This window comes from Anaerospora hongkongensis, assembly GCF_004339805.1.
GTDB lineage: Bacteria > Bacillota > Negativicutes > Sporomusales > DSM-15969 > Anaerospora > Anaerospora hongkongensis.
Genome location: NZ_SLUI01000011.1, coordinates 1 through 57671, shown reverse-complemented (window position 1 = coordinate 57671; position 57671 = coordinate 1). Strand labels below are relative to the sequence as shown.

Sequence of the window (57671 nt, the reverse complement as noted above, 5' to 3'; positions counted from 1 at the left end):
GCTGCTTCAGTCATAACCGGTTTATTATGTGTCGCGCTGATTGGTTTTCTGCTGATCCCGGTAGTAGCACTGCTCTGGCTGCTTTTGCTCATCACTTCGATTATCGCTGCTATAAAATCGGTTGATGGTCAGCTCTACGAATACCCCTTCATTCAAGGGCTTGTTCACAAATTAGACTAATTAGAAGATCAGCCTGACCTATCACTGGCAGTAAATAATAAAACGCTATTTTCATTAATGAAAATAGCGTTTTATTTTATCTTTGGAATGAACGCTGCCACGCAACAGCAAAAGTTTCTTACTTGTTTAAGCCAAGTGCTTGTGCGGTTGAGGCGTGGATCTCGCTAATCAGCTCCGGATTCTTCGACAGTGCTACTCCATAAGAAGGAATCATTTCCCGCAGCTTCGGTTCCCATTCCTTCATCTGCTGCGGGAAGCATTTTTTCATCAGTTCCAGCATAACGGAAACAGCAGTAGAAGCACCGGGGGAAGCGCCAAGCAAAGCGGCTATTGAACCATCAGCAGCGCTGATAACCTCTGTGCCAAATTGCAGAGTGCCTTTACCGGCAGCCGTATTCTTGATAATTTGCACGCGCTGTCCAGCCTCCAGCAGCTCCCAGTCCTCGCTCTTGGCATTGGGAACAAAGTCCCGTAAATCTGCCATCCGTTCTTCCTTTGACAGCATAACCTGCCTGATCAGATAGGCCGTGAGTGAAACATTGTTGACACCGGCTGCCAGCATCGTGATGAGATTATCGGCATTTACAGAGGTAATTAAGTCGAACATGGAACCAAATTTCAGGAACTTAGGGGAGAAACCGGCAAACGGACCAAAAAATAAGGATTCCTTGCCATCAATTAATCTTGTGTCCAAATGAGGAACAGACATTGGCGGAGCACCAACAGGAGCCTTCCCATACACTTTGGCATGATGCTGTGCGACAATTTCCGGCTTCTGGCATACCAGGAATATGCCGCTTACCGGAAAGCCACCAATCCCCTTGCCTTCGGGAATACCCGATTTCTGCAGCAAATGAAGGCTGCCGCCGCCGCCGCCAATAAAGACAAACTTCGCCGTATGCCTTTCGACCGCCCCGCTGGCCACATTGCGTACTTTCAGTTCCCATGCACCATCAGCAGTGCGCTTAAGATCATCCACATTATGCTTACATTTTACAACAACATTTTTACGCTGCAAGTGAGCAAACAACATGCGTGTCAGTGCACCAAAATTAACATCCGTTCCGGTCTCGTATCTTGTTGCCGCCATCGGCTTGTTCATGACCCGGTCTTGCATAATAAGTGGAATCCATTCTCTTAATTTTGCCGGATCATCAGAATACTCCATGCCTTGAAATAACGGATTTTGCGCTAACACTTCAAAGCGCTTCTTCAAAAAAGCCACATTCTGTTCGCCCTGGAGCAAACTCATATGGGGAAGTGGTACAATAAAGTCCCGCGGATTGCGGATTAGTCCGCTATTAATCAAATACGACCAAAACTGCTTGGAAACCTGGAACTCTTCATTGACTTTAATTGCTTTGCTGATGTCAACCGTACCGTCAGGCTGTTCGACCGTGTAGTTAATCTCACATAACGAAGAATGACCTGTTCCTGCATTATTCCATTCATTGGAGCTCTCCTCACCCGGGCCGGCCTGTCTTTCAAATACTGTGATTTCCCAGTCCGGCACCAGTTCCTTCAGCAATGCTCCCAGTGTAGCGCTCATAATTCCGCCGCCGATTAGGATAACATCTTGTTTCTTTTGTATGCTGCTCATGCATGATCATCCTTACATTCAAGATTTGCAGGAAAGTCGTCGGCGTCCCTGCTTAGTCGCCACACCATCTGCCGGTTTAGCGGCAAAATATTCCCGATTTCTACAATATCTACAAGACTTCTACCATAAGGGTAGCATTATTGTTTAAATATTTAAAATATCTATTCGCTATTATACAATAGGCGTACGCTATGACCTTCCGGCCTTTTTCGGCAGCCGGATACAACTTAACTGCTATTGTTTTGCGGTTTTTTAGTTTTTGGGCTGAATTCCTGTAAAAGCATAATTGATTAATACTTCAATAAAAGCTTCATCGATTTTCTCCCCCGTTACCAATAAGCGATAAAAAAGCGGGCCATAGAGTAAGTCAATACAAAGTTCCAGATCTAAATCCTGTTTTAATTCGCCTCTTTGCACGCCCCGTTCTAAAATGCGCCGCGAGTCGAGCCGCCGCGGTGTAAAATACCTGGACCGGTATTCCTCTGCCAGCTTCCGGTCAAACTGTCCCTCGGCAATTAATTCATTCAACACCTGTCCTTCCCGGCTGGTTAAAAAGTTCGCCAAGTTAGATACCTGAAGCACAATATCCTGGAAAACCGAACCGGTATCCGGTACGGGAAGCCTTGCCATCGCCGCAGACAGAAAGCCATCCATAACCACTGCCGCTTTATTAGGCCACCATTTGTAAATGGTGGCTTTACTGACCTTAGCCCGTTCAGCAATTTTTTCAACAGTCACAAATTCAAAACCATTCTCCAGCAATAAATCATATGAGGCAGCAAGTATGGCTTTTTCCGTGGCGGCGTTCCGAGGGCGCCCTTTTTTCTTTTCCAATACAATACCTCCCGGCTATATTTTTCAGCTAAAACTATACGTTCATTATACTAAATATTTTTTGCAAAGGGAAACAAAACCCTCTTTACAATACTAAACGTTCAGTATATAATATGCATATCAACAAAACTAAACGTTCAGTATTTGTATTGTCAGGAATCTTATGCTGAATGAAAAAAATGTAAGGCAGGGATTTCATATGAATAACGGATTAACCAAACCCCAGCAAATTCCCCATTGGGTCACCTTACTATTAGCTGTCGCATGTGGGGTAATTGTTGCTAATCTCTATTATGCACAGCCATTAGTTGGCCCGATCAGTATGGCAACTCATCTTCCTTTGGCATCGTCTGGTCTCATCGTAACATTGACACAAATCGGTTATGTAGCAGGCCTGTTATTCATCGTTCCGCTCAGCGATCTTTACGAGAATCGCCGTTTAGTGGTAATCACTCTCGGGATCGTCGTTTGTGCATTACTGGCAGCCGCCCTTGCCGATAATGGATCAGTCTTCCTAATTGCAGCAGCGTTTATCGGACTGGGTTCCGTAGCTGCGCAAATCCTGGTTCCCTATGCAGCTCATCTGGCAGCAGAAGAACGGCGCGGCCAGGTAGTAGGCAATGTAATGAGCGGCTTACTACTGGGAATTATGCTTGCCCGGCCAATAGCAAGTTTTATTGCCGATTTCTGGAGCTGGCAGGCAGTCTTTCTGCTCTCAGCAGCTGTTACAGCCCTCTTAGCCGGCATGCTGGCCTTTATTCTGCCAGAACGCGCCCCGGCACCAACACTAACATATCGTGCTTTACTGGGTTCCTTGTGGTATCTCTTCTCAACAAAAGCGCTGTTACGCCGCCGTTCCTTTTATCAGGCTTGCTTATTCGGTGCTTTCAGCCTGTTTTGGACGATTATTCCACTATGGCTGACCGACCACTTCCGCTTATCCCAGCAGGGAATCGCCTTATTTGCACTTGCCGGTGTGTCTGGAGCCATAGCTGCCCCGATAGCAGGCAGATTGGCTGATAAGGGCTGGACAAAACGCCTTACAGGCTTGGCTATTATCATTGCAATTCTTTCCTTTCTGCTAACCCTTGCAGCTACAGGCAAATTTGAGCTCTCTCTGGCACTGATGGTTATTGCCGCAATTACGTTAGATATGGCCGTATCAGGCAATCTCGTTCTCAGCCAGCGTGTAATCTATTCACTCGGCGCTGAAGTTCGCGGACGGGTAAACGGAATATTTATGGCTGTTTTCTTTGTCGGCGGAGCAGTCGGTTCGGCGTTAGGCGGCTGGGCCTATGCTTATGGCAGCTGGCCCCTGGCAGCACTCTTTGGATTAAGCATGCCGCTTGGGGCACTGTTGTATTACTTTAGTGATAAAGAAAGGTAACCACAATATCCGGCCAAGCAGCATGAAAAGCCTTACCCCTCTATTGATTCGGTAAGGCTTTTCATGCTGTCGTGCGCCGCTGCCTCCATGTCCGTACTGGCGCAAAATGCGCCTGCTGTCCAATATAAAATACTGTTAGACCAACAAAAAACTCCCGCCTCTGCGGGAGTTTTTCCCTTACTGTTGCAATAACGGCAAGGCAATATAAAATACGCTGCCCCGGCCTATTTCACTTTCTACCCAGATACGCCCGCCGTGCATGTCTACAATTTCTTTAGCAATAGCCAGTCCCAGGCCGGTATTGCTGCCAACACTATGGATGATCGAACCTCTACCGGCATAAAACCGGTCAAATATTTTTTCTAATTCCTCAACAGCAATTCCCACTCCCGTATCCTGAACGGCAAAAACAACTTCTTCTCCATTCGGATCAGTCCGGGCATCTACTGTAATTCTTCCTCCGGCGGGAGTGAATTTCACTGCATTATAAATTAAGTTAGCAAATACCTGTTCCAGCCGGAACCGGTCAATCTTAATCGCCTTATCCCGTATCTCATCAGGTACTTCCAGCAGCAGCTTTACATTCATCTTCGCCGCATCTGCCTGGTAAGAATCCAAGATTGCTGTTAGAAACTGTCCGACTAACACCGTTTTCCATTCCACGGTCAGCATCCGTGATTCTAGTTTGCATAGTGTAAAAAAATCCTCAATCAGATTATTGAGCAGCAAGGTTTTATTGTGAATGACCTGCAGCGCCTTTTCCTGATGTTTTGGCTCATTGGCTACGCCATCCAAGATGGCTTCCACATAACCGCGGATCATCATCACCGGTGTGCGTAAATCATGAGCAATATTACTGACCAGATGCTGACGTGCCTTTTCCATACAAGCCAGTTTCTCATTCTGCTGCTGCAAAAGAAAAGTGGTTGCCCGAAGCTCGCCAGTCCGCTCCATGATCTGCCGCTCCAGGCTTTCATTGATGGTATTAATTTGTTTATTGAGAAGGTTCAGCTCTTCATTCTTCCGTGAAATCAGCAGGGCAGCTTCTTCTTTTTGCTGATACAGCAGCCGGATACGCTGCAACAGGATAAAGGCCTGGCAGCTAAGATCCACCAGTTGTCCTGATACGCCGATGGAAATCGGCATGGCCAGTATGCCCAGCGACCGGAGGGCATCAGCAGTTAATGCTAAAGCCCAGGCGCCAATGCCTGCTGCATAGATACGCGCTTCCGCATTCGTCCGCAACTGCCCCCAAAATACATAAAACAGCAGAATAATATTGAGAAATAATGTGATCAACGCAACTTTCACTAAAAATACGCTCTTGCCTGGATCAATGATCACTTGCAGCATTCCACATACAGCACTTATAAAAAGCAAATAACGAATTCTACGAACCAGCTTTATGTGACGCTCTTGTACGATTGATTCTAAAAACCAGATTAAAAACCCCTGTCCAAATAAAGCACCGGCCATTGTCACAAGCATTAAAACCTGTGATGATTTGATCAACGCTTGAATGTTAAAAATCCCGCTCAGGCCTACCATACTGTTACAAACCGCGCCTCCGGCAAAAGCGTAATAACTTTTTAGACCCTTATTACGCAAGGCCATAATAAAGGCCACGCCGCCGCCGAATAACCCGAGAAAAACGGCCCCCGTTCGGAAAAAGTCCAGCTTGGTGCGGCTTTCTGTAATCTCTAGTAAACCGCCAAAGCGCGGCATGGCCCCCAAACCGATAATCGGTCCGTTGGAATGAATTCTGAGATAAACATCTTTCCCAGCTGCTTTTTCCGGCAATTCAATTAAATGCATGGGGAACCAGGGGTTATAAGCCGTTCCTTCCGGTACAGGGATTTCCCCGCTCTGATAAATTCGCTTTCCATCCATCCAGCACTCAATATGATGGTTCACTGTCACCAAAAACAGGATTGGCTTGGCATAGTCTATTGACGGCAGTATGCCATGCAGCCATAATACACTCTTACCATCCCAGCCGGGAGGCTGCCCGGGGAATTTTGTATCCAGCCATACTTCGGGCTCCCTTGGTGCCACAGCCCATTCCAGCCGTCCGTCGGCCATAACCGGCGAATCACCCCAGCGGTAATGCCAGCCATCATGGATGTACAGTTCAGACTGCTTCCCACTGATCCAAACAACAGCGAGAACCGTAACCGTAATAATAAGAATAATAATAGCAATAAAAAAGCTGTAAGCTCCTTTGAAATTACGTAACTGCAAACTGCTCTCGCTTTCCCGCCGGAGTCCTTCCCAGTCCCCGCTGCGCCCAAACACTGTTAAACTGATAGCCCGTTCCCCAGGCCGTCAGAATATAAGTTGGCTGGGTTGAGTTATTTTCAATTTTTTTGCGTAAATTGCTGACATGAACCACAACGGTACGCACATCTTCATTGACGTCTACCGACCATACCTTCCGGAAAATATCTTCAGCACTGAAAATAATCCCCGGATTTCGCGCCAGCAGGACAAGAATATCAAACTCTGTTCCCGATAGTTTCACAAGATGCCGGTTGTGCCACACACAGCGGCTGGTAATATCAATACACAAGCTGCCATACTGCAGGATCTCATGAGCCTTTTCCACTTTATTTCTCCGGCGCAGATGAGCCTTCACCCGTGCCACCATTTCACGGAGACCAAAGGGCTTGACAAGATAGTCATCACCGCCAATCCCCAGCGCAATCACTTTATCACTTTCTTCTCCTTTACAACTCATGAAGAGAATGGGAGCGTCAACGAGCTGACGCAGCTGTGCGCAAACTTCTACACCATTTAAATCAGGCAGCAAATTATCCAGCAAGATTAAATCCGGCTGATACTGTACGGCTGCCTGAACTGCGCTAACCCCATCATGCACGCTCAGTGTACGGTACCCTTCTTTTGATAGGTACATACTGACAAGTTCACATATCTCAAGCTCATCATCGACAATTAAGATAACCGTCTCCGCCATCTTGCCACCCCTAAAAATCAAAATATTTTAAAAGAATCCTTTCCAGATAATTCGACATTTACTTCGCTAAACTCCTGCTGGAAGCTTGGTTTCCCGAAGATGATACAAGGATGTGCCTACGCCGTAATAAACCCAAAGGTACTGCCATCCAGAGGCTTTTATGGCGAAATTATCTTGATCAACGAACAAAATAGGTAAATTACTCCATTTACAAAGATTTATAAAGATTTATAAACTTCACCTTAATATTTCCTTATCAATCTTTAGTTGTAACGGATAATTAGTCGTATTACGATAAGAGTGGAGAAATAGGTACCGCCATGAAAGGACGACAAATTATGAATCAGCTGCAAGCTTCAAACCAGCTCCCAGTATCAGCTCCAGCCCTTCCTGAAAAGCCGCCATATATGAATTTTAACGCTGGCGAACTAACCTGCAAAACGGATATTGAAGGACTCGCATTTGATTTTAATTACGGCGCGCGCATCAAGGTCCCTGCCGGCAGCTGGCGCGTTAAAATAATTGATAAAGATGCCTGTCTTACGCTTTATGATGCTCCGGCCTCCGATGTGCTTGTCACCAGCACGAAAAAGTTTTTCATTAATTTTCGTCTGGAGGTTTACCGCGACAACAAGCTCATGCTTAGCCATGACTATAATGCCGCCCGGAAAAAGGTTCTCATAAAATTCCCTGTCGGCACGCTTGGTGATATCATCGCCTGGTTTCCTTATGCTCAGGAGTTTAAATATAAACATGGCTGCGAAGTTTATTGCGCCATGGCGCCTGAAATTGCTGAGTTGTTTAAGCCCGCTTATCCCGATCTCCATTTCATCGGTCCTGAAGAACGACCTGGCGAAATATATGCTTCCTATTACATGGGAATTTTTTTCCCCTGTGATGACCGAATCCATCAACCCGTCGACTGGCGGGTTGTCGGGCTGCAGCGAACCATTCCCTATCTGCTGGGCCTTAAACCAGAAGAAGTTCGTCCACAGATTGTTCCACCTGATACAACGCGGCTCATTCCAGAGCCGTATGTCTGCATTGCCGCTCAAGCAACAACACAGGCAAAATACTGGAACAATCCGACAGGCTGGCTCAACACCATTAAACATCTTAAGGAGAAAGGCTACCGAGTCCTGTGTATTGATAAAGAAATCTGCCATGGCAGTGGCAGCCGCTGGAATACCATTCCTTACGGAGCAGAAGACTTTACCGGCCCATTGCCGCTCACGCAACGGGCAAGTCTCTTGCACCATGCCGATTTCTTTGTGGGCTTGTCAAGCGGCCTCTCCTGGCTGGCCTGGGGCATCGGCAAGCCGGTTGTGCTAATCAGCGGCTTTAGTTTGCCTAACATGGAGTTTTATACACCCTACCGTGTCATTAATTATCATACCTGTAACGGCTGTTTCAGTGACAGCAGCCTCGAATTTGTTCATCACGACTTCGCCTGGTGCCCGCGCCATCAAAACACTGATAGACAATTTGAATGCACGCGTCTCATCACCTCAGGACAAGTCAATGCCATGATTGATCGCCTGATGGTTGATTACCAATTAACCCCACAATTAAGGAGGAGTTCTAATTATGGTAAACAGCAAGAAAAAAAACAAGCTCACCGCCCAGCAGACCCTTTCCATTCTGATGGCGGCCGTAAACGGGTTTAACAGTATTGCCCCCTTAACGCTGCCTTTGGCTGCCATCACGGCGGAGGACACTCCGTTCCAGCGTCAATTCATCCAAGAGGACTTATATTCCCAACTGCCTAATGGCGGCCAGATTCTGGATAAGCTATTCTTCAGCACAGCTTATGCCTACACTCGTGAAGTTACCTCAGGTATGAGCGTGAACGAGGAAACACTAACCAACACAGATTATCAGGAAATCTATAGCGGTGGCACAGCAATATCCACTACAATTACAAATTCTGGACGGCAAGCAATATATAGCGGCGGTACAGCCACATCTACAACGATTAACAGCGCCGGTCAGTTTCTCTCTGGCGGCACGGCAATATCTACATCACTTGAATCTGGTAGCTATCAATTCGTTGGCTCCTCGTCAACTGCAAGTTCAACAGTCATTCATAGCGGCGCAATACAAGCAGTAAGCAATGGTTTAGCAACCTCTACAAGCATTCTAAACGGCGGAGTGCAGGAGATATACAGCTTTGGCTCTGCTACCTCGACAACCATTGGCAACGGCGGTACACAGATTGTAGACTCCGAAGGCAGCACGACTTTGACAATCATTAACAACGGTGGTACGCAAGAAATTAATACCGGAGGCAATGGAAATATAACAACTATAAACAGTGGTGGCATTCAGAATGTACAAAGCAGCGGTACGGCGACTTCGACAACTATCAACAGCGGTGGCCTGCAGAAGGTAAGCGGAGGTCTAGCCGTCTCTACAGATATTCTAAATGGTGGTACGCAGAGCATAATAGGCTTTGGCTCTGCAACTTCCACCACTATTCAAAGTGGTGGCGTACAAGCCGTAAACGCTGATGGGAGTGCAAGTTCAACCGCCATTAACAATAGTGGGAAACAATATGTGAACTACTATGGCAGGGCGACATCGACGACGATTAACAGTGGCGGTGCACAAGATGTAAACTGGGCGGGTAATGCTGCCTCGACAACCATTAACAGTGGCGGTACTCAAATCATAAACTCAGGCGGCACTGCCAGCCAGTCGATTATCAACCAAGGCGGAGTACAAATCGTAACTCAGTTTGGTAATGTAACATCAACAACTATTAACAACGGCGGGATTCAATATTTAGAGAATAATGCCGAAGCGGACTCTAATATAGTGGGTTCTGGCGGCACCGTGGCTCTCCGCAGTGAGGGTAATGCATGGTTATACGATATGCAAATTAATGGCGGTACTATCCGGTTAGCCACAACAGGAACTATCGGCAACAACATTACTCTGTCTAATCCACAGGGATCAGCCAACTTTGTCATCAATACCGATCTTGCCAATAACCAATCTGATCATATTACCATTGAGGGCGGTTCTACTACAAATACAGTAAAGGTTAACTATGATCCCAACTTCGGACAGGGATCTACCATCTCCGGTTCGGCCCGCTTTGCTACTGTAACGGATGAGGCTACCACCTTTACTGGTGTTGCCACCGATTCTGGTGCCTACCGTTACACTCCCATCCTATCTTCTGTTTTAGTCAGCAGCGGCGATAATGGTGCCGAAGATTTCTCAATCCAGTCCGTACGTGAAGATCATGTCGAATGGTATATTACCGGCTTATCCAGCGGCGGCGCCAGTGAAACGATGTACACCGCCCATGATGCGGTTGCCAATACCCTCACTCTCTGGCGCGATGAGAATAACCATCTCATCCGGCGCATGGGTGATCTGCGCACAGGGTCCGGCCAAACCGGCGACTGGGCCCGCATATACAGTGGCGAGCAGGAATCGAACAGTAGTAATGGCAGGCACACTACCCAAAAATACACCGCCCTCCAAGGCGGTCATGATACCAAGCATACCTCTGACAGCGGCACACGCTTTACCGGTTACACACTGGGTTACCTAAACGCTGATGCCACCATGGAGCGCGGCACTGGCGATGCCAGCAGCATCTCGCTTGGCGCCTACAGCAGTTGGTTTGGCAATAAAGGCCACTTTCTTGACCTTATTCTAAAACAAGGCCGCCTCAGAAACAGCTTCACCAGCTACCTGGAAAACGCTGACAATACCCGGGTAGATGCGAGTTACAACAACTGGGGCACCAGCCTGTCTGCCGAATATGGCCTTCGTAAACCACTCAATAATCAATGGTATCTGGAGCCTCAGGCAGAAATCACCTTTAACCGGATTACCAGCGCAGACTTTACCGCCTCTGACGGTACCTCGGTAAGTCAAGGCGGCTTAAACAGCGTGATTGGCCGTCTCGGTGTCATGGTTGGTAAGACGGTTAAGCAAAACAGCTTTTATCTGCAAGCCTCCCTGCTCCGCGAGTTTAACGCTCACTCCGATGTCACCATGTCCAGCGGCGGTAATCCCCCGGTTACCATGCGAGAAGATCTCAAGGAAACTTATATGGAATTCGCCCTAGGTATAACAACGGCATTTAACGATAATACCAGCGGCTATTTTGAAGCCAGCAAGACTACCGGTGATAAGGTCAGGACCCCCTGGCTCCTGAACGCCGGGTTCCGCAGAAGCTTCTAACCCAACGAAACTATTAATTCTCAAATCCCTTGTTGTATTTTCTACAACAGGGGATTTTTTTACATTTCTATTTGCAGTTCAAAAAAAAGACGCAAAGGAATTAGTATCCTCTGCGTCTTCAAAATCAATTACGGATTAGGTAGTCAAATGCACCCAATGCTGCATTCGCACCGGAACCCATGGCAATAATAATCTGCTTATACGGACTATTTGTGCAGTCCCCGGCAGCAAATACTCCCGGCACATTTGTTGCACCATGGCTGTCGACAATAATTTCACCAAACCGGTTGCGCTCTACTGTACCATTCAACCACTCGGTATTGGGAACAAGGCCGATCAGGATAAATACACCCTCCAGTTCGAGATGGTGAATCTCCTCAGTACCACACTCCATATAAGACAGGCCATTTACCTTTTCATCACCAGTAATCTCGGTAGTTTTAACATTTGTTAAAACGGTTGCATTAGGCAAACTGTACAAGCGCTTCTGCAGCACAGTATCCGCTTTTAATTCAGGCATAAACTCCAGTACAGTCACATGCTCCGCAATACCAGCCAGATCGATTGCCGCTTCAACACCGGAATTGCCGCCGCCAATGACTGCTACCCGCTTGCCTTTAAACAAAGGACCGTCACAATGCGGGCAGTAGGCAATCCCTCTGTTCTTGAACTCAGCTTCCCCTGGCACGCCAATGCTGCGCCAGCGGGCCCCCGTCGAAAGAATTACCGCTTTACTCTTTAAGACAGCGCCATTTTCCAGCTCAACTTCCACAAGTTCTTTCTTGGTCAAGCTCTTGGCACGCTGCAGTTTCATTACATCAATCTGGTATTCTTTCACATGTTCTTCCAGATTTTCTGCCAGTTTGGGCCCCTCAGTATATTTCATACTGATAAAGTTTTCAATTCCCAGCGTCTCTTTAACCTGGCCGCCAAACCTTTCAGCAACCATGCCTGTTCGAATGCCTTTTCTCGCTGCATAAATAGCTGCACTGGCTCCTGCCGGTCCGCTGCCTACAACCAGAATATCAAACGGGTCTTTTCCTTCAAACTCGCTTATATCAGAGCTGTCACTGATCTTGGCCAGTATTTCCTCCACGCTCATGCGACCGCTGCTGAAAAACTCACCATTCAGGTAAACCACAGGCACAGCCATAATATTCTTAGCCTGGACCTCTTCCTGAAATACAGCACCGTCCACCATCGTATGCGTGATGGCCGGATTAAGAACACTCATCAGATTCAGTGCCTGGACAACCTCCGGACAATTATGGCAAGACAGGCTGATATAAGATTCAAATTGATAGCTGCCTTTAACCGCCCTAATTTGCTCGATTATTTTTGGTTCGACCTTTGGTGCCCGGCCGCTGACTTGCAGCAAGGCCAGCACCAGCGAGTTAAACTCATGCCCTAGAGGAATCCCGGCAAAGGTTATGCCATTATCTTCTCCTGCACGCTGAATGCTAAAACTAGGCGTTCTTGGCAGCTTTGTTCTCTCGGTTGTAATTAGAGAAGTCATCGAAGCAATCTCATCTACCAGAGCAATCATGTCACTAGATACACTGTCGCTGCCTGCGCTGACTTTAATCAGCACACTGCCTTCCATCAATTGCAGATATTGAGATAATTGTGCTTTTATATCTCCATCTAGCAACATAGAAACCACCTCTTAAATTTTGCCGACAAGATCCAGGTTTGGCTTCAGCGTTGCAGAGCCTTCACGCCATCTGGCAGGGCAAACTTCGTTAGGATTTTTCCGCACATATTGAGCGGCTTTAATTTTGTTAAGTAATGTACTCGCGTCACGGCCAATACCGCCGGCATTGATTTCTACCGCCTGAACAACACCATCGGGATCAATGATAAACGTACCACGGTCAGCAAGGCCTTGCGCTTCAATCAGCACTTCAAAATTTCTTGATAAGGTATGCGAAGGATCCCCAATCATAACATAGGTGATTTTCTTGATTGTCTCTGAGCTGTCATGCCATGCTTTATGAGTAAAGTGAGTGTCAGTAGAAACGGAATATACTTCGACTCCCAGCTCTTTTAACGCATCATATTGATTTTGCAAATCCTCTAGCTCTGTAGGGCACACGAACGTAAAATCTGCCGGATAGAAGCATACTACACTCCATTTTCCTTTAAAATTGGCTTCTGTAACTTCAACGAATTTCCCATTGTGATAAGCCTGCGCCTGAAAGGGTTTTACCTCAGTTCCAATTAATGACATAATACATTACCTCCGTTTATAAATTTTATTTTTGTAACTATTGCTTAAGCAAAAAACTAACTAAGCAATAATTATTATCATTTGATTTATATTATCTTATAAATTTTACTAAAGGTCAATACTTATTTTGAAAATTTTACAAATAAAATACCAGCAATAACTACAGGACAACTTTAGATAGTTTTTTCCACCCCTCTGCCTAACTATACTCACCAGCACAGAATTACAATAAAAAAACTCCTGTCAAATTCACTTAGGAACTTGACAGGAATTGCCGTCAAATGCTTGTTTTGCTTTTTACCCTTTCGCATACAAGCTTCAATGCTTGTAAAACAGCAGGAATCCTATTGCTTTGATGCGATCGTACAACCAGTCCGCATTTTCTGCATCGTGTGAAATAGCGTTTTTTTTCAGGACTGTTGACCGGGGTGATATCTACGTTTTCAAACCTCAAGCTGCCGCACTGGCATTTGTTTTTTGGGCTGTTTCTAAACACGCGCTCCTCCTTTCAACGAACGATTTCAAGTTGGATGCATAGAGTTTTGCATACATCTTGGTATTTTCTATCAAAACCTATTACTCGCTACTTGGTGGTTTATATGTATATTAATAGTAATACGAACGATTATTCCTCACAAGTAAAGATTAATAAATAAATATCAAGATTTTTTTATACTTTTTGACCTATTTATTTCTTGACAAAAAGGAAAAAGGTCCTATTCCCTTTCACAGGAATTAGGACCTTTGTTGCATTATTCTTTTTTTCAAGAACTATACTTGCAAATTCAAGCTTGCAGTTACTTCGCTAACTCCATGAAAAGAAGCGGATGGTTTTTCCCTGTCCCGTCTAGTTCTGAACGCCCAGTGGTGTGAAAGCCAATATGTCTGTAGAAATCAACAGCTTGTCCGTTTTCTTCATTAACATCGACTTTTGTAACCTGCAGTTCATTTACAGCAAATGCTACCAGTTGTTTGCCAATTCCTTTGCCGCGCTCACCGGCATCAATAAACAGCATTTCTAATTTGTCGCCGGCGACTCCGATAAAGCCATTAATGGTACGCTCCTCGTCCTGGTAGCAGTATAAGTCTACAGCACGAAAATACACCTCTAAAATTAGTGGTTTATAGAATTGGATATCTTCTTCCGTTATAAAGTCATGTGTAGCCCGTACAGAGCTTTCCCATATTGCAATAAGCCTGTTGTACTCACTAGCCGATGCCTTTGTTATCACAACATCACCCCTTCAAAGATAAGCGGCTTATCTTTCAACTCCTCGATCACAAGTGCTTCTTTATAAATGAACAGTCTTAGTGCATGCTGCTATTGGTATTTTTTACCTTACTATTCCAAATAGGAATAGCCGTTGCTAGAACCAGAATAATTAATAATAGGAAGGCCATCTCATTGGTAGCCGCAAAACCGCTTGGACCATCACCTTTTATGACTCCTGACAACTGAAGGATAATCCCCAGCAGACCTATGATCGAACCACCTGCAACAAGTCCAGAAGATAGGCTAATACCATTAGCAATTTTTCCTTCCTTCTCCTCTTCCGATTTTGAAGCACGTTCTACAAAATGGCGAAGAAATGCACCGATCAAAATAATCGAGGTTGTCGATATTGGCAGATAAAAACCGATCGCCACCGTCATAATAGGCAGTCGTAGTAAGAACAAGACAAACCCCATCACAACTCCAACGATAATCAGCGGCCACGGCAGCTGGCCCGACATGATCCCTGCCGTTAATGTTGCCATCAAGTTAGCCTGCGGTAGGGCGAATGGTACATTATCTCCCGTCAGCGCAAGCTGGCTGGAAAGCAATAAGATAACACCAATTACTACTGCCACACCGACTACAGATGCAATCGTAAAATATTTATCCATTTCACCGCGGTGGCCGCCAATGATAAAATTGACCTTTTGCGATTGACAGTAACCGCCAGCTATGGAGATGGCAATGACGATAAAGGTACCGAACAACAGCAGTGACTTGTTATTATCCGGGTTTTTCCATCCCAATACTACAAACAGTAAGGTCACAATTACCAAAGATGCTATGGTCATTCCCGATACAGGAAGATTCGATGTACCAATTGTTCCGGTTAGGCGTCCTGAAACAATAACAAACAGCAGAGATAGAAATAATGATAAGACAGTCGCACAAATTGCCATTGCCACGTTACCGCCAGAGATCAGAAAACCAGCGGCAAAGCCAATGACCACTCCGCCAATGAGAATGAGATTGGAAATAGATGATCCACTCGCACCATTAGATGATTTGGCATTTAGGGTTTCTCTTATCGATGAAATGATCGTGGGAATCAGCTTGATGGCACCAATCAGTCCACCGGACAGCATCATCCCGGCACCAATATATTTCACATAGCTGCCCGCTATGTGTTTTACCTGCATAGCTTTAATAGCAACCTGCTGATTATTCCATACTGTTACTCCGTCACTCCCAAACGATGCAAAATAGCCAATTAAGGGCATAATGCCGAAGTTAGCTAGTATCGAACCGGCAAACATGGTGATGGCAACTTCCAAACCGACAATAAAGCCGATTCCCACCAATAAGGGATTTACTTCCACTTCAAATTTCCATTTGTAAAAACTCTCATTTACAAAACTGATTACCGTATTCGCTGCATTAAAAAAAGATTCGGTGACAAGGGTTAGCAGTCCGCCAATACTGAAGCCAATTCCCATGTATTTGACAGATTCTCCGGCACCTTCTGAGGCAACCAACGTTTCTGATATAGCCATTGACTCAGGATACATCAATTTACCGTGCTCTTCAACCAATAAATAATTGTAAACAACGGAGGCAATACCGATGCCAAATAATACTCCACCGACGCCGACCGCAAGGCCTTCCAGGAAAGATACCTGCGCTCCGATTAATAGAATCGATGGCAAAACAAAAATCATGCCGCTTGCAACCGATTCTCCTCCACTGGACATGCCTTGAATCAAGTTTTTGCCAAGAATACCTTTTTGCTTGGCAAATGCAGCAATAAAGGCGGAACCAATAATAGCTCCCGGTATGCCGGCGGCCACGGTAAGGCCTGATTTCATCCCGGAATAAGCAGTAGATGCTGCAAATAGGGCCGCCAAAAGAATACCAATGATTAATACGGCTGCATTTCCGCCAAGCTTAGAGCCACGGGAAATGTAAGGAACATAGTCTTTACCGTCTATGCCGCCATATGCACCTTTCGAAAGCTTGTTGTCCATATCAATGCTCCCAATCGTTTATTTGTTGCGCGATGCTTACAGCTTTCATTTTGCGTTTTTCAATACTTCCAGCAAGTATTCCCATGTCCGCTGGACAGAGGATATGCTCATATGCTCATTGGGCGTATGAACATCATACAAATTCGGGCCAAATGAAATAGCATCCATTCCATTAAACTTTTCCGTGAATAACCCGCATTCCAGTCCGGCATGTATCGCTGTAATATGCGGTTTTTTCCCATACATCTTTTCATATACGTTTACAAAAAGGGTTCTTATTTTTGAATCAGGGTTGTATGCCCATTCCGGATAATCGGCTTCACTGACAACACTGCCGCCATTTAGCTGTGCGGTCACAACCAGTCTGTTATACAAGTCCGTTTTCAGGCTTTTAACGGAACTTCTGATTGAACTGATAAATTCAACAGCGTTCTTAGTGGTAGCTACTACTCCCAGGTTTAACGAACTTTCTACCAGTCCCTTAATGTCCATGCTCATGGAAGTAATACCATTGACCACTACATACAAATAATTGACTACCTGTTGAGTAGCTTCTTTTGACAGCATTGCCGGAGGTAATGCAGGTAAGAGCTCAAAAGCCACTTGTACATCCGGATCGGCTGTTCTGAGTTCGGCAGCAAACATGGTGCCACATTCCGTTATTGCCTGTTCAACAACCGCCTTATCCTGCTCACGTACTACAATCACCGCATCTGCTTCCCGCGGGATAGCGTTATGCTTCGCTCCACCTTGAAGCGAGACAAGCCCAAAATCTGTTTTTGCTAAAACAGACATCAGAGTCCGGCCCATTAATTTATTGGCGTTGCCGCGTTCCTTATCAATTTCCATCCCCGAATGTCCGCCCTTCAGGCCTCTCACCTTAATGGCATAGGGAATTAACGTCGTATCGGTCGTCGCTTCCCATACCGCCGGAATGCTGGTTCTGGCCGTAACACCTCCGGCGCAGCTTACTAATAATGTTCCTTCTTCTTCAGAGTCTATATTGATGAGAATTCTGCCATCTACATGGCTGGGTTCGAGGGCTATTACACCGTCCATACCGGTTTCTTCCGAGGTCGTTACCACCAATTCGATTGCCGGATGTAAATACTGCTTGGAAGCCAGGACTGCCAGGCCCATAGCTACCGCAATTCCGTTATCTGCGCCTAACGTCGTACCCGTTGCATAAATCATGTCGTCAACAATTCTCAGCTTGAGTGGGTCCTTCGTGAAATCATGTTCACTATCCTTATTCTTTTCACAGACCATATCCATGTGTCCCTGTAAAATTACAGCGGGGCTGTTTTCATATCCTGATGATGCTGGCTTTTTTATAACAACATTAAGTGCAGCATCCTGAACATAGTCCAAACCATGCTTCTTAGCGAAAGCTACCAAATAATTGCTAACCTCTTGCTCATTGCCCGATCCTCTTGGAATCTGAGATAGCTTTTCAAAGTATTTCCACACTTCAACTGGTTGGAGATCGTTAAGTATTCCTGTCATATTCTTACTTCCTTTCTTTATTAAGCTTCCATTTCATGACAAATACCACCACTGTCAGCTCACCTGACAAGACCGCCTCCTCCAACTTTACAAATTGCTCATAAAACCCGAATAAACTCACAATTCCAAGTTATATTGTAACATTCTTACTATTCTCTTCTATAGGGGCAGATTGAACAGAGATTTTCCCCATTGTTTGTTCAAAATATACAGCACAAACTCAAACCCCTTTATTTTGCCCACTCTCCATTACTGTGTGCCCGCTGGCGCCGTCAAAAGAGTGTCTTGTGCCGCCTGCTCAAGATCGCGCAGCAGGTCCTGATAATCTTCGAGACCTGCATGGAAGCGTAATACGTAACCATCCGGCATGGATGTAACTTCCCGCTTGGCATGTACCGGCAATACAAGTGACAAATGTCCGCCCCAGCTCTCGGCAATCCAGAACAGGTTTAGCGCATCGGCAAAAGCTTCGACTTTATTTGCAGGAATATCCGGTTGAAAGATAACACTGAAAAGGCCGTTTCCCTTGCCGAAATAGTATTGGAAACGCTCGTGATAAGGCGAGGTCTCCAGCGCCGGCGAAAGAACGCCGGCAGTAAATGGCTGCGTTAAAAACCAGTCCATTAGTCGTTGAGCGGTTTCAGCATGTTGATTCAGCCGCTCTTCGGTCGAGTCAAGTCGGTGATAAAGCCGTGAGCAAGTCGTTGGTGCCACTGCACCATTGCCGGTTGCGCGCAACTCGTCAGCAATGTGCTGTAAATCTTGCGGGTCTTTGGCAATGACAACCCCTGACGGCGTATCCCCATAACCGCCTTCGTATTTTGTCGTCGCTTGTATGACAATATCTATGCCGTGCTCAAGCGGTAAAAAGCGAATATGACTTGCCCAGGTATTATCCATAACCGTTCGCAGCTCGGCGTTCTTTGCAATTGCTGCAATCCCCTCAATATCGGGGATTTCAAAGGTGCCGCTGCCGGGAGCCTCAAGATAGACAAGCAGCTCCTGCCCCTGAGAATATTCACTGGACGCTTTTTCTAATACGGCGCGAAATTCTGTTGCCGAAGCACCTGCCGGATAACGGAATGGCTTGATGCGTCGCCGGTTTAGCAGCCGAAGCATCGGTCCATATACACAATCGGGAATAAGTACCGCTTTCGGTGCCAAGGCATCTAACGTTGTGGCAATTGCAGCTAATCCTGACGGGCAGATAACAGCCCCATGGCCGTTATGCAATGCAGCAATTTTTTTGCATACCGCTTCAGCTTCCGGTGTCTGCACAACACCATATTCCGCTCCGCCATAGGACGCCCTGCCGCAGCCATCTGCCTGGCGATAAGTCTCAAGGGTAGGAAATAAAACAGAGCTTTGCCCCCAGGAGCCGGTTTGGGAAAAAGGTCCGGCGTCACCAAGTCCGGCTGGATTTGGGTGCCCGCTAACCTCATAAGGATCGGAAACAGGCGTATGTAATAGGCGTGTTTTTGCTGCGCAGCTTGCGAGAAATGCCTGCCTTGCGCTGCATTTGTTTAAAGCTTCCGGCATTTTATTCATTAGAGGAACTCTCCTAACTTTGTAAACATATTTAGCTCCATAGTTCTTTTTCCCAACAAATAAGTCCTTTTTTATTTCACACCTTACAGTCCCATCATTTTGGAATGCCAGCCTAGCGATTCCTTTATAGCTCCCGCTTTTAGACAATGGTATAATGAGGTTGCCATGGTGTGCTAAAAAGGTACGGAAGGAAACGACGCTGATGGACAAAGCAAAGCTTGCGGAAATGATAAATAATAACCCGAATGCCATCGCTCATCTCGAACATCCGTCAGATGAGTTGAAGCTATTGGCCGTAAGAAAAAACGGACTTGCCCTACAGTATATCCAAGCTCCGACTAGAGCGATGCAAGAGGCAGCAATAGAAAATAATGCCCGGGCCATCCAATACATTGGCGACCCAACGGAAGCAATGCTGATAAAAGCAGTAAACGCCGGTTGGAATAACCTTGCTTATATCCGGAATCCAAGCACTGAACTGTCCAAATTAGCGCTGCAGCAAGCAGGCTGGGCGATTAAATACGTTACTAATCCAAGTGAAGAACTGCAGCTATTAGCCGTAAGAAAAAATTTTGATGCCATCAAATTTATAAAAAACCCTTTTGAAACGGTACAAGAAGAAGCCGTAAGAATAAGCTATGACGCTTTGCGCTATATCAAAGACCCTGCCCGCACCGCCGAGCTTATCGCCATCAAAAAGGATGAACGGGCAATACGGCTGATCAATAATTTAGATAAAAACAAACTGCTAGAGTTCGTAAAAGCAAACATTTTAGTGCTTAAATATTGCAGAACTGATATAGAAATCTCCCAAGACGAATTAAATCAAGCAGTGCAGGAAGTATTAGCAAAAGAAGATGTTGAAGAAAAATATGTCCGTGATTATCTAAATTGTAATATGTGCGCTACAAATAGCGACGTGATCTCGATGGATAAGTTACAGTTTATTTATCGTCATGGCAGTAAAAAAGCGAAAAAAATAGCCGTAGATGAAAAGCTTAAGCTAAAATAGGTGGGATATACGATGAATTTTACCGATACATTAAAAAGTGTTGATTTGGTGCTGGCAATAGGGGAAGTACCGTTAATTGTGGGGGAAACAGGCGTCGGCAAAACTGCTTTAGCCAAAGAACTTGCTCATCAACATAATTGGAGCTTAATTGTCATTGACGGCAATCTTTTAAAAGAAGGCGAAATAGGCGGACTGCCAACGATAGAACCTTATGCAAGCGTTAATCCACAAGGAGACAAAGTTGAAAAAAAAGCCACCATATATGCCGTTCATCATAAACTCAGAGAAATTGATGAAGAAATCCTGAATGGAAAAACGGTTCTTTTATTTATCGACGAAGTGAACCGTTGCGAGCATACCGTCCAGCAAGAGCTTATGAATCTAATCCTAAACAGGGAAATTAATGGCTATACGTTACCTAACAGTGTAAAAATCGTAGCGGCTATGAATCCCTCCGGTAAATATGGCACGGATTTTGATTACCAGGTGACTGATATGGATGCCGCACAAGAAAATCGCTTTGTGTGGTTACATATGGAACCCGATTCTGCCCAGTGGATCGATTGGGCAATCACTGCAGGTCTTGAGCAAAAAGTGATCGAGTTTATTTCTACATTTCCCGAATATCTGCATAAAGTTAACACAGATGATATTCGGGCAACACCCCGCAGTTATGAAAGAATTTCGGGACTGTATAAAGTCTATAAGCAAAACCAAGATTCAATCTCCCGCTCTGTATTTTTAAATGTGGTTAAAGGAAATGTCGGCAGGCTCATCGCAGAAGAGTTTGTTGCTTTTGCTGAGTCCGATTATCCCCCCCTGTTTACTTACGACGATGTATTTGCCGGAGAGTCCCTGTCTGACCTTGTTAAGGACAAGATCAGGAAAGAAAGTCATACAAGGCTTTACCTTGCCGCTAAGAACATTCTGCAGCATGTGGAAACAACCATTCATAATGGTACTCATGATCAAACTGTTTCGATTGAACGCTTAATCGAGCTATTAAAAATATATCCTGTCGATTTGATGATCGGTATTATGAAGGATATCAAAAATAACTATGTCGAGACATATCAGTATGCAATAGAAAACGAAAATTTTGTAGAAGCTTATTTTGCAGCTTATCATTCTTTCAGGAGATAAATCGATGGAACTGTATTTTGCTGATCAAGCAGCTATCCTTTATGAACAAGCTTATGCCATTGTCGACCGCTACCTAAAAGCTAATCAGCGAAAAGAGCAAGCTCAGCTGCACATACCCGAAAACTTTAAAAATGAGTTTTTCCGCTTAGTAGACAAAGTGAATGCCAGTCTGCTGGAAGACAAAGATCAATTTTACGGGTATTTTATGTTACAAATGCCGCGAGAGATCCGTTTTGATATCAGCAGCCCCACCGCTGTAAATTTTAGGGATGCAAAGCATGTCATCTATTTTAATCCCATCATATTCCTGACGCTTACATTTAAGCAGATGGAAAGTGAAATTAAACATGAAATTCTTCATATTGTATCGCTGCATTTCCTCAGAGCAAAAGCTTATCTGCACCGCTACAGCACCTTAGCTGTGAATATTGCCATGGATATCGTGGTAAATACCTATTTAGATCATCTGCCGCCCTATGCCACTACCTTAGAATGGGCTAATCTCAACTTCTCCTTGAAGCTCTTGCCCTTCGAGCCTTTTGAATATTACGTAGAGGAAATTCAAACTGCGTTGGATTTGCTGGAGGAAACGGAAGATGGCCCTGAGGATAATCACAATCGTGATGAAGGAATCGCCATGGCCTACGACCCGGAAAAAACTCATGCCCTTTGGAACGATGCCAGCGAACTGGATGAACAAACCTGGCGGGAATTCACCGAAAAACTGGTTAATGCTTCGCTAAAGGGAACAATTCCAGCCTATGTAGAAAGCTTAATCACTTCTCTGAAACAAAATAAAGGTGAACTGCCGTGGAATCTCTATCTGAAGAGACTACTGGGCACTGTGGAGAGCAAGCATAAGAAAACGATAACACGAAGAAACCGCCGGCAGCCCGACCGGCTGGATTTGCGCGGCCAACTCAGAAGTCATAAAGCTAAAATTGCCGTTGCTCTTGACATTAGCGGCAGTATTAGTGACGCAGAGTTTAATCAGGCGATCCAAGAAGTCCTTCGTATTCTACAAAACTACCCGCATGAGCTAACCATCATCGAATGTGACGATCAAATTAGACGTGTGTATACAGTCAACACAGCCAAAGATATCCAGCCGAGGACTAAGCAAAGAGGCGGTACGAGATTTACGCCTGTTTTTGAATATGCAAATACAAAACGAGTGAATTTGTTAGTGTACTTTACCGATGGCAACGGAGAGGCTAAGCTCCTGACGGTACCAAAAGGCTATCAAATACTCTGGGTTATTTCCGGGAAAGGCGATATGCTGTCCTTACAACAATCCTATGGAGTAGTAAAAAAGCTTGCTTACCAGGAGGGCATAGACGCTGTATTGGATGGCAGCGATGTTGAAAAAGGCGGCTTTTCGATGAATAACCAGGAACGATTAGGGATTTGAAATCAGTCCAGCTTTAGGATAACTCCTTTTCAAAGTATATCGCTTTTGAAGGAATGCCTTGTAAAATTCAAAAAATCAGACAAATTACTAATTTTTTTAAAACTGGTAGTTGAAGTATGCCATGTAAAGCTATATGATTAAGGTATAGGATGCATTGCATAATGTATACATGTTTTGATAATTTAGACTCATTTCTTCAGATAGAGTTACAGTCGTTGACGCATCCACCTAACAAAAGTGTACTTTTAATTTCAAGAAAAACGAACTAGTTTGTATTCTGCTGCAAGCAGTAACCAAAAACCAACGTTACCATTCGCTGCAGCAGTAATGTTAGTTCTAATTACTCTATGGAAAGCGCTTTATCAATAAATTAAGAGGAGTGGAGTGTATTGGCTATTAACGCTAAAAAGTACTGTGACGAGCTTTATCAACGGGTTGTCGAACGAAATGCAAACGAACCGGAATTTCACCAGACAGTCAAGGAAGTACTCGGATCTTTGGTAGATGTCCTCGATAAGCATCCCGAATATATTGAGTTAGGAATTGTTGAAAGGATCGTAGAACCGGAACGGCAATTTATTTTCCGGGTACCTTGGGTGGATGATTCTGGCAAGGTACGGGTCAACCGCGGCTTCCGGATTCAATTCAACAGCGCAATCGGTCCTTATAAAGGCGGTTTGCGTTTTCACCCGTCTGTTAATGCCAGCATTATCAAGTTTCTCGGTTTTGAACAAACCTTTAAAAATTCACTGACAAGCTTACCGATGGGCGGAGGCAAAGGTGGATCTGATTTTGATCCTAAAGGAAAATCGGATGCAGAGATTATGCGATTTTGCCAAAGTTTCATGACTGAGCTATATCGTTATATCGGTCCTGATATCGATGTACCGGCAGGTGATATCGGGGTTGGCGGCAGAGAAATCGGCTACTTATTTGGACAATACAAGCGAATAAGGGGCAGCTATGAAAATGGCGTATTAACCGGCAAGGGCATCTCCTATGGCGGCAGTCTGGCCCGCCCGGAAGCTACAGGCTTTGGCATCGCGTACTTTTGCCAGGAAATGCTGAAATCAAAAGGTACCTCCTTTCAAGGTAAAACTGTTGCCGTTTCGGGATTCGGCAATGTTACCTGGGGCACGGTCAGAAAAGTTACGGAATTAGGCGGCAAAGTTGTTACCCTTTCCGGTCCCGATGGATATATTTACGACCCCGATGGCATCAGCGGTGAGAAGATTGCTTACCTGCTCGAAATGCGTGCATCCTGCCGTGACAGGGTCGAAGACTATGCCGATAAATTTGGTGTCAAGTTCTACCCCGGCGAGAAACCCTGGGGCGTTAAAGTCGACATCATTATTCCTTGTGCCACGCAAAATGAAATCCAGCTTGAAGATGCGCAGAAAATCGTCGCTAACGGCGTAAAATTTGTTTGTGAAGGTGCAAACATGCCTTGCACCAACGAAGCGGTTGATTATTTTCTGGAAAGCAGCGTGTATGTTGGCCCGTCAAAAGCCGCCAATGCAGGCGGTGTATCTGTCTCCGGCCTAGAAATGACACAGAACAGCATGCGGCTGGCCTGGTCTTTTGAAGAGGTCGACGCCAAACTAAAAACGATCATGCTTAATATCTATAAAAATGCCAGCGAAGCCGCAGAAGCATATGGTCACAAGGATAATCTGGTCATCGGCGCCAATATTGCCGGGTTTATCAAAGTCGCGGAAGCTATGTCCGCACAAGGCGTAGTATAAAGGAAATTTTTATATTTCTCACTAAAAACGAGGGGATATGAACCGATCTGGTTTCAATATCCCCTCGTTCCTTTTGCTGTCACCCAAACCTATTTATAAATAATCCCTTTAAAGCTTCTCCCATCGACCTTGGCCTCAATGGCTGTTTCCCTTCTCACTAACTTTACATATTTTGTTTGCTGCAGGACTGGCTGGCTAAGCAGCCACTCCCAGTCAAGCTTCGCCTTTTCCTTATTATCATATTGTATATGGAAATAACCCATATTTGTGGCCGTTAGGTTATGAAAGAAATGACTTCCCAGCGAAGGTTCCGGACGAAGCTCTTTTGTATCAACCTCTACAATAAGCTGAGCCTGGGACATTTGCTCCCATGCCAGAGGAATGCCTAACCACCGGTCTGACGTACCGATTCGGCCAAAGCCAATCAGGATGCAGCGGCGGCCCTCATTTGCCAGCATGGTATTCAGTTCACCGATCTCGTTCGCAATTTGAACGCTGTCACTCAAATCAAACGTCCTGGGATCAACAAAAATAATATCATGGATACTTTGGTAAAAACCGTTGCCGATAGTACGCTCACTAAAACACCAGGAGTCTCTCGGTTCATCAAGAGTAACCTGCAAGGCTTCCCTGCCGATCACCATCGGACGGATTTGCAGGAAATTAAATTCTTTAGGCTTACCTTTATCCTTCGGTATATTTACGGCAAATTCTATTTCGACATTTGACCCAAACGCTTTCATCCCTAGATTCATAAGATCTTGAATAATTTGCGTCAGCGGTAGTCTGTTATATTTAAGAATCGGCGCAAATGTCACTATTTTGGGTCCTGGTTTATGGACACTATCATATATGCAGTCATCTTCAGCCGAATAAGTACTGCCAGTATACTCGAGCGATTGATCCTGACTCGCCTGAGAAATTGGCAATTTCTCATAAATATAGTCTTCACCGGCCCGCACTGAGATATCAGACGAAGTTTTAAGATTTACAGCATAAAACGCATTTTGCGCCTTTTTCAGATACTCTTCCGGAGTTGAAATTAGAGGATTCAGCTTCGGATGAACCGGTGAAAAACGGTATACCCGCTCCCCCTCTACAATTGCTTTTCCCAAGCCCAGAGCCAGACTCACTGTTCCTTCTTCCGGTTTCATCGGATAATACGGATAAAAGTTATAGGATTGAGCTACACCGGAAATAGCCGGGTAATAGAGATCACCATAGAGTTCCCCGACCAGTTGCTGGATGAGAACAGCCATCTTTTCTTCTTGAATTCGAATATCTGCGTTTTGGGCATATTGCACAGGTGCAGCGTAAAAGACAGAGGCATACACCAGTTTAACGGCATCAGAAAGTTGTTTGAACCGCACTTTCGGGTCGTCATGAATATTCGGTACTACATAGGTATGGTAAATCCCGGCAAAAGGCAGTATGCGGGAATCTTCCAGAATGCTTGACGACCGGACAGCAAGCGGGCATTTTATATATTGAGTCAATACGCGCAGGTTTTCTTGGGTTGCAGCCGGCAAATCACACTTCAAAAACCGTTGCGCAATTTCCTCTTCCGTTGGCTTTTCGGCAATAAAGGAATATAGATCATTCTCGGCCATAAACTTCTCAAAGATATCACTACACACAACAAATGAGCGGGGCACCTTAATCGTAATATCTTCATATTTGTCCGCCATGCCGGCTTTGGCAATCAAAGCGTTCATAAAAGCAATTCCTCTTGCTTTCCCGCCCAACGAACCTGTCCCCAGCTTAATAAAGGCATTGTCCATATCTTTCTTGGAAAGCCCTTCAAAATCAAGAATCAAGCCTGACTGATATCGCAAAAAATAATCATTTAATACTTTCAGGATATAGGCCCGAATCACAGAAACATTTTCAATGGGCCCTGGCGACACAAATCGTAATTTATCCGCCACTTCAATTTCCGCTCTGGCCCGTAACCAGCGCGAGAAATGAGAGTTTGACGCATGATAGTACAGGCTCTCATCAGGCAGGTCGCGAATTATCTTTTCGAAATTCGTAATGTCCGTTGCTTCCGCAATGATTCTGCCATCCGGATACCGAAACACAAAAGAACCAAAGCCGTAGTCCTCCAGAATATAATTTCGTAAATCCTGCATTAGATGGGATGAATTTTTATTCAAAAAGCGCAATTTGGCCCCACTGGCTTTGTCCGCATTTTCCAGTTCTTCCGACTGCAGCAGAAACGGAATATCGGCAATCATTTCCCGTACTCGCTCAGCCAACTCAAAGCCAGCAGTTGGATTCATAACGCCATCCTTAGGAAACCTTACATCAGAGATTACACCGAGCAAGTTATGACGATAGGTAACCAATAAGCCCATCGCTTCTTCGTAAGTTTCGGCAAGAAGAATCTTCGGTCTTAGGCGAACTCTGAGCAAACCGTGACTGACATTCATAGCATGCAGCAACAGGCATCTGGTCTGCGTTAAAATTTCTGTATAAATGATCGGCAAAATCTGCGAGTAATAGATTGGTGAATCTTCCACAACCAGGATGGCCTGAACGCCCAGCTTGCTGTCGGCTTCTACATTTTGCTGGTCTTCAATGTATTTAATAATGGCGAGGAGAACCTTATTATCCCCCGACCAGTGAAACACCCTGTTAATACAGCTAACATTCCTGATACGGGTAATCATGTCCGGCGTCAGCCGGTCATACGACAGCATAACAATCGGAATGTTGGGATAGGCTTCATGGATTGCTGCTTCAAACTCATAGGAACTCAGATCACTAATCCGTGACATCGTGATAATCAAGTGGATGGTTGTCTTTTGCAATGCTTCAAAAGCATCTTCACTGTTATCTACCCAGTGAATGCGGGGTATTATGGGGATACTCAGGTCATTAAACTGATGGTAAATCTGCTCAACCAGCTGCCCGTCTTCTTCCAGAATATAGGCGTCATACTCTGTAGATATCAGCAGGATCTCCGTAACCCTGAATTTCATTAAGTCATGAACTCCCGAAAACCGGGTCTTCATGTCAACAAATTTATCCATAATCCATTCCCCCCGGTAACTTTCTCAGTCAAGCCGTCTCTATTCAGTATATCCTAATTGAGCATGACTTTGTATCTTTGCCTTCGATAAAAAATACCACCTTCCGGCAAACCGGGAAGGTGGTATTTTTTATTGAACTGAGAAAACCTGCTTATCAGTATTCGCTATAGTGAGAATAGAGATAGATCCCTATAGCGAAAAAGACGCCGCCCAGACCGGCTAAGATAAGTGCCGCTTCTACTGCCTCACCGTTCCAGACAGCTGCCCGCAGCAAAGTGTTGATTGCTCCGATCGGAAACCATCCGGCAATCAGACTCAACCAGGCGGGCAGGTTTTGCACAGGAAAAAACGATCCGCCAAAAAAGGTCATGGGGGTAATGAAGAAACTGTTTACCAGGGAAATATCATCTACCTGCCGGACCAGCATCCCCACAACCAAGCCCAGTGAGCTGAAACAAAAGCCGCCCAGCAAGACACCCGCGAACCAGGCACTGCTCTTAATGCCAATGCCAAAAGACAGGAAGCCCACAACCAGGATCAAGCTGCCAAAAATGACAGCACGGCTAATGCCGGCTAGAACAATCCCCCCAACGGCGGCTGCATGGGACACCGGACTTAGCACCAGACTGTGAAAATGGCGAAAATACAGACGTCCGGCGCTGATGGAGGAAGCTGTCTGCTGAAAGCCATTCGTCATAACCGTCATGCCAATAATGCCGCTTGCCAAAAAGGGCAAATAACCACCTTCAACACTGACTCTGCCACCCAGCCCCAGGCCAAAAGCAAAGAAATAAATAAATGGAGAGATTATGGAAGGGAAAACATAACCCATGCGGCCAATCTTTTTCCAAAGCAGCAGCATTTCCCTGCGGTATACCGCATAGCAGCCCATTAGTTGATTTCCCCCTTCGCTAATTGAATAAACAAGGCTTCCAGTGCTTCTTCATTACTGGCATCGCCGCCATAGCGCCGTTGAATTTCTTCCGGAGTTGCCACCAGCGCCAGCCGTCCTGCCTTGAGCAAGGCAATATGGGCACAAAGCCTGGCGGCCTCCTCCATATAGTGGGTCGTTAGCAGCATCGTCTTACCCGCTGCCGCCAAGTCCTGGATAATCTGCCAGATCTCCTGCCGGACATCAGGATCCAATCCTACCGTCGGTTCATCCAATAACAACAGCTGCGGTTTAGGCAGCAGTGCCCTGGCAATTAAAACACGGCGCATCATGCCCCCAGACAGCCTGCCGACCCGTTTGTCGCGCATTCCCTGCAGCGAAAACGCAGCAATTGTTTCCTCTACCCGCTCCCACAAGGAATCCAAACCAAATAACCGGCCATAAACGGTTAATGCCTCGGTTACCGTCAATTCCCGCTCCAGATTGGAGTCCTGCGGTACAATGCCGACAAGCCGCCGCAGCTCTTGTGTCTTCCCGGCGGCATCAATCCCAAATATCGAGACTGTACCGGCAGTCGGCCGTACCAGTCCGGCGACAATTTTCATCAAAGTGGTTTTCCCTGCCCCATTGGGACCTAACAAGCCGAAAATCTGTCCGGCATCAACATGCAAACAAATATTATCAAGCAGCATATGCTCACGGTAGCGCTTTGTCACACCTGACAAACTCAAGGCATACGAAGGCTCAGCAGCAAAAGATTTTTTCAAGGTTTCCTGCACTCTTTTTCTCCCCACTATTTCTTCTTATTTATAATTCGAGCTGTGTCCAGCAGACTTATTCATGACGTCCTTGACATGCCGGACGTATGCAGCCTGAATTGCCGGGTTTTCACCCAATCCATGCCGCTTTATTTCTAATTCAAAACCGGCAGCAGTCAGAACGGACTTGGCCGAGCCTTCATCCTCTCCCTCCATATCCTTCAGAACATGGCTGCCTGCCACCAGCATAAAGGGCTGAAGCCGCACCTTTTTGACACCGGTGCGCTGTAATTGCCCGACTACCTGCTGCAGCGTAGGAAAGCCTTCTACTGCATAAACAAAAACATTTTGCTTGCCAGCATCCTGCAGCTTCAACTGCAGGGCCGCGTAGGCAGCATTAGCGGGATGAAGGCCGCCATGCCCCATTAGTACCACTGCTTCGTTAGCGTCAGTCATTATGTCAAGCGCGTCGATCACTGCCAAGTAATCATCAGGCAGCTCTTCCTGTCCCATATAGTAAAGCAGCGGTCTGCCAAGCTCCAGGCGGCAAAACTTTTGCGAATCCTTATACTCATTCACGATGTTCCGGATCTTTTCATACTCTTCGCCTGCGATGATATGCAGCGGCTGAATATAAACCTCACGAAAACCGTCTGCCAGCAGGCGGTCAAGCGCCTGCCGCTCATTGTCGACTTGAATACCGTCACGCTCAGCCAGACAGCGAATGATCATCCGAGAGGTAAAAGCACGGCGAACCTCATAACCGGGAAAAGCGGCTCGCATTTTTTCTTCTATACTTTCTATACTGGCTTTACGGGCTTCGGCATACGTAGTACCAAAGCTAACGACTACTATTGCCTTTTTGTGAAATGCTTCGCCAGTCCACTTCATGGTTCCAGCCTCCCATACTTTTGAATTCATGGAGCAGCAGTCTATTTGACCACTGGTTCGCCATGCTCCTGTAGAACGTTGGACAAAAAAGAAGACTCAATCCACATTCACTGCGATTGAGACTTTTTCCGCATTAGTTAGGTTTTATCTGCAGCTCGGAATAACCTGTAAACTGTGCTAAAAGCCCATCCAGCGCCTTTTCAACATTTTTCAGATTTACATCTGCCGGATTATGACGGTTCGTTAAGTGTAGATCAAACCCAAAGATTTGTTTGTTATCTGCCACAAATGCGCGGTTGTTGCCGACGTTAATCAGCGAAATCACCTTTTTTTCAAACAGTCGTTGGGCAATTTCTTTATACAAATCCATATTAGTGCTGACCGGTTCTTCCGTTACGATTTCCACAGAAAAAATCCGGGACGTTTCATCGCACGACATACACATAGCTACCACTTCCTCATCTCAATTGCTGAAAACACAGTTCGCACTCAACGTTTTCGCCATAACTATTGTAACATTACCGAGAATGATTTTCAACAAATATAAAGGCAAGCATACGCTGTCGGCATTGCACAATCAATTGTTTACTATTACCATCTTAAATTATATATATCACTGTAAAACTGTAAAGGAAGGACAGCTAAAATGGAAGAATTAATTTTACAGAAATACATACGCAAACTGCCTATACAAGTTCCTCCGGCGAACAGTTTGTGATATGATGGTAGAAGCATCACTTTCTTATCAAACAGAATGCACTATTTCGATGGATTGGCTCATGCTATTAGGAATACTATAATTGAAACTAAGAAGGGATTACAATGAAAATTGGCTTTTTTGATTCTGGCATTGGCGGCTTAACTGTTCTTGGTCACGCTTTAAACATACTTCCCTTTGCAGAATATGTTTATTATGCCGATATCGAACATTTACCATATGGCGAAAAGACGAAAAACGAAGTAAAACAGTACGTCCAGAATGCGCTGGACTATTTGGCCGAGATCAAAGTAGATGCCGTTGTTGTTGCCTGTAATACGGCAACCAGCGCCGCTGTCGGGAAATTACGAAAGCGATACAGCTTTCCAATTGTTGGAATGGAACCTGCCGTAAAACCGGCTGCTGCGTATTGTAAGGAAAAAGGCAAGAAGGTCCTGGTATTGGCAACCAGTTTAACACTGCGGGAGGAGAAATTTTATCAGCTTGTTCAGCGGCTTGATGCTGATGAAACCGTTGATACAATGGCCTTAGGCGGTCTGGTTAAATTCGCCGAACAATTTGAGTTTGATACTCCTAATGTCCACCACTATTTGCAACAGCAGTTTGCGTCATTATCACTTGCCGATTACGGTGCGGTCGTGCTTGGATGCACACACTTCCCCCTCTTTAAAAAGGTTTTGCAAGAATGGTTTGCTCCGGACACCCAGTTTTTCGACGGAAGCGCCGGAACGATAAATCACCTGGCAGATATATTAAAGCAACGGGGAATCGCTCCCAGTATTGATGATAAAATCAAATTTGTCATTACTGACGGCAAGCTTCCGCCAAATGATGTTGATTACAAAAAAATTCTGCAAACCTATTTACACACCATATAACGCTATTTGCAACAACAGACTCCTATCAACCGCTCGGGTTTAATAGGAGTCTGTTATTTTGCGGCTGCAGGTGCAAATTAAATTCAACTTTGCTTGCTGCCGCTGCAAGCTTTGAATACCGAGCCTACTCTATCATGCAATCCAAAATACCCGGCGGCCATCATAACCGTAGGCTTTACTTTTAAGGCGTCCGGCGTTCCGTTATCCAGACAATTCTCATCACCGTAGGCAGCAACAATCTCACCCAGAAACATTGTAAAATCAAAGATGGGAATCGTTTGTATGACTTTGCACAAATAATTGACAGGACATTCTTTTATTAAGGGTGCGTTACCCGCTTCATCATAAAAGGATTCGAAAATTTGAGACTTGTCTACCTTATGGCCGGAAACAGTTCCGCAGTAATCGGTCTTTTCTATCAAATCTGCAGATGGAATATTAACACTAAAGTAACCAGTCTCCCGCACACCGGCTGTAGTATAATGAGAATTTTTTAATGATATGTACAGTACTGGCTTTTGACTCACAACGCCATAGGCTCCAAGCGTTGCATAGTTCGGTTTTCCGCTAACAGTCGCTCCTGCTAATACCGTAATATACGGTCCAAAGGGGATATTGGCTATTTTCTTTTTCATTATCGGCACGCTCCTTTCGATGCTAGCTTTTGCCACAGCAATGATTTTATACGATTACCGATTTATGCTGTAACATACTGCAGCGCAATTGAAGCATAAATTTAAATTTTAGCAACTGTAATTTTTTGTATTTCAGTTGTGCTCTACTCTTTTTCAACTTATACTGATAATGTACACTCATAGTGGATACTCACTGTTGATGTATACATATAAAAAGGAGGTTTTACTTTGGAACAAAGTCAAAGAAATCTTCGATGGTATAACCTAGCCATCATGGCCTTCATTATGGTATGGGGATTCGGCAATGTTGTTAACAACTTTGCTAACCAAGGCTTAAAAGTCATTGTCTCTTGGATACTGATTAACGCTTTGTACTTTATCCCCTATGCCTTAATGGTAGGCGAGCTTGGCTCAACCTTCAAAGATGGAAAGGCGGGCGTAAGCACCTGGATCCGGCTTACCACCTCACCCCGGTTTGCTTACTTCGCCGGCTGGACTTACTGGGTAGTTCACATTCCTTATCTGGCCCAGAAGCCGCAGATGATTTTAGTCGCCTTTGGCTGGGGTGTACTGCAAAATGGTACCTTCACCAAAATGTTCTCACCAATGGTATTACAGTTATGTACATTGGCATTATTTTTCTTCTTTCTTTGGTTTGCATCCCGCGGAATAACATCGCTGAAACGGATTGGCATGATTGCAGGAACCTCGATGTTGGTTATGTCTTTCCTTTACGTCATCTTAATGTTAGCCGCACCAGCAATTCGCGGCGTATCTGTTGCAACTACCAATTGGGGTTGGGAAACCTTCATTCCAAATTTTGATTTCACCTATTTCACTACAATTTCTATGCTTGTATTTGCCGTCGGCGGTGCAGAAAAAATATCGCCCTATGTGAATAACACCGTAAATGCCAGCAAAGAATTTCCTCGTGGTATGATTATCCTGGCTGTTCTTGTTGCTTTATCCGCACTGCTTGGATCACTGGCCATGGGAATGATGTTCGATTCTAACAACATTCCCAAAGATCTGAAAATGAACGGTCAATACTACGCTTTCCAAATGCTTGGCCAGTATTATGGTGTAGGTAACTTCTTCCTCATTCTGTATGCTTTCGCCCAGTTTTTCGGCCAGGCTTCAGCTCTAGTCTTCTCAATTGATGCACCGCTTAAAGTCATGCTGGCTGAAACCGAATCTAAATACATCCCGCAGGTCCTTACAAAAACCAATGAGTTTGGTGCTCCCATCAACGGCTACAAACTAACTGCCATCTTAGTTGGTATTTTGATTATCATACCGGCTCTAGGTATCGGCAATATGAACGACCTGTATAATTGGCTGCTCGATCTCAACTCCATTGTTATGCCAATGCGTTATCTTTGGGTATTTGTCGCCTATATGGCGCTGCGCCGCATCGCCGGTCGCTTTACCTCAGAATACCACTTCATACGGAATTCCAAGCTTGCCTTCGGCTTTGGGCTATGGTGTTTTATCTTTACTGCCTTTGCCTGCATTATGGGCATGTTCCCGAAGGGCATAGCCGCGTATACCTCTCAATGGTATTTCCAAATTTCACTGAATTTGTTGACACCATTCATCCTGCTGGGCTTAGGGTTACTTCTGCCCAGTATTGCCAAAACGGTTAATAAAAAGATTTCAGGATAGCATCGTTTAAAAAAGCTGACAGGCTCGCTACGAGCCTGTCAGCTTTTTTTATTCAATAATTGTCAGTTCTTTTTTATAATGCGTTAATAACTCACAGCCATCTTCGGTAACCAGTACCAAGTCTTCAATGCGTACGCCTAACTCTCCCGGCAAATAAATACCTGGTTCGATTGAGAAGATCATACCCGGCCTTACATATTCGGAATTGGCAGCCGAAACATCACCCCAGTCATGCACATCCAGGCCAATACAATGCCCGGTACGATGCGTAAAGTATGCGCCAAAGCCCTTACCTGTAATATAGTCCCGAGCAGCGGCATCAATGTCTGAGAAGCGGACATTGGGCCTTACCATGCTGATTGCCCGCTGATTGGCACTTAAAACTGTCTCGTAGACCATTTTTGCCCTAGGCGTAACGGATCGAAAGAAAAAGGTCCGTGTCATATCGGAGCAATAGTCGCGTTTGCGGCAGCCGATGTCAATCACGATGCTGTCCCCGCTTTTTACCTGGCTGTTATCAATCTTGTGATGAGGGTTGGCACCATTCGCTCCGTAAGAAATATTAGGCGCAAACGAAAAACCCGACGTGCCTAGTTCTTCATAGATACTAAGCAGCAGCTGCCCCAGCTGCTTTTCTGTATGCATTGCCGGCAACAGCTTAACAAGCGCTGCCATTGCCTGATCATTACTAACCGCAGCTTCCCGCATAAGAGTAATTTCCTGCTCATCCTTAACCATCCTCATAGAATCAAGAATAAAGGAACTATTGCTGTAACGCCCCGCCCCGCCCATTACTTCCATCAAACGGAGTAAGAAGCGCGAAGGCCACTTTTTATCAATGCCTGTTGCTTTATCCGGATTCAGTCTTTCTGCTATCAGCCGCACAGGATCATCCGTATCAGCATACCGGATTACCTCAACACCCAGATCATCACGCACCGGGAATAACGTATTAATAAACAGCTGCGGCCCCTGCTCACAGCTTAACAGTAACACCAGCAGCCGTTCGCCCGGGCTGAACCATTCACCTGTCAAATAGAAGATGGATGCCGGGTCACAAACCAGCATCTGGGGAATACCGGCATCTGCCATTCGCTTTACTGCCTGTTTCATTCTTTGTAAATTCATACTAATCTCCCTTAGCGAGTATTTCCTAACTATCTTCTGGCTTAAGCTACAGTTTCCTTTTTGGTTTCCTTTTTATCCTTATAATTGGCATGCCAGAGTATCAAAACAATCTCACCAGCCTGAGTGACAGTGGGGACGGTCCTTTTTTATCAACTTTGTGACAAAAAAGGACCGTCCCCACTTGTCCACGTTAGAGGAAAGACAGTAAAAGGGGCTCCTCTGACCTGGCTAACGGGGAAGCTGGTATAATACATCATCATATTCCTGGCTTTTTGTTAGTTCCTTCTTGGCAAACGGACAGACAGCAATGATTTTTTTATTGTCTTCCCTTACCCAGGCGGCAAGCTTTTGCAGCAGCTGCCGGCCAGCACCTTGGCCTCTGAGCTCATCAGATACAAAAGTATGCTCAATCGTAATGACATCCTTGTCTGCCGAAAATATCATTTCGGCCAACGGGGCTGATTCCGAATCCCCCACATAGAAACTCTTGCTTCCTTTTTTAACAGTTAACAAAATGTACACCTCTCTGCTTAAAATTCCTTGTGTTTAATAACATCTTTTCGTTATGACCAGACTTCCCGCTTGCCTAATATCCTTCCCATAATCGATCCTCATCATTGTGAAAATCACTCACACCATATACACTTGTACTCCCGCATTTGGGGCAACATTCCAGGTATCCGCCATCACCAATCGGCTTCAGTATTGCGCCTTCTGTATTAAACACTTTTCCACACTTTGTACATTTTACAACTGCCATTTTATCGCTCCTTAGGCTTTATAATACGTATCACATAGACGTGATTGCTGGTAATCTTTACTTAGTCTCACTTTTTATTTCGATCATCAGCGCGTGTCTCCTGCTTTTACATTAATAGCATAACCCCGAGAAATGCGCACGGGACAAGCCGACTGCAGTTTGCTACCCAGCGCAAGCATGTCAACAGAATTGTATCCGGTTAACTCTATACTGGCGAATCTGCAGAAGCAGCTGAATGGAACCTTCCATAAAAACAAACTAAGTAGACGTAACTGCAAACGCTGCACTGCGTCTACTTACCGTAGAACCTTTATTACCAGCTTGTCGCTAAAAGCTTGATTTTTACTGGAATGTCTTTTATTCGTCTTCAAACATCTTGTCGGCAATAAAGGAAAGCTCGGTCGCCATCGTTGCCAGACTCTGGCTCGCGTCAGTCATTGCTTGCACTGCCTTTGCCTGTACGGCAATGAAATCATTTATTTCTTCCGTTTTCCCTTTTTGCCTTTGTACTACCTGCTGCATTTGATTTAAGGAAGCTGCAATGGTTTTTACCGAATCGGAACTTGTCAAGGCTAATTTCCTTATCTCCTGGGCCACGACAGAAAAACCGGCACCATTCTGTCCTGCACGTGCCGCTTCAATAGCTGCATTCAGCCCTAATAAATTTGTCTGAATTACAATGTTTTTGATAAACAATACAATCTGATTGCTTTGCTGGATTGACTCCTCCAGCTCGAGATTTATGGCCACCAACTCTCTACTGTTGCCCACTACGGAACTGACACCGCTATTTAGTCCTTCCATTTCTGCTGACATTTCTTCCGAAGATGCCGCCAAATCATTTGAGATTGCCTTAATTTTTTGCTGCGTATCCACCGTCTTAGTCGTGGTTATACATCCGACAACTTTATCGCCATCCTTAATCGGAAGTGCGCAGGCTACATACGGCACACCATAGGGAGATTTTTCAGCACTTACAATTTTGGCAACCCGTCTGCCGGTTGTTAAACATTCCAGGCTTGCCTGACCTTGGACAAGCTCTCCCGGCTTTTTTGTGAGTTTAGCGGCCTGAGCATGTGATTTTAGCGTTTTATTGGGAATGTGTACGGTATATATGCCATTTTTAATTACCGCAATTCCCACATCGTCCGTAATTGCCAAAGGTATATACGGAGCTAATATGGTAAACATATCCAGCAGTTCTTCGCCCGAGTAATGCATCAATTCTTATCCCTTCCTTGCTGTTATACATCGGTTTAGGCAAATATAGCAGGCCTACCGGCTATTACCGTCAGGCCTGCTATTACTAGGTTAAACTATTACCAAAGCCCTAATACTTTCCACCAGGTAAGACCAACCACAAAATAAATCGTCAAACCTACTAATGTCACAATATGGCCTATTTTCCACCAGGTTCCCTGTGGTACATAACCGGCACCATACAGAACAGTGCCGACGGCATTGCCGTAATGCGTCATTAAGCTGGCAATCTGTGCCGAAGCAGCACACAGCAGCAATAGAGGGATGGCCGGAAGCTTAGCGGCTGCGCCCAGGACGAAGATTACCGGAATAAAAGTAACCACAAACGCAATGGTTGAAGCAAACAAGTAGCGCGGAAGAACAGTAATAATAACGAGTGCTGCAAGTACAAGGATGGGATCTAAGCCTGTAAAGTTTAGATTTTGTTCAAACACTTTGCCAAGCCACACAAAAAACTTCGTTTTATTTAACCCATTTGCCAAAGAAATAATGCCTGCGTACCAAACAAAAGTACTCCACGCCGGTTTGCATTCTAGCACTTTGTTCCAGGAAATAACTCCTGTCAGTATGCACATAGCAAGTAGCCCAAGCGCAACTGCCGTCGAGTCAATTTTAGTTATAGAGCCTGTTGCCCAGCCGATAATAGCCATGACAAACAAGACTGCCAAAATCTTTTCACGTCGACTCATAGGTCCAATTTTTTCGTAGCCTTCTTTGGCAATCTTTTTATTATCTACATGCTTAATGTCAGGCGGATATAAGCGATACACCATATACGGTACGATCAGTAAGCATAGTCCGCCAGGAACTATCATGGCAGTTGCCCAGCCCATCCAGGATATATCCGCATGCATAATGTCATTTGTCAGCTTAATCATCATGGGCATAATTGCGCCGGCAGTAATAAACATCGTCCCGGTTATTAAGCTGTTCTGATACATAAGAGTCATCAGGAACGCACCAATCCCGCGCGGGTTTTGCTCCGGCTTCGAACCTAACGTAACCGACAGGCTTTGAAAAATCGGAAATACCAAGCCGCCTGTTCTCGCGGTATTCGAGGGAATTGCAGGCGACAAAATTAGGTCGGTTACCGTAGAAATATAACCTAGCCGCAGCGTAGAATGGCCCAGCTTGTCAATCAAAAAATAAGCGATACGGCTTCCCAGCCCTGTTTCTACAAAGCATTGTCCGATAATAAAAGCAGTCAGTACCAGCCACGGTGTAGTCTCTCCAAAAGCTTCCAAAGCAATTTTTGTTTGACCGAAAAATACCGATACGGCTCCCATGGCTGTAATCAATACAACGGCTTCCGGTACTGGTCTTAGAATAATACCAAACACGGCTCCCAAATAAACTGCGAGTATCTTCCAGGCTAACGGATTCAAACCACTAGGGACAGGACACAACAAAACAAGACAAGGTATCAATAAACAAACAAGCCCTTTAATCATTTTTACTTTAGAGTCTGAATTCGCATTTATAGGTGTTACTGTACTCATCTTCTTCCTCCAATTGAATTATTTAGATTCAATTCATTCAGGATAACCAGTGTTCTTTTAAAATCAGTATCTGCAACCAACTATTTTTTAAACAATTTACTGGGTACGTAAACCAACCCTTCCATAATTGGCTTCGCTGTCCGGCAAACCCCGGCCTGCAGCAAATCCCACTCGCCGTTGAGAAGTTTCTTTAAATTGACGAATACCTCTAATATGCCGGAGGGATGCCCGATACGAATTTCCCCGGATTCTCTCGCCTGCGGGCTAACTACTTCATTAACTACCGTACCCTCAATGCAGGCTGCCGTTGCCAGACAGATCCCGCCGGTAACCGCATAGGTTTTGTGCATGACCGCCAGCGCCTTGGTTCTGGCCAATAAATCAGTTTCCTGGGCCTTAACCATTTCACCATTCGTAGTAAGATAATCTGCCGGAGCGGCCACGAAGGCTACTTTCGGCACTGCCGAGCTTGCTGTTTCCTTACTTTTGGCAAGTCCCATCATGACTGCTGCACTTGTCCGGATGTCTTCCATTATCTCAAGGATAGCAGGATTTGTTTCCGTATCGACAGGAAGCTCCTTTCCTGTTAAGCCAATATCCTCTGCTTTGATAAAGACCGCGGGGTTAGCAGCGTCGACCAAACTTACCCTCACCTTTTTACCACTGTTCAAGGTAATTTCGTCAACGACATTGCCAGTAGGTAACAGCTTACCAGTTTTAGATCCGGCTGAATTCAGAAAATTGAGAGATATCTTGGCACCAGTACCCGGTACACCGGCTATGGCATAATCCCCTTCACTAATCACTTCCCCATCCTTGACCGGAACTGAAGCCTCTATTACTTTGCTGGTGTTGGTGTTATATATCCGTACCCGTGTGATAGGCTCCTCGGCCGGTACTAACCCCTTGGCGATAGCAAAAGGGCCAACCGCCGAAGACATATTGCCGCAGTTGCCTTCATAATCGACCACAGCCTCTTTAATGCCCACATACCCGAACGTATAATCAACGTCTACCCCTTCCCGGCTTGAAGGAGCAATCAGTGCTACTTTGCTGGTCAACGGGTCTGCTCCGCCTATACCGCTAATCTGCCTTGCATCAGGACTGCCATAGATACTCAGAATCACCTGATCCCGCAATACGGGATCTTCCGGCAAATCGCTCATCATGAGGTAGGCACCTTTGCTGGTGCCTCCCCGCATGAGGACTGCCGGGACTTTTACATACTCTCCCACTTAGCCTTCCTCCTACTTTGTATTCTTGGCAACATAATTTAGCAAGCCGCCGCTTAACACGATTTCCTTCTGACGTGGTGTCAAGCTGCATTTTGTCTTAAATTCATAACCTTTGCTAACATTCTTGACCACGATAATCTCTTGCTCAACAGCCTGATGCACATGATCAATCGCCAGTTCATCGCCGTCTTCGATACGGTCATAATCCATCTCATCTTCAAAAGTGAGCTGCAAAATGCCAAAGTTCACCAGATTGGCGCCGTGAATGCGCTCCACGCTCTTAGCCAGCAGTACCCGCACTCCCAGATACATCGGACACAAAGCCGCGTGCTCACGGGAAGACCCTTGACCATAACTAAGTCCTGCCACAATGACGCTGGCTTTACCTTGCTCCCTGTTTGCCTGGCATTTGGCGGCAAATTCGGGATTCATATGATAAAACACGTAGTCTGCATATTTAGGAACATTGGAACGGTATTTTAAGAACGGACCGGCAGGCATAATATGATCGGTAGTGATTTTATCCCCAACTTTGATACCAACCTTGGCACTCAAGCTTTCCAGCATCGCCGTATTTTTTGGAGGTTCACCGATATTAGGACCGCGATAAACTTCAACCGCTTGATCCTTAGAAGGTTCCACAATGAGAGTATCATCAATTTCATATAACTCTGGCAAAACTATGTCCGGATAGGTTAGTCCCAAATCACGGGGATCGGTTACTACTCCGGTTAGCGCAGCCGCTACGGCGGTTTCAGGACTTACCAGATAAACCTGACCGTCTTTTGTCCCGCTTCTGCCTTCAAAGTTACGGTTATTGGTACGTAAGGATACACCTTTTGTTTGTGGTGCCTGCCCGCAGCCTACACAAAAACCGCAAGTTGTTTCGAGAATACGCGCACCGGCAGCTACTAGCTCGTGCAAGGCGCCATTTTTAGCGATCATTGCCAGCACCTGCTTACTGCCGGGTGCCACGCCAAAGCTTACATGAGAATGTACCTTTTTGCCTTTTACCATGTCAGCTACCATCATAATGTCCCGATAGGAGGAATTGGTACAGCTGCCGACCAATACCTGATCCACCTTCAAGCCTGCTACCTCGTTAACAGTTTTCACATTGTCCGGCGAATGGGGACAGGCGATATGGGGAACCAATGAATTTAGATCAATTTCAATTACCCTGTCATATACGGCATCTTCATCAGGGCCTAAGAGCTGCCAGTCTTTTTCCCTGCCCTGGGCTTTGAAGAAGACTTTTGTCATTTCATCGCTGGGGAACAAAGAAGTGGTAACTCCGAGCTCTGCGCCCATATTTGTTATAGTAGAACGCTCAGGCACGGTAAGGGCAGCCGCTCCCGGACCACCATATTCTATGACGGTACCCACGTTGCCTTTTGTCGTCAGAATTTGAAGCATCTTCAGGATAACATCTTTGGCCGAGCACCAAGGCTGCAGTCTACCTGTAAGATTTACACGAATTACCTTAGGATAGGTAAGGTAAAAAGGGCCACCGGCCATAGCCACCGCTACGTCCATCCCGCCTACTCCCATAGCAATCATACCAACCGCACCGGAAGTGGGGGTATGGCTGTCGGAGCCGATTAAGGTAAGGCCTGGACGGGCAAACCGTTCCAAATGCACTTGATGGCAAATGCCATTGCCTGCCTTAGAATACTTAATACCATGCTTATCCGCTACAGTCTGCAAATAACGGTGATCATCCGCATTTTCAAAACCGTCTTGTAAGGTATTGTGATCGACATAGGATACAGATTCGGTTTTGACTACAGGTACCCCCATTGCTTCAAACTGCAGGTAAGCCATCGTCCCCAGTGCGTCCTGCGTAAGTGTCTGATCAATGCGTATGCCGATCTCGTTTCCTGCTTTAGGAGTTCCTGTTACCAAATGTGAACTTATAATTTTCTCGAACAAGTTTTTTCCCATTTTATCCTCCCTTATCAGGTGAAAAGCCTAGAGATTAATTTCAGAATTATTTAAATTCTGAAATCAGTGTAATATAATATTTAAAATAAATAAAATATTTAATTTTTATTAATCTCAATAAAATTCTCTTATTCTCATGTCCGTAATAAGGTACTGATTCATACTTAATACAACGCATAAAACAGGAAGCTTCCAAAGCTTGGAAGCTTCCTGTTTCTACGGTTAGAACACCGCCCCGGGCTCTGTGCTTAAGGCAGTGTTATCCCCATTCTCATTAGTAATGATTTGTCGTTTATATAATTGCTTTGTAAACCGGAATAGCAAGCACGGCAAAAATTGTCGTAATACTTACCAGGATTGCAGCGTATTCCGTATCGGCTTCATACACCTTGGCAAGTACCGTAGTATGCGTCATAACAGGCAAAGCTGCTTGAATCACAAATACTTTCTTCATTAATTCGGGAATGGGAATAAAAGCAGCCACTAACAGCACCGCAAGTGGTGAGATAATAAAACGGCCTGCCAATAATACTAAAATATCCTTGCTTATTTTTGTTTTTTTCAGATTCACACCGCACATAGCCATCCCGATAAAAAGCATCGATAAGGGGGTAGTCATGGCCCCCAAGTATTTGCAGGTGTTCATGATAAACGCAGGCAGATGAATTTCGGAAAAAATAAACAATACTGCCAAAGCAAAACCCATAAACGGAGGCGAACATACTCGTTTTAGGGTTTGAATGCTTATTAATTTAGCCGGTGTCATTTTTCCTGACAAACTGATGGAATAGTTGCCCAAGGTCCAAAAGAGAAAGGCATTTGAAAGAAAATAAACCAGTACATAGGGCAAGCTTTCTTCCCCGAATAGTGCTAAATTGACCGGTACGCCCACAAATACCGAACTTGAACAAAAAAATGCCGAGCGGAAAATGCCTTTTCTGTCATCAGGTAAGTCCAACAGATGCGATAATATATAACTGACCACAAAACTGGTAAGCATCGCCATGATAGGAACAATAATACCGGAAATAAGCTGCATAAAATTCGCTTTATCAAAAGTACTTAATAGATTCCAAATCATATAGGTCGGTAAAGCTATATAATTAACCAGCTTAGGAATTAATCTAGAGGGTTCTAGTTCAAACCATCCTTTGACATTCAGCCAATACCCTAAAGTAACCATAATTATGATGCTCAACAACCCTTCGACCGCATGCAAAAAAACCATATATGCCACCGCCGCTGCTTTTCTATTTGCGTATCATTATAGCAAAAGCTAACCTATAAAAATAATAGGTAAAAGTTCTTGTTGGCATAGGAGTAAATTATATAAAATAACGATCTGATACAACAAAGCCCAGCTGTTCATTTACAGCTGGGCTTTGTTGCAGGTATTTTGCAGTGCCTTAGGGATCCCAGAAGCTGCAAAAAATCTATTAACTTAACGAACATGGCAGCACCATGGCAGATTACTCTATTTTCAAGATTTGATGAATTTGCCTTCTTCTAACTCCCGGAAAGCAAGCTGCAATTCTTCCCGGGTATTCATAACAATTGGACCACCCCAGGCAATGGGTTCCTGCAGCATCTCCCCGGCCATCAGGAAAAACCGTATACCCTCATTGGAGGCTCTTACCAGGAATGTACCTGTTTCATCAAATAATACAGCATGCTTGGCCGGGATTAATCTATCGCTGCCAAAGGTTCCTGCTCCCTGAAAAATATAAATAAACAGAGTTGCATTTGCTGCAATAGCAAGTGACCACTCAGCCCCGGCACGCACTTCTACATCCAGCAGCAGAGGCTTACAATATTCGCCTTCCATGGCTCCGGTTTTGCCGCCATAGATCCCGGACAGGATGTGTATCTGCCGGTCTCCTTCATCAATAACCGGGATGTCCTCCTTACGTATCCCGTGATATTTTGGGGGCACCATTTTATCTTTCGCCGGCAGATTGAGCCAAAGTTGGACCCCAAGCATTCGCTCACTGGCCTTTGGCATTTCCTGATGAAGAATTCCAGCGCCGGCCGTCATCCACTGGCATTCGCCAGTTAAAATCCTTCCTGTATTTCCCAGACTGTCTCCGTGCTCAATTTCACCTTGAATGAGATAGGTAATCGTCTCAATGCCACGGTGCGGATGCCAGGGGAAACCTTTGATATAATCGTCAGGGTCCACCGAATCAAAGGCATCCAGCATGAGAAAAGGATCAAATTCTTTCGTGTCGTCGCGGCCAATTACTCTCACCAGTTTGACGCCGGCTCCGTCCACGGTATGTTTTCCTGTCACAATTTTGCGGATCGTTCTCAGTTTGTTCATGCCAACCTCCTTGTCAATAAAAAAAGAAATCGTCTTACCGATAGCTCCATCTGCCAGTATTGAAATTTAGCTTCTGCAGGCGGAGCCGCTGTTTCTTTTTCGATATTTTTCCCTGTCCCCGTGTTTTATTGCATATCGCCGTTTTCCTTAAACGCTATTATATAACAAATCCTTGCTTAGTAGTATTCAGTCTTTGTTCAATAAATACCTTTCACCTTCAAGCATTAGAAACGCACAAAAAACCTCAAGCCCTGTAAAAAAACAGGGCTTGAGGCAAAAGGAGGCGCATGCGGATCATTTAATGGTTGCGGTCAGTTTACAGGAATCTCCACCGAGACATAATTGAAATGTGACAGTGGGGACGTTCCTTTTTTGACAACTTTGTTTTGACAAAGAGGAAGCATCCCAAACTAGCTACCCATTCCTCACCTTTTAGTCTTCACTTATCCTGCCATCAAATTGATTCTCGATAACAAAGTCTATGCTAACAACTTATTGAGCTGATTAAGGTGACTATCAAAAATAACACCTAAGATATCATTTCAATATAACAACTTAAAAACAAAAAATCCTATTGCACATACCATTGTAACTGTACTAATCAACAGTGGGCCAATACCGATAAATTTTCCATTTTTAAATAGAGATTTGGATGTTAGCAAACCAATTACAGCTCCAGGGATTGTCCCAATACCCGTAAAAAGTAAACCTAGGCATATAAGAAGGACCGTTCCCTTTAATCCTAGACTGATATAGTCACCAATATCTAACCATACACCTTTTTGACCAACAACAACTGTTTTAGTTGCAATATATGCTAAATCCAATATACCGTTCAACAGATCTGCCAAACTCATTTTTGCGTATTCTTCGGCTTTTTGCCTTGCCTTATTTTGCTGACTGGAAAACCATTTGAAGAAGAAGCCTGGGAGCTATATGTACCGTTTCTTAAAAAATCATCATATTGCTTGCGAGTATCAGGATTATATAGTATTTCATAAGCTTCTCCAATGTCGATAAATATTTTATGAGCATCATTATTTTTATTTTACATCCGGATGATATAGTTTAGCCTTTTCGCGATATGCCTTCCTTATATCCTGTTTGTTAGCTGTCGGAGGAACACCCAATATTGAGTAATAATTTTTCATTGCATACTCCAAGCTTTACTATAATTTCGCTTTGTTACTAATTAAATATTCATTGCTGAATCTCCTTTATTTACCACAGCAGCTTCGATATACAACGCTTTATAGTATTATTATACAGAATACCACCCTACCCATCTTCCTCTTATTCCGCTTATCAGGCATCTTAATGCCGGATATTTTTTAGGATTATCTTCTGGCTGTTATTACTTTTACAGTCTCCACCGAGACATGATGGAAGTGGATGAGGCACCTAGGGCCGCTACCATCCCTTTACTTGAAAAAAACTCGCAAAAAAACCTCAAGCCCTGCAAAAACAGAACTTGAGGTCAAAACCAGCACCGTTACCAGTGGTACGGTTCTCCCCGGCTAATCCGGAAAGCCCGGTATATCTGCTCCACCAGCAGCAGGCGGATCATTTGATGAGTAAAGGTTAGTTTGCTGAAAGACAAGCGTTCTTTCGCCGCTTTGCGAACTTCGTCGGACAAGCCAAAAGCGCCGCCAATGATGAAGGTAAGATCACTCTGCCCTTCCAGCCCCAGCTTATCAAGTTTCGCTGACAGCTCTTCCGAGGACAGAGGCTTTCCAACCAAATCAAGCACCATCAGATAGCTTGAATCTCGTACTGCCTTTAACAGGCGCTCGCCTTCCTTGGCGAGCGCTTTGGTTTTTTCAGCATCCGACGGGTTTTCCGGCATCCGCTCTTCTTCTACTTCGATAATCTCCAGCCGGCAGTAAGGACCAAGACGCTTTACAAATTCGGCAATTCCTGCCGTTAAATACTTCTCTTTAATTTTACCAGCCGTTACAATCGATATTCTCATTATTCAGCCGGCATCTCTTCTAGAAGTACGGAAATGGTCTGCACCTGGCCGTTGCGGCTGAACTGAACTTCAACCTGACTGCCCACAGGCTGGGCATCCAATACGGAACGCAGGTCTGCTACGCTGTTCGTTTCCTGACCGGCAACTTTCAATACAATATCGCCTTCACGGATACCCGCTTTGCCGGCAGGTCCGTTCTTCGATGCTTTCGCAATATATACACCTTTGTCAATGTTAAGATCGTAGCCGTATTTAGCGGCTGCACTCTTATCCAGAGCCCCCACACCCAGATAAGCCCGGATGACACGGCCCTTTTCAATTATGGACTGCAGAATAGGACGAGCTGAGTTGATGGGAATGGAAAAACCGATTCCCTCAACCCCGGCAACCGAAATTTTAGCACTGTTAATCCCGATGACAACCCCATCGGCATTTACCAGGGCACCACCAGAGTTGCCGGGATTAATCGCGGCATCCGTCTGAATCAGCTTAAACCGGCGTTCCCCGATTTCCAGTGACCGGTTAAGCGCACTAATCACACCAGCCGTAACACTGCCTTTAAACTCCAGGCCCAATGGATTGCCAATCGCAATAGCCGGCTCTCCGACCATGACTGTATCCGAGTCCCCGAATTGAGCAGCAGGCAGGCCGGTAAGTTCTACTTTCACCACTGCCAGATCAGTAGCTGGGTCTGTACCGAGAACTTTCCCGGGAACAGTACGTCCGTCTGCTAACGAAACAACAATTTCCTGGGCATTTTCTACTACGTGATTATTCGTGGCAATGTAGCCATTTGCATCAAAAATGACGCCCGAACCGGTTCCCTGCTCAACAAGGACTTTCCGGTTATAAAAATCCCGGGCGTATGCTTTATTGGTTATCCCGACAACGGAAGGTCCTACAGCCTGCGCAGCCCGGACGATAGCCGTATTGCGGGCATCAGAGATACTAGCCTGCGCTGTAGGCGCCTTCAAGCCGGGGACCTGCTGCGCTAGATTCGGCATTTGCGGATTGGGTTTGGCGTAGAACTTCCCACCCCAACTGTATACCAAACTGCCGCCGATAACGGCACCAATCAAAGCAATTACTAAAATAGGTGTAATTCGTCTAGACATCATTTCAACCTCCTCAGCGTCATTCAGCTATACTCGCTGTTTGATCAGGAAAAGTAAGATGAAGCGAAACGTCCATCCCTAACCGCAGCCCCTGAGAGCTTAAAATATTGCCCACAGTTTCACGGGCTAGTTCCGGGCGATTGTTTTCTTTACTCATGTGGGCCAGAAAAACATGCGTATGCGTTTTACGGGGCAGCCGGGCAATCGTCCAGGCAGCATCAATATTGGAAAGATGCCCCCGGTTGCTCATGATACGCTTTTTCAACGGCCATGGATACGATCCTTTTTCAAGCATCTCCGTATCATGATTGGATTCAAGCACTAGAATATCAGATAAGGCCAGCGCTTTTTTTACGCTCTCTGTAACAAATCCCAGGTCGGTAGCAACACTGCACTTATTGCCCCGGCAAAAGAAATTGAACCCTACCGGATCGGCAGCGTCATGGGAAATCGCAAAGGGTTCTATTTTTACCGTGCCAAGGTCAACACTCTCCGGCAAGCCGCGAAAGCACTCATAAGGCAGAGGCTCTTTGAAAGGCATTGCCTCCCAGGTTGCGGGACGGGTATATACAGGCAGACGGTATTTTTTCAGGAGCGTCGGCAGCCCTTTAATATGATCACTGTGCTCATGGGTAATGAATACCCCATCAATATCTTCAATAGCTGTACCGATTTCTGCAAGGGAATTCTTAATTCGCCTCGCGCTGATACCGGCATCAATCAAAATGCTTGTATGCTCACTTTTCAGGAAAATAGCGTTGCCAGCACTGCCACTGGCTAAAACATGGACCTTCACTGTTTGGCACCTTCTTATTGCGTATTAACCATGAGTAAATTCGCTTTTTAAGGGCCAAAATCCTCTTTATCCATTATTTCCCGGCAGGTAATTTCAGTAAAACGGCCTCCCTCACAGCCTCAGGCAGCGCTGCCAATAAAATCGTAATAATCTCCTGCAGACGCTGTTCTGTTTTGGCTTCAAACCGCAGCGTAAACAACGGCTCGGTAACGGATGAGCGTATCATCCCCCAGCCATCGGCAAATTCAATTCGCACACCGTCGATGAGGTTCGGCTTATATGCGTCGAGCCGTTGCGCTGCTTCTGCCAGAATTGCTTCCTTATCATTCCCTTTGTAGGGTACACGGATGTCCGGCGTCAGCAGGTAATTAGGAATGGCATCAGTCAGCGCCGACAAAGAGCCATGCTCATCGACAAATTCACACACTTTCAAGGCAGCAAACATACCATCATCATAGCCTAGCTCGCGAAAGAAAAAATGACCGCTGATTTCGCCCGCAAAGAGTGCCTTTTCGCGCAAGAAAGCAGCCTTACTGAACGTGTGGCCTGCCCGGGCCATTACCGCCCTTCCGCCTGCTTTGGTAATTTCCTCTGGTACTACCATCGAGCACTTGGCATCATAGACGACAGTCCCCTGCCCGCCTTCCAAATAATATTTACCCAGCAGCACAATAATGTCATCATTATCAATTGCCCTGCCATTTTCATCAACAAAGCCCGCTCTGTCACCATCACCATCAAAAGCGACGCCCAGCCGGGCACCGGTCTGTCGCACTTTATCTCCGAGGGCGGTCAGGTTTTCAGCTAAGGCCGGGTTAGGCGGGCGGTTCGGGAAAAGACCGTCGGCATCGCAGTAAAGTTCAATTACTTCATAGCCGGCGGCTCTAAACAAGGCCGGAGCAATACGGGCAGTAGCTCCGTTACCCGCATCTACCACTACTTTTAGCGGAGTAAAACGGGCCTTGGCAGTAGTATCAGCGATGTAGTCACTGACAACGGCTTTGGGCACGACCTTCCCTGGTCCGAAGACACGTTCATTGCGTTCGACCATGCGGGCAATTTCTTTAATATCCGCTTCTGTGACAGGCTGAGCACCAAAGACGAGTTTGAAACCGTTATAGGCACCCGGATTATGGGAAGCTGTAACCATTACACCGCCGTCAGCATTCATAACCTTCATTGCATAGTAGAAAACCGGAGTCGCTACCGTGCCAATATCGATTACCTCACAGCCTGATTCAGCAAGGGTGTCCAGCATAATCCGCTGCAGTTCGGGAGTTGACAGACGGATATCTCCCCCGACAACGACCCTCCGTCCAGTCAGTTTAACCCCTACTGCCAGAGCAATACGGCGAGCCATAATCCCATTCAGCTCTTTTCCGGCAATACCTCGTATATCACAGGCATGAAATATGCTCATTGTTACTCTCCTTTTACCAACTAGTATCACCGTTATTGTAGCACGATCCAGGAAAATGATACAAGCGGCCTCCCTTGGCTCCGATTAGCGGGACTAAGTATTTCCCGGCAATAAAAATCTCCTATATTATAAAGGAAGATCCCGCTGTTACATAAACAGCGGGATCTTCCTTTATACCATTATACCATTATTTATGGCTTTCGGCACGCATATGCTCAGCTGCCCATTTGTGCCATTCACGCTCAAAACTGTCGTAATCCATGCCTAATACATCTGTAATCGCCTTATCAGGTTTTTTACCGCCTTTTAATTCCTGCATAACCTGGTTAAGCTTATCGTCACCCTGAGTTTCAGCAATATACCGGATGGCGGCAAGCGAAGAACGGTAAGCCAGCGACTGATCAGGCAGATTATCGAAGTCTTTGTCCAGTTCAGCCTGAGTATAAAATTTCTCTGGTTGTTTATTGCTGTTGGACAGCCATTCATAGCCGTTTGTCTTATACTCCATATACTGAGCCAGGCCTTCGGTAAACCAGCGGGTATAATTCCCGTTGGTCATATGATCAAAGACCAGATGCGTAAATTCATGCACCATAGGACCTGAGCGAATAAATTCATCCGTCGACTCTCCTGCCTTCAGCCAGGCATGCGGCGACAGCAGCTGAATTACGCCTCCCCAGTAGACACCCATTGCACTTTGGTCACCTGACCAGCCAAACACCTTATTCATTTCTTTGCGGTCAGGGTAAACCAGAAGCAGTGTTTTTTCTGTGGGTGCAGAACCAAAAGCAGCTTCGACAGGAGCGTAAGCCGCTTCCGCAGCCTGAGCTACCATTGCTACCGTATCGGCATCATGCACTGTATATTTAATGATAAAATGAGCCGTTTCAAAGGAAGCCATATGCCGGGCCTCATAATTCATTTTGGCTTGCGCCATATCACGAGCCAGGGGGTACAGCCACATCCGCGGCGCCCGCACCGGCACGAGCATAACGAGCAGCACAATTAAAACGAGCATAGAAATAATAAATCTCGGGTTCTGTACGATGCTGCGCATAGTACCCCCTCCTCTCTCTAGAAAAAACAATCAAAAAATTGACTCAATTTAGCGGTCTCAAGAACCGCATTCTGCTTAGATAAATAGTATACCATAGCCGCAGGCCGGCGCCTACCGGTTATTTATGTAAACTAACCAATGCGACTCCGGCACTTGTACCCAACCGCGTTGCACCTGCCGCAATCAAGGCCTCTGCCTGCTCCCTGGTGCGGACTCCTCCGGAAGCTTTTATGCCCGCCTTATTGCCTACTTCTTCTTTAAATAGCAAAATATCGGCCACTGTAGCTCCTCCTGGTCCGAAACCAGTTGAGGTTTTTACATAATGGGCGCCAGCTGTCACAATAGCCTGACAGGCCTGCCGTTTCTCGGCTTCGGTCAGCAAGCCTGTTTCCAGGATTACCTTCACCACATTTCCGTCTGCCGCTGCCACCACTGCTTTTATATCGTCAATTACCGCCTGCCACTGACCGCTTTTTACAGCACCAATATTCATTACCATATCGATTTCATCAGCCTTATCGGCAACTGCCGTCTGGGTTTCATAAACCTTGACTGCAGTCGGCGTAGCTCCTAACGGGAATCCCACTACTGTTGCAGTTTTTACACCCGTTCCTTTCAGCAAATGCGCTGCTAAAGCGACATAGGCAGGATTCACGCAGACTGCGGCAAAGTGATACTCGGCAGCTTCCTCACAGAGGCGTACAATATCATCAACTGCAGCATCCGCCTTTAACAGTGTATGGTCAATATAAGAAACTAGTTCCATATTCCAGCCCTCCCCTATTAAAGAAATACTTCGCTATTTGCGGCAATATTCCTACTAACAAGAAAAGCCCGGCATAAGCCGGACTTTTTCGAACGATTAGTTTGCTTTCTTTTTCTGACACTCGGGGCATACACCAAAGAAGTAGAATTGTTGTCCCGTTAGGCGATATTCCGTCTGATCGGAAACCTTGCTGATGAACTCCTCCAAAGCTACACCAAACAAGTCATCGACACGGTTGCACTCCAGGCAGCGAACATGAGGATGGCTGACAGTTTCAGCATCATAGCGGAAGCTGTCCTCGCCTACGTTTAAAATCTGTACTAATCCAATTTCATGCAAAATATCAATCGTTTTGTACACCGTTGCCAGACTCATCGTAGGATAGAGCGGCTGAAGCTGCGTAAAAATCATTTCAGCACTTGGATGAGATTTGGTTTTGGTCAAAACCTCATATATCGCCAACCGCTGGGGAGTGACTTTAAAGCCTTTATCCCGTAACATCGTTGTTACACAGAAATCCATAAAAACACCTACTTTACAAATAATTAAATCCAATTAAAAGTCATTTTCGGATAATTATGTCTTAATCTTACATCTCGGCAAGAACTATTGTCAAGAGGCAATAAAAATACCAGCCTCACCAGTAGTGATGAGGCTGGTATTTTTATTGCTCTTATTGCATGGATTGCTGTTGATTCTGGCTGAATTTGGATTTTGCCTGGGCAATATCCTGGGGATTGGCGTTCTTTACATTATAGTAGCCTTGTTGCTGCATATAATCAAAAATTTGTTTTTGCTGGCTATATACATCACCAAGTACCGTCATATAATCACGACGAAGCTGTTCGCTGCTCGCTTCCTGAATGTAAGTATTAAGTGAAGATGCGCAGTGTTTGGTTTCGTTCAAACAAACCTGCAATAAATCGCGGTCAGCAATCTGCATACCTTGGCCTTGCATTTGGCCTTGTCCTTGCTGCTGTCCCTGTTGTTGTCCTTGCTGTGCCATTCAAATCCCTCCTTATTGTAAAGATTGTCCTGCGTTTAAATGCTTGCTAACCATTTGAACATGCTGCTGGTGCTTTTGGGCCAGCTGCTGCAGCATTTGCTTACCCTGCTGATCTTTCATTTCGCTGGCGAAATGATTGAAGGTTTTCACACTGGTTTGGTGACCGTCAAGAAAATCTTCTAATTGCATAAGCTCTTTGGACGTTAACATGAGTCATTCCCCCCTTTCAAATTCACTACAGCATATAGCATGCGCTGGTTGAGGAAATATATGCCTAATTCAATTCGTCCAAATATTGGGAAAGGGCTACCCGCAGTAGCGGGTAGCCCTTTCTTTAGCCAGCTTATTTACTGATAGGCAGTGATTCTGGTTTAGCTTGTTGTTCAGCTCTGATTGCGAGCCAGGTGCGAATTGCATCACCGATAACAAAAATAACCAAAACAATCATAACAGCACTGGCTCCCGCCAGCAGATAATTATTTTTTGGCAGATAGTTGGTGGTAATATTCATATAACCTGCAGCAACTGTTGTAACGGCCAGGAAAGACATCGGTACGATCGTCGTCCATGCATATTTGCCTTTTCCCATCCGGTAAAGCACTGTTGTACCGATTGCCAAGGCCATACTGGCAAGTAGTTGATTAGCCACACCGAAGAGCGGCCATATGGTCGAAATTGATCCGCCGTACAGCAGGTAACCCCAGGCTAATGACACAGCTGCACTGGCGAAAATAATGCCCGGTGTCCAGTGAACATTTTTCAGCGGGGCATATACCATACCACCTAATTCTTGTACAAGATACCGTCCTACGCGGGTACCGGCATCAATCGTTGTCAGGATAAAGAGAGCTTCAAACATAATGGCAAAGTGATACCAGAAGGACATTAAGCTGCTCATACCGGGTATTTTAGAAAAGATATGGGCCATGCCAACTGCCAGGGAAACAGCTCCGCCGGGACGGCCGGCCACATTCTCCCCTACCATTTGGGAAAGAATCGGCAGTTCCTCAATCTTCATTCCCAGTGTATTGAAAACAGCAGGTGTTGTATTGATCGCAAAATAATCGGCCGGAATCAGGCTGGTTGCCGCAATCAGCGCCATGAGTGCTACAAAGGATTCAACCAGCATGCCGCCAAAGCCGACAACCCGGATTTCCGCTTCATTAGCCAGCATCTTCGGCGTTGTACCGGTACCAATCAGCGCATGGAAGCCGGAAATCGCGCCACAGGCGATGGTAATGAACATAAACGGCCAAACCGGTCCGGGGATAATAGGACCACCACCGTGTATAAATGGTGTAAGGGCGGGCATGTGAATCTCGGGCCGGACAATAATAATACCAATTGCAAGCGCCAGGATTGTGCCGATTTTCATATACGTGCTCAGATAATCGCGCGGTGCCAGCAGCAGCCACACAGGCAGAGCGGCAGCAACAAAGCCATAAATCGCCATCATAATAGAGATTTGGCCGCGGGTAAAGGTAAAGTAAGGTGCCAAAGCAGATTGTTGAACCCAGGGACCAACAAAAACAGCGGCCAGCACCAAGGTTACACCGATAAAGGATCCCTCACCAATCCGGCCGGGACGAATATACCGGAGGTAAAGTCCTACAAAAATAGCGATCGGAATAGTAGCAGCAACAGTAAAGGTTCCCCAAGGGCTGTCATACAGTGCATTAACTACCGCAATACCAAGACCAGCCATTGTAATAATCAAAATAAAGAGTACGGCAATACTGGTAGCAAGGCCGGAGGCTTTGCTAATTTCTTTTTTGGCAATCTCAGCTACCGACATTCCATCATGGCGGACTGAGGCAAACAGAATGATCATGTCATGAACCGCACCGGCAGCCACAGCGCCGATCAGCAGCCACAGCGTACCAGGCAGATAACCGAATTGGGCAGCAAGAACGGGGCCAACCAACGGGCCTGCGCCTGCGATTGCCGCAAAATGATGACCAAACGTCACCCACTTGTTTGTAGGGACATAATCACGGCCGTCATTCTTCACGACGGCAGGGGTGGGACGATTGGGATCCAAGGCTAATACTTTAGCAGCCATGAATGCCCCGTAGTAACGATAGGCTAATGTAAGAAAAAGTGCAGCAATAATAACTAAATAAATTCCATTCATAACCATATGCTTCTTTCCTCCTTTATTAGTAAATGCTTTTCAGCAATTCTAATAATAAAAGAAGTAAGTCGCATTTAACAGAAAAATCAGCCAAACGGAATAAAATAACCGGCTAACAGTAAAAAACAACCGTTCAATAGAAATGACCGTAAGAAGGCTAATAGGCAATCGAAGCTTCATCGATCGCTTGTACCTTACCGATCTCTGTTAAATCATGCATCAGCTTATGCACCGCCAGATCTTTTTGCTTGGCTTCCAGCATAACATCAAAATCCTGATCCAGCTCTTTTGCCTGTTTGAGAAAAGCAATAAATTCCCCGGCCTGAATATAATCGGCATGGGCCCGAATATTCTTTCCATCTTTAGGACTGGACATATGAATTTTCGGAATATCGCTCCCCCAAGTCGCGGCTATATCCGGCCACAATGTCGCCAGGTCTTCTCCGCCGTTGCAGCAATAGTGGTGGTGAACATCCAGTACCATCGGCGCTGCAACGCGCTGGCAGAGTTTCAGCACATCCCGGGCAGTATACGACTTATCATCATTTTCAATGATCAATCTGCCCTTAATCGCCGGCGGCAGCAGTTCAAACTGTTCTCTAAACCTGTCTAGCGCCTTTTCTTTATCTTTGTAAGCACCGCCTACATGAACGACTAGCTTGGCTTCACTGCCAAAGCCCATTGCATCAAAAATGCGGGCATGATAGGCTAGGTCTTCAATGCTCGCAGCAATGACCCGCTCATCTGGGCTGTTTAGCAGGGTAAAATGATCAGGATGCGCACTTACTCGCATCGCATGCTGACGCACATAGTCACCTATTTCTCTAAGCTCACTGGCAAATTCACTGCTGTAATCCCAGCCGGCTGCTTCAGGATGAGTAGCAAGCGGAATCAGTTTCGACGTAAAGCGAAAAACATGGATGTCATGAGCCGCATTATATTTTAAAACACGCAATTGATTAGCCAGATTTTCCCGCGTAAGCCGTCTGAGGCGATTGATGCGGTCAGCGGGCTCTGCAATCTTCAGCAGATTTGTAACCGTTACCGTTTTGTTTGGTGACCCTTCCATAATATTTAACGCCATTGCTACATAACCAAACCGTATTCGCATGTATCTTCCTCATTTATGCTTGATACATCTAGCCTTCCTATTTCAGGCCCAAGATATCCTTAATTTCCTTAATTTGCCCCTTGCTCACTGGAATTTCAATGCCTGGGGCACCTTCCACCTTCAGCCAGTAGGTCCCCTTAAACCACGGTACCACTTCCTGCACTTTATTCATATTAACAATATAGCTTTTGTGAACACGAAAGAGACTGGTCATCTTTACGCGTTCCTGCAATTCCGTCAGTGTGCCGTCATAACAGAATGTACCGTGAACAGTTACAACTGAAATTCCACCAGCCTGGACATAAGCATAAACGACATCATCATAAGCAACCAGCATGATTTTTCCCTGTTTATTTACAGGCAGTTTGTGCACGTTAATCTTGCTTTTGGTCAGCGTTTCATCAATCCGGCTGGCCGCTGCCCGCCATTCGTCAGGCAGATATTTGCGCAGCCGTTCGATAGCGCCGATAACCCGGGTTCCTTCAAAGGGCTTTAATACGTAATCCACTGCCCCTACCTCAAAAGCCTTGACTGCATATTCGTCATAGGCCGTCGCAAATATAATCAGTGTATCCGGCAATATCGCCCTAAGAACAACCGCAGTTTCCAGCCCTGTCATCCCCCGCATCTGCACATCCAAAAAAATGATATCCGGCTTTATTTGCGCAGCCAGGCTGATCGCTGCCGGACCGCTGTCTGCCTCACCGGCCACTTCTATGCTGCCATATTCCGATAACAAATACTTCAACTCATCCCTTGCCGGAGTCTCGTCATCTACCAGCAATGCCTTAAGCATCTTCTTCCACCTCATCAAACAATCGTTTCGGCAGCCTGATTGTCACCGTTGTTCCGAGTCCAGGCTGACTGGCAATATGCAATCCCTCACCATATTGCCCGCACAACCGTTCATGCACATTGATCAGTCCGATACTTTCCCCCTGAGGCCGGCTGAGTGGATGACTTTTGGTCAAATCCATCCCCACACCATTATCACTAACTGTAATCAGCACACTATCGGCTTCTTCCATCACCTTTAAAATAATTTCCCCACCGTCCTCCTTGGGCTGCAAACCATGTTTGATCGCGTTTTCCACCAAGGGCTGAATGGTCAGCGAAGGAATTCGATACTGCATGGCGGTTTCCTGGACTGCTTCCCGGATATGCAATTTTTCACCATAGCGGGCCTGCTCGATTGCCAAATAGGCTTCCACTTGCGCCAGTTCTTCTCCGATAGGAATATTATTGCCGGTCTTATGCAGGGAAAACCGGAACATCGCCCCCAGCTTAATCAGCAATTCCCGGGCCAGGTCAGGTTTTGTCCGTATCAAAGATGTAATGGTATTGAGAGTATTAAATAAAAAATGAGGATTAATTTGCGCCTGAAGAGCTTTTAGCTCCGCTCTTGCCGCTAATTTTGCCTGACGGTCAATCTCGGTCAGTTCCAATTGGGTAGAGAATAGATGGGCCACACCGGCAGCAAACACAATATCTGCATCGCCGACCATATTCCCCCGGGTATAGTACAATTTCAGGGTACCGATAACTCTCCCGGCTTGCTTGAGCGGTATCACTACAGTGCTGGATAACCGGCAGCGCTCACAGTAACAGCCGATCTCGGCACTATTCTGGGCAATAAACATTTGTCCGGATTCCAAGACATACC

At 45.6% G+C, this 57671-nt stretch carries 50 protein-coding genes (1 of these 50 running past the window's edge); 10 read left to right on the top strand and 40 right to left on the bottom strand.

Features of this window, described 5'->3' with window-relative positions; all coding sequences use genetic code 11:
• On the top strand, positions 1-180 hold the 3' portion of the coding sequence (locus tag EV210_RS15895) for a DUF4870 domain-containing protein (RefSeq protein ID WP_132082341.1). The gene continues 171 nt to the left of window position 1, outside the view; 180 of the gene's 351 nt are visible here — the last part of the coding sequence; its start codon lies beyond the left edge, outside the window; its stop codon occupies positions 178-180.
• Positions 181-298: 118 nt separating this feature from the next.
• On the opposite strand, the gene mqo is transcribed toward EV210_RS15895, so the two are convergent.
• Together mqo and EV210_RS15885 are read right to left on the bottom strand one after the other, a co-directional pair.
• On the bottom strand, positions 299-1780 hold the full coding sequence (gene mqo, locus EV210_RS15890) for a malate dehydrogenase (quinone) (RefSeq protein WP_132082340.1): 1482 nt from the start codon (positions 1778-1780) through the stop codon (positions 299-301).
• Between the two features lie 252 nt (positions 1781-2032).
• Complete coding sequence (locus tag EV210_RS15885) at positions 2033-2614, bottom strand: TetR/AcrR family transcriptional regulator (protein WP_132082339.1); 582 nt, start codon at positions 2612-2614, stop codon at positions 2033-2035.
• 199 nt (positions 2615-2813) lie between these two features.
• Between EV210_RS15885 and EV210_RS15880 the strand changes: the two genes are divergently transcribed.
• Positions 2814-4001: an MFS transporter gene (locus tag EV210_RS15880; RefSeq protein WP_132082338.1), complete on the top strand. Its 1188-nt coding sequence runs from the start codon at positions 2814-2816 to the stop codon at positions 3999-4001.
• A gap of 177 nt (positions 4002-4178) precedes the next feature.
• Here EV210_RS15880 and EV210_RS15875 read toward each other — a convergent pair whose 3' ends face one another.
• On the bottom strand, positions 4179-6242 hold the full coding sequence (locus EV210_RS15875) for a sensor histidine kinase (RefSeq protein WP_132082337.1): 2064 nt from the start codon (positions 6240-6242) through the stop codon (positions 4179-4181).
• Positions 6229-6975, bottom strand: a complete 747-nt coding sequence (locus EV210_RS15870; protein WP_132082336.1) for a response regulator transcription factor — start codon at positions 6973-6975, stop codon at positions 6229-6231. Before EV210_RS15870 ends, EV210_RS15875 begins: the two co-directional genes overlap by 14 nt.
• Before the next feature lie 338 nt (positions 6976-7313).
• Here EV210_RS15870 and EV210_RS15865 point away from each other — a divergent pair, with 338 nt between their 5' ends.
• Together EV210_RS15865 and EV210_RS15860 are read left to right on the top strand one after the other, a co-directional pair.
• On the top strand, positions 7314-8642 hold the full coding sequence (locus tag EV210_RS15865) for an autotransporter strand-loop-strand O-heptosyltransferase (protein ID WP_207900746.1): 1329 nt from the start codon (positions 7314-7316) through the stop codon (positions 8640-8642).
• The gene (locus EV210_RS15860) at positions 8563-11178 is read left to right on the top strand and encodes an autotransporter outer membrane beta-barrel domain-containing protein (protein ID WP_132082334.1); all 2616 of its coding nucleotides are present in this window, start codon (positions 8563-8565) and stop codon (positions 11176-11178) included. Before EV210_RS15865 ends, EV210_RS15860 begins: the two co-directional genes overlap by 80 nt.
• Positions 11179-11302: 124 nt before the next feature.
• On the opposite strand, the gene ahpF is transcribed toward EV210_RS15860, so the two are convergent.
• The 6 genes from ahpF to EV210_RS15830 all read right to left on the bottom strand — a co-directional run bounded on the left by ahpF (position 11303) and on the right by EV210_RS15830 (position 19702).
• Positions 11303-12832, bottom strand: a complete 1530-nt coding sequence (gene ahpF, locus EV210_RS15855; protein WP_132082333.1) for an alkyl hydroperoxide reductase subunit F — start codon at positions 12830-12832, stop codon at positions 11303-11305.
• 12 nt (positions 12833-12844) lie between these two features.
• Positions 12845-13408, bottom strand: a complete 564-nt coding sequence (gene ahpC / locus EV210_RS15850; RefSeq protein WP_132082332.1) for an alkyl hydroperoxide reductase subunit C — start codon at positions 13406-13408, stop codon at positions 12845-12847.
• A 797-nt stretch (positions 13409-14205) separates the two neighbouring features.
• A complete protein-coding gene (locus EV210_RS15845) occupies positions 14206-14640 on the bottom strand; it encodes a GNAT family N-acetyltransferase (protein WP_132082331.1) in 435 nt (144 codons plus the stop codon).
• Positions 14641-14716: 76 nt separating this feature from the next.
• Entirely contained in the window at positions 14717-16648 is a 1932-nt protein-coding gene (locus tag EV210_RS15840) for an OPT family oligopeptide transporter (RefSeq protein WP_132082330.1), read from the bottom strand.
• Positions 16649-16693: 45 nt separating this feature from the next.
• Positions 16694-18154, bottom strand: a complete 1461-nt coding sequence (locus EV210_RS15835; protein ID WP_132082329.1) for an aminoacyl-histidine dipeptidase — start codon at positions 18152-18154, stop codon at positions 16694-16696.
• A gap of 249 nt (positions 18155-18403) precedes the next feature.
• Entirely contained in the window at positions 18404-19702 is a 1299-nt protein-coding gene (locus EV210_RS15830; protein ID WP_132082328.1) for a trans-sulfuration enzyme family protein, read from the bottom strand.
• Positions 19703-19904: 202 nt separating this feature from the next.
• Between EV210_RS15830 and EV210_RS15825 the strand changes: the two genes are divergently transcribed.
• The 4 genes from EV210_RS15825 to gdhA all read left to right on the top strand — a co-directional run bounded on the left by EV210_RS15825 (position 19905) and on the right by gdhA (position 25013).
• Positions 19905-20714, top strand: a complete 810-nt coding sequence (locus EV210_RS15825) for a hypothetical protein (RefSeq protein ID WP_132082327.1) — start codon at positions 19905-19907, stop codon at positions 20712-20714.
• Between the two features lie 12 nt (positions 20715-20726).
• The gene (locus EV210_RS15820) at positions 20727-21857 is read left to right on the top strand and encodes an ATP-binding protein (RefSeq protein WP_132082326.1); all 1131 of its coding nucleotides are present in this window, start codon (positions 20727-20729) and stop codon (positions 21855-21857) included.
• Between the two features lie 4 nt (positions 21858-21861).
• Complete coding sequence (locus EV210_RS15815; RefSeq protein WP_132082325.1) at positions 21862-23268, top strand: vWA domain-containing protein; 1407 nt, start codon at positions 21862-21864, stop codon at positions 23266-23268.
• A 389-nt stretch (positions 23269-23657) separates the two neighbouring features.
• Positions 23658-25013: an NADP-specific glutamate dehydrogenase gene (gene gdhA, locus EV210_RS15810; protein ID WP_132082324.1), complete on the top strand. Its 1356-nt coding sequence runs from the start codon at positions 23658-23660 to the stop codon at positions 25011-25013.
• Positions 25014-25102: 89 nt separating this feature from the next.
• Here the strand turns inward: gdhA and EV210_RS15805 are convergent, their stop codons facing one another.
• From EV210_RS15805 to EV210_RS15785, 5 genes are all read right to left on the bottom strand, one after another.
• The gene (locus EV210_RS15805; RefSeq protein WP_132082323.1) at positions 25103-28048 is read right to left on the bottom strand and encodes a PEP/pyruvate-binding domain-containing protein; all 2946 of its coding nucleotides are present in this window, start codon (positions 28046-28048) and stop codon (positions 25103-25105) included.
• A 154-nt stretch (positions 28049-28202) separates the two neighbouring features.
• The gene (locus EV210_RS15800; RefSeq protein ID WP_132082322.1) at positions 28203-28940 is read right to left on the bottom strand and encodes an ABC transporter permease; all 738 of its coding nucleotides are present in this window, start codon (positions 28938-28940) and stop codon (positions 28203-28205) included.
• Positions 28940-29719 (bottom strand): ABC transporter ATP-binding protein, encoded by a 780-nt coding sequence (locus EV210_RS15795; RefSeq protein ID WP_243650585.1) that lies wholly within the window; start codon positions 29717-29719, stop codon positions 28940-28942. Before EV210_RS15795 ends, EV210_RS15800 begins: the two co-directional genes overlap by 1 nt.
• A gap of 24 nt (positions 29720-29743) precedes the next feature.
• A complete protein-coding gene (locus EV210_RS15790) occupies positions 29744-30589 on the bottom strand; it encodes a sirohydrochlorin cobaltochelatase (protein ID WP_132082321.1) in 846 nt (281 codons plus the stop codon).
• Positions 30590-30722: 133 nt separating this feature from the next.
• Entirely contained in the window at positions 30723-31034 is a 312-nt protein-coding gene (locus tag EV210_RS15785; protein WP_132082320.1) for a hypothetical protein, read from the bottom strand.
• A 377-nt stretch (positions 31035-31411) separates the two neighbouring features.
• Between EV210_RS15785 and murI the strand changes: the two genes are divergently transcribed.
• Positions 31412-32185, top strand: coding sequence for a glutamate racemase (gene murI, locus EV210_RS15780; RefSeq protein ID WP_132082319.1), 774 nt, complete (start codon positions 31412-31414; stop codon positions 32183-32185).
• 83 nt (positions 32186-32268) lie between these two features.
• On the opposite strand, the gene EV210_RS15775 is transcribed toward murI, so the two are convergent.
• Entirely contained in the window at positions 32269-32820 is a 552-nt protein-coding gene (locus tag EV210_RS15775) for a flavin reductase family protein (protein WP_207900745.1), read from the bottom strand.
• A 228-nt stretch (positions 32821-33048) separates the two neighbouring features.
• Here EV210_RS15775 and EV210_RS15770 point away from each other — a divergent pair, with 228 nt between their 5' ends.
• On the top strand, positions 33049-34485 hold the full coding sequence (locus tag EV210_RS15770) for an amino acid permease (RefSeq protein WP_132082318.1): 1437 nt from the start codon (positions 33049-33051) through the stop codon (positions 34483-34485).
• A gap of 48 nt (positions 34486-34533) precedes the next feature.
• Here the strand turns inward: EV210_RS15770 and EV210_RS15765 are convergent, their stop codons facing one another.
• From EV210_RS15765 to EV210_RS15655, 24 genes are all read right to left on the bottom strand, one after another.
• The gene (locus EV210_RS15765; protein ID WP_132082317.1) at positions 34534-35613 is read right to left on the bottom strand and encodes a M24 family metallopeptidase; all 1080 of its coding nucleotides are present in this window, start codon (positions 35611-35613) and stop codon (positions 34534-34536) included.
• A 228-nt stretch (positions 35614-35841) separates the two neighbouring features.
• A complete protein-coding gene (locus EV210_RS15760) occupies positions 35842-36126 on the bottom strand; it encodes a GNAT family N-acetyltransferase (RefSeq protein WP_132082316.1) in 285 nt (94 codons plus the stop codon).
• A gap of 73 nt (positions 36127-36199) precedes the next feature.
• Positions 36200-36373, bottom strand: a complete 174-nt coding sequence (locus EV210_RS22715) for a hypothetical protein (RefSeq protein ID WP_165898931.1) — start codon at positions 36371-36373, stop codon at positions 36200-36202.
• 357 nt (positions 36374-36730) lie between these two features.
• Entirely contained in the window at positions 36731-37594 is an 864-nt protein-coding gene (locus EV210_RS15755) for a methyl-accepting chemotaxis protein (RefSeq protein WP_243650594.1), read from the bottom strand.
• A gap of 98 nt (positions 37595-37692) precedes the next feature.
• Positions 37693-39132, bottom strand: coding sequence for a DASS family sodium-coupled anion symporter (locus tag EV210_RS15750; protein WP_132082314.1), 1440 nt, complete (start codon positions 39130-39132; stop codon positions 37693-37695).
• 80 nt (positions 39133-39212) lie between these two features.
• On the bottom strand, positions 39213-40367 hold the full coding sequence (locus EV210_RS15745) for a 2-methylaconitate cis-trans isomerase PrpF family protein (RefSeq protein WP_132082313.1): 1155 nt from the start codon (positions 40365-40367) through the stop codon (positions 39213-39215).
• 12 nt (positions 40368-40379) lie between these two features.
• Complete coding sequence (locus EV210_RS15740; RefSeq protein ID WP_132082312.1) at positions 40380-42311, bottom strand: aconitate hydratase; 1932 nt, start codon at positions 42309-42311, stop codon at positions 40380-40382.
• 292 nt (positions 42312-42603) lie between these two features.
• Positions 42604-43539, bottom strand: coding sequence for an AEC family transporter (locus EV210_RS15735; protein WP_132082311.1), 936 nt, complete (start codon positions 43537-43539; stop codon positions 42604-42606).
• Positions 43540-43791: 252 nt separating this feature from the next.
• Positions 43792-44631 (bottom strand): pirin family protein, encoded by an 840-nt coding sequence (locus EV210_RS15730; RefSeq protein ID WP_132082310.1) that lies wholly within the window; start codon positions 44629-44631, stop codon positions 43792-43794.
• Positions 44632-45173: 542 nt separating this feature from the next.
• A complete protein-coding gene (locus EV210_RS15725) occupies positions 45174-45488 on the bottom strand; it encodes a hypothetical protein (RefSeq protein ID WP_132082309.1) in 315 nt (104 codons plus the stop codon).
• Positions 45489-45674: 186 nt separating this feature from the next.
• Positions 45675-45782 carry a J domain-containing protein gene (locus tag EV210_RS23470; protein WP_132082308.1) on the bottom strand — a complete coding sequence of 36 codons (108 nt, stop codon included), beginning with the start codon at positions 45780-45782 and terminating at the stop codon, positions 45675-45677.
• 341 nt (positions 45783-46123) lie between these two features.
• Positions 46124-46603, bottom strand: a complete 480-nt coding sequence (gene rlmH / locus EV210_RS15715; RefSeq protein ID WP_132082307.1) for a 23S rRNA (pseudouridine(1915)-N(3))-methyltransferase RlmH — start codon at positions 46601-46603, stop codon at positions 46124-46126.
• Positions 46603-47718, bottom strand: a complete 1116-nt coding sequence (locus EV210_RS15710; RefSeq protein ID WP_132082433.1) for a S1C family serine protease — start codon at positions 47716-47718, stop codon at positions 46603-46605. The genes rlmH and EV210_RS15710 overlap by 1 nt, the downstream gene beginning before the upstream one ends.
• Positions 47719-47737: 19 nt before the next feature.
• Positions 47738-48514, bottom strand: a complete 777-nt coding sequence (locus EV210_RS15705; RefSeq protein ID WP_132082306.1) for an MBL fold metallo-hydrolase — start codon at positions 48512-48514, stop codon at positions 47738-47740.
• A 73-nt stretch (positions 48515-48587) separates the two neighbouring features.
• Positions 48588-49934, bottom strand: coding sequence for a phosphomannomutase/phosphoglucomutase (locus tag EV210_RS15700; RefSeq protein ID WP_132082305.1), 1347 nt, complete (start codon positions 49932-49934; stop codon positions 48588-48590).
• A gap of 187 nt (positions 49935-50121) precedes the next feature.
• Complete coding sequence (locus EV210_RS15695) at positions 50122-50991, bottom strand: peptidase MA family metallohydrolase (RefSeq protein WP_132082304.1); 870 nt, start codon at positions 50989-50991, stop codon at positions 50122-50124.
• Positions 50992-51109: 118 nt separating this feature from the next.
• Positions 51110-51757, bottom strand: coding sequence for a deoxyribose-phosphate aldolase (deoC, locus tag EV210_RS15690; protein WP_132082303.1), 648 nt, complete (start codon positions 51755-51757; stop codon positions 51110-51112).
• Positions 51758-51853: 96 nt separating this feature from the next.
• Positions 51854-52279 (bottom strand): transcriptional regulator PerR, encoded by a 426-nt coding sequence (gene perR, locus EV210_RS15685; RefSeq protein ID WP_132082302.1) that lies wholly within the window; start codon positions 52277-52279, stop codon positions 51854-51856.
• Positions 52280-52430: 151 nt separating this feature from the next.
• Positions 52431-52763, bottom strand: coding sequence for a spore coat protein (locus EV210_RS15680; RefSeq protein WP_132082301.1), 333 nt, complete (start codon positions 52761-52763; stop codon positions 52431-52433).
• 12 nt (positions 52764-52775) lie between these two features.
• Positions 52776-52973 (bottom strand): spore coat protein, encoded by a 198-nt coding sequence (locus EV210_RS15675; RefSeq protein WP_132082300.1) that lies wholly within the window; start codon positions 52971-52973, stop codon positions 52776-52778.
• Positions 52974-53106: 133 nt separating this feature from the next.
• Complete coding sequence (locus EV210_RS15670) at positions 53107-54897, bottom strand: carbon starvation CstA family protein (RefSeq protein WP_132082432.1); 1791 nt, start codon at positions 54895-54897, stop codon at positions 53107-53109.
• 157 nt (positions 54898-55054) lie between these two features.
• The gene (gene uvsE, locus EV210_RS15665; RefSeq protein ID WP_132082299.1) at positions 55055-56008 is read right to left on the bottom strand and encodes a UV DNA damage repair endonuclease UvsE; all 954 of its coding nucleotides are present in this window, start codon (positions 56006-56008) and stop codon (positions 55055-55057) included.
• A gap of 37 nt (positions 56009-56045) precedes the next feature.
• Positions 56046-56804, bottom strand: coding sequence for a LytR/AlgR family response regulator transcription factor (locus tag EV210_RS15660; RefSeq protein ID WP_132082298.1), 759 nt, complete (start codon positions 56802-56804; stop codon positions 56046-56048).
• On the bottom strand, positions 56797-57671 hold an 875-nt coding region (locus EV210_RS15655; RefSeq protein WP_165898930.1), incomplete at its 5' end, for a GAF domain-containing sensor histidine kinase. The genes EV210_RS15655 and EV210_RS15660, both read right to left, overlap by 8 nt.

What these genes read in the sequence shown, in the direction of transcription:
- EV210_RS15725 (WP_132082309.1), bottom strand. Translation starts at nt 45,488, where the DNA reads ATGAGTTTGGCAGATCTGTTGAACGGTATATTGGATTTAGCATATATT.
- ahpC (WP_132082332.1), bottom strand. Translation starts at nt 13,408, where the DNA reads ATGTCATTAATTGGAACTGAGGTAAAACCCTTTCAGGCGCAGGCTTAT.
- EV210_RS15755 (WP_243650594.1), bottom strand. Translation starts at nt 37,594, where the DNA reads ATGCATTACTCGGGCGAAGAACTGCTGGATATGTTTACCATATTAGCT.
- rlmH (WP_132082307.1), bottom strand. Translation starts at nt 46,603, where the DNA reads ATGAGAATATCGATTGTAACGGCTGGTAAAATTAAAGAGAAGTATTTA.
- mqo (WP_132082340.1), bottom strand. Translation starts at nt 1,780, where the DNA reads ATGAGCAGCATACAAAAGAAACAAGATGTTATCCTAATCGGCGGCGGA.
- uvsE (WP_132082299.1), bottom strand. Translation starts at nt 56,008, where the DNA reads ATGCGAATACGGTTTGGTTATGTAGCAATGGCGTTAAATATTATGGAA.
- EV210_RS15870 (WP_132082336.1), bottom strand. Translation starts at nt 6,975, where the DNA reads ATGGCGGAGACGGTTATCTTAATTGTCGATGATGAGCTTGAGATATGT.
- murI (WP_132082319.1), top strand. Translation starts at nt 31,412, where the DNA reads ATGAAAATTGGCTTTTTTGATTCTGGCATTGGCGGCTTAACTGTTCTT.
- EV210_RS15830 (WP_132082328.1), bottom strand. Translation starts at nt 19,702, where the DNA reads ATGAATAAAATGCCGGAAGCTTTAAACAAATGCAGCGCAAGGCAGGCA.
- EV210_RS15825 (WP_132082327.1), top strand. Translation starts at nt 19,905, where the DNA reads ATGGACAAAGCAAAGCTTGCGGAAATGATAAATAATAACCCGAATGCC.
- deoC (WP_132082303.1), bottom strand. Translation starts at nt 51,757, where the DNA reads ATGGAACTAGTTTCTTATATTGACCATACACTGTTAAAGGCGGATGCT.
- EV210_RS15835 (WP_132082329.1), bottom strand. Translation starts at nt 18,154, where the DNA reads ATGACAGGAATACTTAACGATCTCCAACCAGTTGAAGTGTGGAAATAC.
- EV210_RS15820 (WP_132082326.1), top strand. Translation starts at nt 20,727, where the DNA reads ATGAATTTTACCGATACATTAAAAAGTGTTGATTTGGTGCTGGCAATA.
- EV210_RS15735 (WP_132082311.1), bottom strand. Translation starts at nt 43,539, where the DNA reads ATGGTTTTTTTGCATGCGGTCGAAGGGTTGTTGAGCATCATAATTATG.
- EV210_RS15790 (WP_132082321.1), bottom strand. Translation starts at nt 30,589, where the DNA reads ATGAAGTGGACTGGCGAAGCATTTCACAAAAAGGCAATAGTAGTCGTT.
- EV210_RS15765 (WP_132082317.1), bottom strand. Translation starts at nt 35,613, where the DNA reads ATGAATTTACAAAGAATGAAACAGGCAGTAAAGCGAATGGCAGATGCC.
- EV210_RS15785 (WP_132082320.1), bottom strand. Translation starts at nt 31,034, where the DNA reads ATGTGTATGTCGTGCGATGAAACGTCCCGGATTTTTTCTGTGGAAATC.
- EV210_RS15675 (WP_132082300.1), bottom strand. Translation starts at nt 52,973, where the DNA reads ATGTTAACGTCCAAAGAGCTTATGCAATTAGAAGATTTTCTTGACGGT.
- EV210_RS15710 (WP_132082433.1), bottom strand. Translation starts at nt 47,718, where the DNA reads ATGTCTAGACGAATTACACCTATTTTAGTAATTGCTTTGATTGGTGCC.
- EV210_RS15750 (WP_132082314.1), bottom strand. Translation starts at nt 39,132, where the DNA reads ATGAGTACAGTAACACCTATAAATGCGAATTCAGACTCTAAAGTAAAA.
- ahpF (WP_132082333.1), bottom strand. Translation starts at nt 12,832, where the DNA reads ATGTTGCTAGATGGAGATATAAAAGCACAATTATCTCAATATCTGCAA.
- EV210_RS15800 (WP_132082322.1), bottom strand. Translation starts at nt 28,940, where the DNA reads ATGGGCTGCTATGCGGTATACCGCAGGGAAATGCTGCTGCTTTGGAAA.
- EV210_RS22715 (WP_165898931.1), bottom strand. Translation starts at nt 36,373, where the DNA reads ATGGCAGTTGTAAAATGTACAAAGTGTGGAAAAGTGTTTAATACAGAA.
- EV210_RS15860 (WP_132082334.1), top strand. Translation starts at nt 8,563, where the DNA reads ATGGTAAACAGCAAGAAAAAAAACAAGCTCACCGCCCAGCAGACCCTT.
- EV210_RS15740 (WP_132082312.1), bottom strand. Translation starts at nt 42,311, where the DNA reads ATGGGAAAAAACTTGTTCGAGAAAATTATAAGTTCACATTTGGTAACA.
- EV210_RS15660 (WP_132082298.1), bottom strand. Translation starts at nt 56,804, where the DNA reads ATGCTTAAGGCATTGCTGGTAGATGACGAGACTCCGGCAAGGGATGAG.
- EV210_RS15670 (WP_132082432.1), bottom strand. Translation starts at nt 54,897, where the DNA reads ATGAATGGAATTTATTTAGTTATTATTGCTGCACTTTTTCTTACATTA.
- EV210_RS15695 (WP_132082304.1), bottom strand. Translation starts at nt 50,991, where the DNA reads ATGCGCAGCATCGTACAGAACCCGAGATTTATTATTTCTATGCTCGTT.
- EV210_RS15815 (WP_132082325.1), top strand. Translation starts at nt 21,862, where the DNA reads ATGGAACTGTATTTTGCTGATCAAGCAGCTATCCTTTATGAACAAGCT.
- EV210_RS15775 (WP_207900745.1), bottom strand. Translation starts at nt 32,820, where the DNA reads ATGAAAAAGAAAATAGCCAATATCCCCTTTGGACCGTATATTACGGTA.
- EV210_RS15840 (WP_132082330.1), bottom strand. Translation starts at nt 16,648, where the DNA reads ATGGACAACAAGCTTTCGAAAGGTGCATATGGCGGCATAGACGGTAAA.
- EV210_RS15880 (WP_132082338.1), top strand. Translation starts at nt 2,814, where the DNA reads ATGAATAACGGATTAACCAAACCCCAGCAAATTCCCCATTGGGTCACC.
- EV210_RS23470 (WP_132082308.1), bottom strand. Translation starts at nt 45,782, where the DNA reads ATGAAAAATTATTACTCAATATTGGGTGTTCCTCCGACAGCTAACAAA.
- EV210_RS15805 (WP_132082323.1), bottom strand. Translation starts at nt 28,048, where the DNA reads ATGGATAAATTTGTTGACATGAAGACCCGGTTTTCGGGAGTTCATGAC.
- EV210_RS15680 (WP_132082301.1), bottom strand. Translation starts at nt 52,763, where the DNA reads ATGGCACAGCAAGGACAACAACAGGGACAGCAGCAAGGACAAGGCCAA.
- EV210_RS15730 (WP_132082310.1), bottom strand. Translation starts at nt 44,631, where the DNA reads ATGAACAAACTGAGAACGATCCGCAAAATTGTGACAGGAAAACATACC.
- EV210_RS15865 (WP_207900746.1), top strand. Translation starts at nt 7,314, where the DNA reads ATGAATCAGCTGCAAGCTTCAAACCAGCTCCCAGTATCAGCTCCAGCC.
- EV210_RS15700 (WP_132082305.1), bottom strand. Translation starts at nt 49,934, where the DNA reads ATGAGCATATTTCATGCCTGTGATATACGAGGTATTGCCGGAAAAGAG.
- perR (WP_132082302.1), bottom strand. Translation starts at nt 52,279, where the DNA reads ATGGATTTCTGTGTAACAACGATGTTACGGGATAAAGGCTTTAAAGTC.